The sequence below is a fragment of the Enterobacter sp. 186315 genome, from assembly GCF_053290175.1.
Genome location: NZ_JBPTTK010000007.1, coordinates 1 through 57363, shown reverse-complemented (window position 1 = coordinate 57363; position 57363 = coordinate 1). Strand labels below are relative to the sequence as shown.

Sequence of the window (57363 nt, the reverse complement as noted above, 5' to 3'; positions counted from 1 at the left end):
AGCATATGGTCAAAGAAGCCGACGCCGGTGTGAATCTTGCTGCCGCCTTCGCGATCCAGCCAGACCTTCACGTCAATCTGCGTTTCTTTGGTATTGCGCTCAACGTGGGAGTAACGATCGCGTTTCGTCAACTGCTCGCCAATCTGCGCCCAGTTAAGATCCGCGCGGCTGTAGCGCAGGCCGGCAATGCCCATGTTTTCAGCCAGCGTGATATCGGTGGCGCGATCGCCAATCACATAGCTGTTGGCTTTATCCAGCGCCTCTTCTGCCAGATAGCGCTCAACCAGCTTCACTTTCGGCTTGCGGCAGTCGCACTCGTCGGCAGGCAGGTGCGGGCAGATCAGCACCTCATCAAACGCCACTCCCTGTGAGGTGAGGATCTGCATCATCAGGTTGTGCGGGCCATCAAAGTCGGCCTGCGGGAAGCTGTCCGTGCCCAGCCCGTCCTGGTTGGTGATCATCACCAGCTTGAACCCGGCCTTTTGCAGCTTGAGCAACACCGGGATCACGTCTGCTTCAAAAGCCAGCTTGTCGAAACGATCGACCTGAAAATCGGCTGGCGGCTCGGCGATAATGGTGCCGTCACGATCGATAAAGAGGTACTTCTGGCTCATACTTTCTCCGCTTTCAGGGCGTCAATTACGCGCTGGCTCTCTTCGCGGGTGCCGATGGTAATACGCAGGCAGCCGCTTAAGGATGGTTGTTTGTTTTGATCTCGTAAGATAATGCCCTGATCCCACAAAGATTTAAATACGGCGCTTGAAGCGGTGAAACGCACCAGAATGTAGTTCGTTTCCGAGTCGAACACCTGCTCAACGCAGGGGATATCTTTAAGCGCCGTCACCAGGTACTGACGCTCTACAAGGATTTGCGCCACGCGCTCGCGCATCGCGGTGATGCCCTGCGGAGCCAGCGCCTGTGCGGCGATATCGGCAACCGGGGTCGACAGCGGATAAGGCGCAATCACCTTCATCAGCAGGTCGATAACCTCTTTATTAGCCAGGGTAAAACCGCAGCGCAGCCCGGCGAGGGCAAACGCCTTTGACAGGGTACGCAGCACCACCAGATGCGGATATTCGTCGAGCCAGCCGGCGAGCGTCGCCTGCGGGCAGAACTCGATATAGGCTTCGTCGGCGACAACCAGCGCTTTTCCGCGCGTCATCTCCAGCAGGGTACGAATATCCTGCGGGTTAATAATCTGCCCGGTCGGGTTGTTTGGGCTGCATACGAACACCACCTTAACGCCGTCAAGATTATCCGCGATGCCCTGCAAATCCAGCTGCCAGTCGTCCAGTGCCTGCACGTTGCGACAGGCCACGCCGAAGGTTTCTGCGCTTACGCTGTACATGCCGTAGGTTGGCTGGCAGTACATCACCGCGTCTTTGCCCGGCTCGCAGAAGGCGCGGATCAGCAGCTCGATGCCTTCATCGGCGCCGCGGCTGACCAGCACCTGCTCCGGCTTAACGCCCGCATACTGTGCGTAGTTTTCAATCACCGCCTTCGGCTGGCATTCCGGGTAGCGGTTCAGCGTCTGCTGCGACAGCTCAAACTGTACCGCCGTCGGGTATTCGTTGGCGTTGAGCCAGACGTCGCCGTTACCGCCCAGACGACGCGCGGACTGATAGGGAGTCAGCCGACGGACATTTTCACGCGCGAGTTCTTCAATGTTCATGCTTGCTCCTTCAGCGCGGCCACGCGCAGGGTAACGGCGTTTTTGTGGGCGGTCAGACGTTCTGCCGCCGCCAGGGTTTCGATCGTTGACGCCAGGGCGGCGAAACCGTCCCGGGAAAGCTCCTGCACGGTCATGCGCTTCTGGAAATCCGCCAGCCCGAGGCTGGAGCAGGTCGAGGTGTAGCCATAGGTCGGCAGCACGTGGTTGGTGCCGGAGGCGTAATCGCCCGCGGATTCCGGCGACCAGTCCCCGAGGAAAACGGAGCCTGCGCTGGTGATGCTGTCGACCAGATCGCGCGCGTTGCGGGTCTGAATAATCAGGTGCTCCGGGCCGTACTGGTTAGAGATAGCGATGCACTGTTCAAGGTCACGCGCCACGATCAGGCGGCTCGCGGACAGCGCCTGACGCGCGGTGTCGGCACGCGGCAGGTCGGCAAGCTGGCGCTCAACGGCCTCGCCCACGCGTTTTGCCATATCGGCATCCGGGGTCAGCAGAATCACCTGCGAGTCCGGGCCGTGCTCGGCCTGGGATAACAGATCGGAAGCAACGAAATCAGGGGTCGCGCCGGAATCGGCAATCACCAGCACCTCCGACGGGCCCGCAGGCATGTCGATTGCCGCGCCGTCCAGACGCTGGCTCACCTGGCGTTTGGCTTCGGTCACATACGCATTGCCCGGGCCAAAAATCTTATCGACCTTCGGAATGGATTCGGTGCCAAACGCCAGCGCGGAAATCGCCTGCGCGCCGCCTACTTTAAATACTTCCTGCACGCCGCAAAGTTTGGCGGCATAGAGAATTTCATCGGCAATTGGCGGAGGCGAGCAGAGCACCACTCTCTGACAGCCCGCGATGCGCGCCGGGGTCGCCAGCATCAACACGGTGGAAAACAGCGGGGCGGATCCACCGGGAATATACAGCCCGACAGAGGCAACCGGGCGGGTCACCTGCTGGCAGCGCACGCCCGGCAGCGTTTCGACATCCACGGTTTGCAGCTTTTGCGCGGTGTGGAAGGTATCGATGTTTTTCACCGCCACGGCCATCGCCTGTTTGATCTCATCGCCCAGACGATTGCTGGCATCAATGATTTCCTGTTCGGTAACCCTTAACGCGGCGACCTCGGTTTTATCAAACTTTGCGCTGTATTCTCGCAGAGCCTCGTCGCCACGCGATTTTACGTTGTTCAGGATCTCCGCCACGGTGCGGGTGATGCTCTCAGACGCAGAGATCGCCGGGCGCGTCAGTAATTCTTTTTGCTGTGCGTCAGTACAGCGGTTCCAGTCGATGATTGTGTTGAAGCTCATGGCTATTACTCCATCATCTTCTCAATTGGCAGCACCAGAATGGAGCTTGCACCCAGCGCCTTCAGTTTTTCCATGGTCTCCCAGAACAGGGTTTCGCTGCTGACCATGTGCATTGCCACGCGCTGCTGATCGCCCGCCAGCGGCAGAATGGTCGGACGCTCGGCGCCCGGCAGCAGGGCGATCACTTCGTCCAGACGCTCGGTTGGCGCGTGCATCATGATGTATTTGGATTCTCGGGCCTGAATCACGCCCTGAATACGGGTCAGAAGTCGGTCGATAAGCTGCTGCTTGGCGCTGTCCATCTCGCCATCGCGCTGGATCAGGCAGGCTTTAGAGCGGTAAATCACCTCCACTTCACGCAGGCCGTTGGCTTCAAGCGTTGCGCCGGTGGACACGAGGTCACAGATGGCATCCGCAAGGCCCGCACGCGGCGCCACTTCAACGGAACCGTTCAGCAGACAGGATTTGAACTGCACCCCTTTCTGATCCAGGTAGCGCTTGAGCAGGTGCGGGTAGGAGGTGGCAATGCGTTTGCCGTTCAGCGCGGCCGGGCCATCCCAGGCTTCATCTGCTGGCGTGGCGAGAGACAGACGGCAGCCGCCGAAATCCAGGCGGCGCAGCGTGAAGTAACGCGGATCTTCGCCCTGCGCACGGCGGGTCAGTAGCTCTTCTTCCAGAACGTTTTCACCGATGATCCCCAGATCCACCACGCCGTCCATCACCAGACCCGGAATATCGTCATCACGCACGCGCAGAATATCGATAGGCATATTTTCAGCGAGAGCAATCAGGCGCTGGGTATGCAGGTTGATTTTAATCCCGCAGCGGGCCAGCAGTTCGCGTGAATCGTCGCTCAGACGGCCTGATTTCTGAATAGCTATGCGTAAGCGTGAGTTATCTAACATTCTTATTTCCTCATTATCCTGTTTTAATCTGTCTGAATTCCGTCCAAAAAAAAGCCCCCGGAAGATGATCTTCCGGGGGCTTTCTCTTGCGTTCATGCGCCACTGGAAGATCCAAACGTCTTCCAGCACACATCGCCTGAAAGACTAGTCAGGATGATGGTGATGATGGTGCAGTTTAAATTGAACGCTCATATATATTCTCGATGAATGCTTATTCACTTGATGTCTTTTAACCTAAACCACTTATGCGCGTTTGTGCAAGGGCTTTTTTTGATCATTAATTCATTTCATATTGATGCTATGAATTGTGTGTTCTGCCGGGCTGGCGTAGCCTTAATGCAGACGGATGAGAGTCAGGAGAATTCGCATGAAAAAGGTCGCAATTGTCGGTTTAGGGTGGCTGGGAATGCCGCTGGCGATGTCATTGGCAGCAAAAGGCTGGCAGGTGACCGGAAGTAAAACCACGGCGGATGGGGTTGAGGCGGCGCGGATGTGCGGCATCGATGGCATAGAGCTGCGTCTGGAGCCGGAGCTGGTGTGCGACGCAGACGACCTGGACGTGCTGATGGGCGTTGACGCGCTGGTGATCACGCTCCCGGCGCGACGCAGCGGTCCGGGGGACTCGTTCTATTTGCAGGCGATGCAGGAAATTGTCGACAGCGCGCTGGCGCATCATATTCCGCGCATTATCTTCACCAGCTCCACCTCGGTGTATGGCGACGTGGACGGCACGGTAAAAGAGAACTCGCCGCGTGAGCCCGTCACGGCCAGCGGCCGGGTGCTGAAAGAGCTGGAGGACTGGCTGCACAATCTGCCGGGAACGCAGGTGGATATTCTGCGTCTGGCGGGGCTGGTGGGGCCGGGGCGTCATCCGGGGCGCTTCTTCGCCGGGAAATCGGCACCGGACGGGCAGCACGGGGTCAATCTGGTGCATCTGGAAGACGTGATTGGTGCCATTGAATTATTGCTCCAGGCTCCAAAGGGCGGCCACATCTATAATATATGTGCGCCTTCGCATCCCCCGCGGAACGTCTTTTATCCGCTGATGGCGCGTCAGCTTGGCCTCGCACCGCCGGTCTTTGGCGATGTGCAGGGCGAGAGCAAAGGCAAACTTGTCGATGGCAGCCGTATTTGTCATGAACTCGGGTTTGAGTATCAGTATCCCGACCCGCTGGTGATGCCCATGGAATAACGCCACCAGCGGGGCGATCGCACACCGTAAGGGGGCGAACATGAAACCGTTGCTGGATGTCCTGATTATCCTTGATGCGCTTGAAAAAGAGGGGAGCTTCGCGGCTGCGTCTGCGAAGCTCTATAAAACGCCCTCGGCGCTGAGTTACACCGTTCATAAGCTGGAAAGCGACCTCAATATCCAGATCCTCGACCGTACCGGCCACCGGGCGCGCTTTACCCGCACCGGGCAGATGCTGCTCGAAAAAGGGCGAGAGGTGCTGCATACGGTGAGAGAGCTGGAAAAGCAGGCGGTGAAACTCCATCAGGGCTGGGAAAATGAGCTGGTTATTGGCGTGGATGACACCTTTCCCTTTTCGCTCTTGTCGCCGCTTATCGAGCAGTTTTATCAAAGCCACAGCGTCACCCGGCTGGTCTTTATTAACGGCGTGCTGGGTGGCTCCTGGGAGGCGTTAACCCAGGGGAGGGCGGATATTATCGTCGGCGCCCTGCATGAACCGCCCCAGTTAACCGATTTCGGCTTCGCCCGTCTGGGGACGCTGGAGCAGGTGTTTGTCGTTGCCCCCCATCATCCGCTGGCTCAGGAGCCTGAGCCCATTAACCGACGCACCATCAGAGGGTTTCGCGCCATTGTGGTGGGCGACAGTTCGGATTCTGACTTTGCCACCGCGTCGCAGCAGCTTGACTGTCAGGAAGCGATTACTGTTTTTGATTTTAAAACCAAGCTTGAACTGCAAATTAGCGGGCTGGGATGCGGTTATATCCCACGTTATTTAGCGCAGCGGTTTATTGAAAGCGGCGCGCTTATCGAAAAGCAGGTTATGGCGCAAAGCGGTGATGAATCCGTTTGGGTCGGCTGGAACGAACAAACCGCCGGGCTGGCAAGCGCCTGGTGGCGAGCCGAAATTTTAGCAAATAGTGCTATTGCCGCGGTTTATACTCCGCTCATCGAAGGCAATTCAACCGGTTAGCGAATTTAATCTATTGATGAGTTTCTCGAACTATTGCGTTTTGTATCTGGAATAGGGCAAAATGCCGCCGCTGCAAACAAATGAATAATCGACGATATAAAAGGCGTCGGTTATTTTTTTTTGCATGTACGAAACGAAACTAAAAATCCAAGAGGCCGGGCTTCGTACCGGATAGATATTTACTAAAATCCGACAGTTGTTGTCGCTGAGGAATACAGAAAATGGGGCAATTTTTCGCTTACGTGGCGGTTATCACCGTAAAGGAGAATAACTATGTCGCATAACGCAACTCCAAAAACCTCTCGCGTGGAATTACGTAAAACGCTTACGTTGATTCCGGTTGTCATGATGGGCTTAGCCTATATGCAGCCGATGACGCTGTTCGATACATTCGGTATCGTATCAGGCCTTACGGACGGTCACGTTGCAACGGCGTACGCCTTTGCACTGGTCGCCATTCTCTTTACAGCGCTGAGCTACGGTAAACTGGTTCGCCGTTTCCCGTCTGCGGGCTCTGCTTATACCTATGCTCAGAAATCCATTAGCCCGGCGGTTGGCTTTATGGTGGGCTGGTCATCTCTGCTGGACTACCTGTTCATGCCGATGATCAACATTCTGCTGGCAAAAATTTACTTCGAAGCGCTGGTGCCTTCTATGCCATCGTGGATCTTCGTTGTTGCGCTGGTGGCCTTCATGACCATCTCTAACCTGCGCAGCATCAAGACCGTTGCTAACTTCAATACCCTGATCGTTATCCTTCAGATGGGGATTGTTGCGGTTATCGTTGGTCTGATCATTTACGGTGTGATGCACGGCGAAGGCGCAGGTACGCTGACCAGCACCCGTCCGTTCTGGTCTGAAGGCGCGCACGTTGTGCCGATGATTACCGGTGCGACCATTCTGTGCTTCTCGTTCCTGGGCTTCGACGGTATCTCTTCTCTGTCTGAAGAAACCAAAGACGCTGAGCGTGTGATCCCGCGTGCGATTTTCCTGACCGCACTGATTGGCGGCCTGATCTTCATCGGCGCATCTTACTTCCTGCAACTGTACTTCCCGGACATCTCTCGCTTTAAAGATCCGGACGCGTCACAGCCTGAAATCATGCTGTACGTGGCTGGGAAAACCTTCCAGTGGGGCGTGCTGATCTTCTCCAGCGTCACCGTACTGGCATCCGGTATGGCGGCACACGCGGGCGTGTCTCGTCTGATGTACGTTATGGGCCGCGACGGTGTGTTCCCAACCCGTTTCTTCGGCTACGTGCATCCGAAATGGCGTACCCCGGCGTGGAACGTGCTGCTGGTTGGCGCCATCGCACTGCTGGCGATTAAATTTGACCTGGTAACGGCAACGGCGCTGATTAACTTCGGTGCGCTGGTGGCCTTCACCTTCGTTAACCTCTCCGTGATCTCTCAGTTCTGGATCCGTGAGAAGCGCAACAAGACGCTGAAAGACCACTTCAACTATCTGGTACTGCCAGTGTGTGGTGCGCTGACCGTCGGTGCGCTGTGGATTAACCTGGAAGAAAGCTCAATGGTTCTGGGTCTGATCTGGGGTGCTATCGGTCTGGTTTACCTGGCGTGCGTGACCAAAAGCTTCCGCAACCCGGTTCCTCAGTACGAAGACGTTGCGTAATGACTCGCCGGGTGGCGCTCACGCTTATCCGGCCTGCAAAACGACAAACCCGTAGGCTCACGCCAGCGGGCAAAAAAAACCGGAGAACATCGCCTCCGGTTTTTTTATGTCTGTAATTCAGACTATCTCTTGCGCGTACTGGAACAACGCTTTCAGCAGCGCCTGCTTTTCGCTATCCCCTTCATACTGGCTGTAGAGCATTTCCAGCTCCTGGGCGTAGCTTTGCAGATATTCCGGGGTAAACACGTTACGACGGTGCTGTAGCCAGCGCTCCTGCTCGGTTTCGTCCAGCGAGCCTGGGAAGTTGCGCGCCCGATAGTTAAAGATCAGCTTTTCGATACGCTTGTCGGCGAAGGTGATATCCAGCGCGGGCAGGTTGCGCGGCTCGGTTTGCAGCACGATGTTCATGGCCGCCCGGTCTGCGTCGCTAAAGAAGCCGTTATACAGCTGCGCATCGACATTTTCCGACGGCACGAACGGTTCCGCTTCGGCAAAAATAGCGACCACTTTTTCACGCACCTGCGGGTTTTCGCGCAGCACTTTCAGATTATCTAGACACTGCTGGCGGTTAATGCCCAGACGGTCGGCATCTTCCGGGCGCAGGGTGTTGGCCTGGGCCAGCACTGGGCATTTATTGATATGCACCAGTTTGACCGGAACGGCAGGCAGGTCGCCCAGCTCGCTTTTTGGCGTGTACAGGCGCTCGCGCAGGGCGTCGCTGTCCAGCTCAAGCAGGGGCGAAATGTCTCCCGCCAGATCCACCATAATCACCGCATTACGATTGTCAGGATGCCACGCCAGAGGCGCGACCCAGCTGGTGTTGCCGCGCCACGCGCCAAACATGCCGGAAATATGCACCAGCGGTTTCATCTGCGGCACGTCGATAAGCGTCGTGAGCTTTTGCTTGCTGCGGTGGCTAAGCAGGTACTCAAACAGGCGCGGCTGCGCGGTTTTGACCAGCTTCGCCATCGCAATGGTGGCGTACACGTCCGCCATCGCATCGTGGGCGTTGCTGTGCTCGATACCGTTGGCGCGGGTGAGGTGCTCAAGCCTGAAGCTGGTTAACCCTTCTTCGTTTTCCGGCCAGCTGATCCCCTCCGGGCGCAGGGCGTAGCAGGCGCGCATAATGTCGAGCAGATCCCAGCGCGAATTGCGGTTCTGCCAGCTCCACGCGTAGGGATCGTAAAAGTTGCGATAGAAGATATTGCGCGTCACTTCATCGTCGAAACGAATGTTGTTGTAGCCCACCACGCAGGTGTTGGGCACGGTAAACAGATCGTGGATACGACGCGCAAACTCCGCCTCGTTAACTCCTTTGTCCCGCGCTTCCTGCGGCGTAATGCCCGTGACCATCACCGCGCCAGGCTGCGGCAGATAATCATCGGCGGGCTTGCAGTAAAACACCTCTGGCTCGCCAATGATGTTGAAATCTTCATCAGTACGGATGGCGGCAAACTGGGCAGGCCTGTCCAGCGCCGGGTGAGTGCCAAAGGTTTCGTAATCGTGGAATAAAAATGTAGGGCGCGCGGCAGAGTCAGACACCAGTAATACCATCCTGTTAAAAAGTGACGTCACTATGGTAAACGATCGTGAGAGGCAGACCGAATAAAATGCGCCGTTAAGGGTGAAATTTGCGAGGCTGCTTCAGGAAGAAACATGCACTTTGTCACATTTTTTTGCAATAAAGCCAGGTAACGACATAAGAACTCCCGTAAAAAGGTCAACGATTTTTAATGACCTGAGGATATGCCCTTGAAACGCCGTCTGTTTATTGCTGTTTCTTTACTCGCTTCGAGTATCACATCTGCCCTGGCTGCCGATCCGCTGGATTTTTCGCCGCAGCCTCCGGCTATCCAGGCCGGTGCCTGGGTACTGATGGATTACACCACGGGTCAAATTTTAACGGCGGGCAACGAACACCAGCAGCGCAACCCGGCCAGCCTGACAAAGTTAATGACGGGCTATGTCGTCGATCGCGCAATTGACAGCCACCGCATCACCCCTGACGACGTGGTTACAGTAGGCCGCGACGCATGGGCGAAGGGCAACCCGGTATTTGATGGATCGTCCCTGATGTTCCTGAAGCAGGGCGATCGCGTTACCGTGCGGGACCTGAGCCGCGGGCTGATTGTCGATTCCGGTAACGACGCCTGCGTGGCGCTGGCCGACCACGTCGCGGGCGGGCAGCCGCAGTTCGTCAAGATGATGAACGACTACGTTCAGAAGCTGAACCTGCGCGACACCCATTTTGAAACGGTACATGGCCTTGATGCTCCGGGACAGCACAGCTCGGCCTACGATCTGGCGGTCCTTTCCCGCGCCATCATTCACGGCGAACCTGATTTTTATCATATGTACAGCGAGAAGAGCCTGACCTGGAACGGCATCACCCAGCAGAACCGCAACGGCTTGCTGTGGGATAAAACCATGAACGTCGACGGGCTGAAAACCGGCCATACCTCCGGGGCGGGCTTTAACCTGATTGCCTCTGCGGTGGACGGGCAGCGTCGTTTGATCGCGGTGATCATGGGGGCAGACAGCCCTAAAGGGCGTGAGGATCAGGCGCGCAAGCTGCTGCACTGGGGTCAGCAGAATTTTGATACGGTGCAAATTCTGCATAACGGTAAAAAGGTCGGCACCGAGCGTATCTGGTACGGCGATAAAGAGCAGATTAAGCTCGGCACGGATCAGGACTTCTGGCTTGCCTTACCGAAGGCCGAGGTCCCTAACATTAAGGCCAAATACGTGCTGGATAAAAAAGAGCTGGAAGCGCCCATCGCCGCCCATCAGCGCGTTGGGGAAATCGAACTCTATGACCGCGACAAAGTGGTTGCCCACTGGCCGCTGGTCACGCTGGAAAGCGTTGATAAAGGTGGCGTTTTCTCGCGCCTGAGCGATTATCTGCATCATAAAATCTAACCGCGCAGGGCACCGCGCTTCGGCAGACTGGCAGGGATGCGAGTCTGCTCGCATAATAAACATTCCGTCATTGCCGTTCCTTAAAATCCTGCTTTATAGTGTATGAATATACAGTAATCACCGGAGGCAGCATGGACTACAGCATTAGTCAGCAACAGAAACGTAAAATCGCGGGCTTTCATCTTGTGGGGCCGTGGGAAAAAACGGTTAAGCAGGGCTTTGAACAGCTGATTATGTGGGTTGACGGGCGCCACATTGAGCCGCTGGAGTGGGTTGCGGTCTATTACGACAACCCGGACGTCGTCCCGGCGGAAAAACTGCGCTGCGATACGGCGGTAACGGTGCCGGATGATTTTGTCATCCCGGAGAACAGCGAAGGGGTGATGTTGACCGAAATCGCCGCCGGGGATTACGCCGTGGCGAAAGCACGGGTCGAAAATCATGATTTCGCTACCCCGTGGTATCAGTTCTTCAACTCTCTCTTGCAGGATAACCACTACCAGTGGGCGCCCAAGCCCTGTTTTGAGCGCTATCTCAACGACGGCAACGCAGACGGATACTGGATTATCGAAATGTATATCGCGGTTGAACATAAAGCCGGTTAATCCTGGTAAAAGCAGGGTTTTTCAGCCGGGAACGATCCACTCGGCTGAAAACGCAGTACAATTGGGGTTTGCCGTGTAGCTGGAGAGCGGGTGTGCGTCCCGACAAATCATTAACGCCGTTTGAAATTCGGTTGTATCAACATTATCGCGTTGTGCATGGCTGTCGCATCGCGCTGGCATTCGTACTGACCTTTGTCCTGGTGCGTTTACTGGATGTCCCGGAGGGGACCTGGCCGCTGATCACCCTGGTGGTCATCATGGGGCCTATCTCCTTTTGGGGAAATGTGGTGCCGCGCGCCTTTGAGCGTATCGGCGGGACCGTTTTAGGTTCGGCGCTCGGGCTGATTGCCCTCAAGCTTGAGCTGATCTCCTTCCCGGTCATGCTGCTGTGGTGCGCCGCAGCGATGTTCCTCTGCGGCTGGCTGGCGCTCGGTAAAAAGCCCTATCAGGCGCTGCTGATTGGTATCACGCTTGCGGTCGTTGTCGGTGCGCCCGCGGGGGAGATGACCACGGCGCTGTGGCGAAGCGGGGATGTGATCCTCGGCTCGCTGCTGGCGATGCTCTTTACGGGGATCTGGCCGCAGCGCGCCTTTCTGCACTGGCGTATTCAGATGGCGAATTACGTCACGGCGTTCAACCGCGTCTATCAGGCCGGATTTTCCCCTAATCTGGTTGAACGACCGCGCCTCGAGAAGCATCTGCAAAAAATTCTCAACGATGTGGTGAAAATGCGCGGGCTTATCACGCCTGCCAGCAAAGAAACCCACATTCAGAAATCCATCTTCGAAGCCATTCAGACCGTCAGCCGCAATCTGGTCTGTATGCTGGAGCTGCAAATCAACGCGCACTGGGCGTCGCGTCCCAGCCATCTGCTGATGCTTAACGCGCATACGCTCAAAGAGACTCAGCAGATGACTCAGCAGACGCTGCTGACCATTGCTCACGCGCTCTATGAAGGGAACCCGCAGCCGATTCTGGCAAACAGCGAGCGGCTTAATGAAATCGTCGCCGAGCTCAAACAGCTAATCAATGAACGGCAGGGCGATAACGTCGCGGAAACGCCGATCCACGGCTATGTATGGCTGAGTATGGAACTGGCCCGCCAGCTGGAGCTGTTGTCGCATCTGATCTGCCGTGCGCTGCGCAAATAAAAAGCAGCTATCGCCATATGTGACGCCTGCTGCTTCGATTCAGCAGCAATTGGGGTTATGATAGCTTTAAACGATATATGCATTGTCATTCGCGACCGCTGTCAGTAAGGTTATTGTCACAACGGTTGCTTTAACGAATCCGAATCTCACATTATCAGGGGTGTAAAAATGGAAACTACCAAGCCTTCGTTCCAGGATGTTCTGGAATTTGTCCGCCTGTTCCGTCGCAAAAACAAGTTGCAGCGTGAAATCCAGGACGTTGAGAAGAAGATCCGTGACAACCAGAAACGTGTTCTTCTGCTCGACAACCTGAGCGACTACATCAAGCCTGGTATGAGCGTTGAAGCTATTCAGGGCATCATTGCCAGCATGAAGACCGACTATGAAGACCGCGTTGACGACTACATCATCAAAAACGCTGAGCTGTCTAAAGAACGTCGCGACATCTCTAAAAAGCTGAAAGTGATGGGCGAAATCAAAAACGCGGAAGTGAAAGGCGAGTAATCGCAACGAATCGCGAATGAGGCTCTCTGGTGACAGGGGGCCTTTTTTATTGCCGGGAGTGCAGGGGGCGAGGGTTTTTCAGGTCGGGTAAGGCGCAGCTGCCACCCGGCAGTCTTACAGAATGCAGAAAAGCAAAAAGCCTGCTTTAAAAGCAGGCTTTTCTAAATGTGGCTCCTCTGACTGGACTCGAACCAGTGACATACGGATTAACAGTCCGCCGTTCTACCGACTGAACTACAGAGGAATCGTTGTGGAGGCTTATCTTAGCGGCGAAAAAACTTTTGTCAAACCTGATCTTAGGGAAAAACGGTTGATTGCTGAAACCGTCATCAGTTTGTTGTAAATCCAAACATATTTTTGTGGAAAATACTTTGCAGGATACGCATTTCTCACTCATCATTTGAAATGGAGTTTCAACTTTCTCGCTAAGGTCCATTTTGAACGTCACTGCCCCCATACGCCAGGCGATCATGCGCACGCCCTGGTATGCAAAACGTAAAAGCTATCGTGTTCTCTTCTGGCGTGAAATCACCCCCCTCGCTGTACCTATTTTTCTGGAGAACACCTGCGTCCTCCTGATGGGCGTATTGAGCACGTTCCTGGTGAGCTGGCTCGGAAAAGAGGCGATGGCCGGGGTAGGGTTGGCGGACAGTTTTAATATGGTCGTCATGTCGTTCTTCGCGGCCATCGACCTAGGGACCACGGTTGTGGTGGCGTTCAGCCTCGGGAAACTCGATCCCAAACGCGCACGCGAGGCGGCCAGACAGTCGCTGATGATCATGACCGTCTTTTCGACGATCCTCGCGGCGGTCATTCACTACTTCGGTAAAGAGATTATCGACGTGGTGGCGGGGGAAGCCACCCAGGAGGTCAAAGACCTGGCGCTGACCTATCTGGAGATGACGGTGCTGAGCTACCCGGCGGCGGCAATTGCCTTAATCGGCAGCGGCGCGCTGCGCGGAGCAGGGAACACCAAAATCCCGCTGCTGATCAACGGCGGCATGAACATTCTCAACATTATCATCAGCAGCGTCCTGATTTACGGCGTCTTCTCCTGGGACGGCCTCGGCTTTGTCGGTGCGGGGCTGGGCCTGACTATCTCCCGCTATATCGGGGCGGCGGCGATTGTCGGCGTGCTGGTGGCCGGCATTACGCCATCGCTTCGCCTGTCGCTGAAAAGCTTTTTCCGCCCGTTCAATTTCGCCATTATCTGGGAAGTGATGGGGATTGGGATCCCGGCCAGCATCGAATCGGTGCTGTTTAACGGCGGTAAGCTGCTGACGCAGATGTTTGTGGCGGGAATGGGCACCGACGTGATCGCCGGTAACTTTATCGCCTTCTCGATCGCGTCGCTGATAAACCTGCCCGGTAACGCCCTCGGCTCTGCGTCGACGATTATCACCGGCAAGCGGCTGGGCAAAGGGCAGATAGCCCAGGCCGAGCGCCAGCTGCGGCACGTCTTCTGGCTGTCGACCATCGGCCTGACGGCGATTGCTTGGGGCACTGCGCCGTTCGCCGGGCTGATGGCGTCGTTTTACACCCACGAAGACGATGTAAAAGAGGTAGTTAAAATTCTCATCTGGCTTAACGCGGCCTTTATGCCGATCTGGGCAGCCTCATGGGTGCTGCCCGCCGGACTGAAAGGGGCGAGGGATGCGCGCTTTGCCATGTGGGTGTCGATGCTCGGCATGTGGGGTTGTCGCGTCGTGGCGGGCTATACGCTCGGTATCATGCTCGGGATGGGCGTCGTGGGCGTCTGGCTGGGGATGTTCCTCGACTGGGCCGTGCGCGGCGCGCTGTTCTACTGGCGAATGGTAAGCGGACGCTGGCTGTGGAAATATCCGCGTAAAAAGGTCGAGGTTGCGCAGGTGGAAGCCACGGAGTGAGCGCCAAATGTGCGAAATGGAGAATAAATCGGCAAACGATCGGAAATCTGCAATCTGCCTTTGACAACCTCGGGGAGCATCGATAATATGCGCCCCGTTCACACGATTCCTCTGTAGTTCAGTCGGTAGAACGGCGGACTGTTAATCCGTATGTCACTGGTTCGAGTCCAGTCAGAGGAGCCAAATTTGAAAAGCCTGCTTTTATAGCAGGCTTTTTGCTTTTTGACGTTCGGGAAATTGCCGGGTGGCGGTATCGCCTTACCCGGCCTGGAAGGGCTGCCGCTAGCGGTTTACCCGAATCGGCGCCGTCGCTTCGAACAGCCACGGGCGCGCGTCGCTGTCCACCAGCGGCGACAGGGCGTCGCGCACCTGCTGGTGATACTCATCAATCCACTGTTTTTCCTGCTCGGTAAGCAGGTTCAGCTCCACCTGACCTAAATCAATCGGGATCAGCGTCAGGGAGGCGAACCTGCAAAAGCCCGGGCGGCTCTCCACAATTTCCACCTGATTTTCAATACGAATGCCGTGGCTGTCCGCCAGGTAATACCCCGGTTCGATGGTCATGATATTCCCGGCCTCCAGCGGCCACGGGTTGACCTTCTTCGCGATGCGATGCGGGTTCTCGTGGATCAACAGCTGATGCCCCACGCCGTGGCCCGTCCCGTGATCGTAATCCAGCCCCATTTCCCACAGCGGACGGCGCGCAAACGCATCCAGCTGGTGCCCCTGCGTGCCGGACGGGAATTGCAGCGTCATCAGCGCCAGAAAACCTTTCAATACGGCGGTGTAATGCACGCGCTGCTGCGGCTCCACTTTGCCCCAGGCGAGGGTGCGGGTGGCGTCGGTGGTGCCGTTCTGGTACTGGCCGCCCGAATCGTTCAGATAAAAATGGTCGTGAACGAGCGGCTTGTTGCTGGCCTCGCTGGAGTGGTAATGGCACATCGCCGCATTGCTCGAAGAGGCGGAGATGGTGGCAAAACTCTGCTCGATAAAGCCCGGCTGGCGCTTGCGGAACGCCAGCTGCTGCGCCTGAACCTCAAGCTCGGTCAGCGGATTGCCCGCCTCTGCACGCAGCGGAACCTCGCGGGACAGCCACGCGAGGAAGTTCACCCACGCGGCGCCGTCCTGATGATGACACTCACGGTAGCCCGCCAGCTCCGTCGGATTCTTACGGGCCTTTATGAGCGTGATCGGGTCGGTCTGCCAGATAATTTCTCCGGCTGGCTCGATGGCAAAGCGCAGCGCCACCGGCGCGGAATCCGCATCCACCATGACCCGCTTCCCGGAAAGCTGCTGGCAGCGTTCGATAAAGGCATCCTGCGGCGAAATCGTAATCCCTTCACGCACGGCGTCAGGCAGCGCGCCGAGCTTGTTGTCGTTCACAAACCACTCGACCTGGCCGTCGCGGCCAAGCAGGGCAAACGAGAGCGGAACCGGGCTGAAGGGAATATCCGCACCGCGCACGTTCAGCAGCCAGGCGATATTGTCCGGCAGCGTAATGGCCAGATAGTCCGCCCCTTTCTCTGCCAGCAGCGTTGCCACGCGCTGGCGCTTATCGGCGCTGCTTTCGCCGCTGATGTCATCGGGCATCGCGCGGATCTGCCCGGCAGGTGCCGCCGGGCGGTCAGACCACAGGGTATCGAACGGCGAGGCGTTTAGCGCCACCAGCTCGCAAGGAGTTGCGGAAAGCTGGACGTATTCGCTGTTGGTCATCAGCAGTGACTCAAAGGCAATGCGCGTGCCTTCTGCGACGTTCTGCGCCAGCCACTCGTTAAGCGGTTCATTGTGCAGATGGTGAATCTCCACCTCGTCCATATTGACCTGAACCCGTGCCTGCACCTGATAGCGTCCGTCCACGAACAGCAATGCTCTGTCCTTCAGCACCAGCGCAAGCCCGGCGGAGCCGTCAAAGCCGGTCAGCCAGGCCAGTTTTTCGTCGTACGGGGCGCAGTACTCGCTCTGCCAGGCGTCCGCGCGGGGAACGATCATCCCGTCGAGGTTGTTTTCCTGTAGCCACTGGCGCAGCGCCGTAAGGGGTGATGTGGTGTGCATGGTTTTTCCTTATTTTTATTAGCGGAACGGCGGTTCGTTGAAGGTACGCAGCTTGCGCGAATGCAGCTTATCGCCCTCTGCGCGGAGCAAATCAATCGCGCGGATACCAATTTGCAGGTGCTCGGAAATGGCCCCTTCATAGAAGCGGTTCGCCTGGCCCGGCAGCTTGATCTCCCCGTGCAGCGGTTTATCCGACACGCACAGCAGGGTGCCGTAAGGAACGCGGAAGCGATAACCCTGCGCGGCAATGGTGGCGCTTTCCATATCAATCGCCACCGCGCGGCTCAGGTTGAAGCGCAGCGCAGACGCGGAGTAGCGCAGCTCCCAGTTGCGGTCATCGGTGGTCACCACGGTACCGGTGCGCAGACGCTGTTTGACCTCTTCACCCGGCATTCCGCTCACCTCTTTGGTGGCGTCATACAGCGCGCGCTGCACTTCGGCAATGCTCGGGATCGGGATGTCCGGCGGGAGGACGGCATCCAGGACGTGATCGTCACGCAGATAGGCGTGGGCCAGCACGTAGTCGCCAATCAGCTGGCTTTCGCGCAGGCCGCCGCAGTGGCCTATCATCAGCCAGACGTCCGGGCGCAGCACCGCCAGGTGGTCGCAGATGGTTTTCGCATTCGACGGACCAACGCCGATGTTGATCAGCGTGATCCCCTGACCGTCGGCGGTGACCAGGTGCCAGGCGGGCATCTGGTGCTTCTTCCACGCCAGATCGGAAATCGCCTGCTCGGGCGCTTCGGTTTCAGCGGTGATCCAAATTCCCCCGGCGCAGGAGAGCGCAATGTAGGGGCTGTCGGGATCGAGGATCTGGCTGCATCCCCAGCGCACGAACTCATCGACGTAGCGGGTGTAGTTAGTAAATAGCACGAAGGGCTGGAAATGCTCCGCCGGCGTGCCGGTGTAGTGGCGCAAACGGGCCAGCGAGAAATCGACGCGGCGGGCGTCAAAGTGCGACAGCGGGGAGAACTCCGCCGGATGGTAAATCCCGTCCGCGGTTTCATCGCCAATCTGCGACAGCTCGGTGGTCGGGAAGTGGCGGGTCAGACCGGCGCTCATCGAGCGGTCAAGCGTCAGCTCCGAGCCGTCGATCACGTAGGGGTAGGGGATCTCATGCATTGAGGGTTCAACGCTGATGTGCGCGCCGTAGTCCTGATACAGCAGCGTTAACTGCTCTTCGAGATAAGGGCGAAACAGCGTCGGACGGGTAATGGTGGTGCTGTAACAGCCGGAGTGGGTGAAGCGCGCGTAGGCGCGGGTTTTTGGCGTGTTGGTAGCGCTTCCGTCCCAGGTCACGGAGAGTGACGGATAAACAAAAAGGCCGCTGCTTCTGGCCTTGTCGTCGGGAAGTTTTCCGGTGTCGATGTACTCGCTGATGGCAGTGCGCAGCGCGTTCACGGACTGGTCGTACAACGCATCGAGTTTTTCCAGTGCCTGAGCTGGGGTCAGGCTGGAGCCCCTGGTATTCATCTCTGTCTCCTTGTTCCACAGGTGTGCGGCTTTACCCGATAGTATGTCACACGCCTGTGAAACAAAAGTGAGAACAGGAACAAGGCTAGCGGTGCTGAGGCTCTTTCATCCACAGCGCCGTGGCCGCCGAGAGCAGGCAACCCGCCAGCAGATAGATCGCCACGCTGTGCCAGTTTCCGCCGGAGAAGGTCACCAGCGCGGCGGCGATAAACGGCGTGAATCCGCCGCCGACCACGCTGGCCACCTGATACCCCACGCCCGCGCCGCTGTAGCGGTAGCTTGCCCCAAACAGCTCGGTGAACATCGGCTGCTGTACACAGACCACCATGTCGTGGGCGATATTCGCGAGCATGATGGCGAAAAAGACGATCCAGAATATCGACTGGGCCTCCAGCGCCATAAAGAACGGCCAGGCGCTGAGGGTGCCAATCAGCGCCCCGGTGATATAGACGCGCCGACGACCAAAGCGGTCCGCAAGCCAGGCGAAGCAGGGGATGGTCAGGCAACTGATGCCCCCGACCAGCAGGCCGATATTCAGGAACAGCTCGCGCGGCAAGCCCAGGTTCTGCGTGGAATAGTTCAGGGCGAAGGCGGTGACGATGTACATCGTAAGCAGTTCGCACAGGCGCAGGGCGATAATTTTCAGAAAAGCGCCAGGGTGCTGCGTCAGGGCTTCCATCACCGGCAGCCGTTTTTTGACAACCGGCTGTTCCTGCTGCTGCTTTTCAAATTCGGCGGACTCTTCCATCCCATTGCGGATCCACAGCGCGGCGATCACCAGCACAATGCTGAAGATAAAGGGAATGCGCCAGCCCCAGCTCAGGAACTGCGCGTCGGTGGTGAGCTGGCTTATCAGCGATACCAGCCCGGTAGAGAGCAGCAGGCCCACGCCGTAGCCCACCTGCACGCCGCTGCTGTAGAACGCGCGTCTGTGCTTTGGCGCGCTCTCCACGGACAACAGCGCCGCGCCGCCCCATTCACCGCCGACGGCGAATCCCTGAATGGCGCGCAGGGTGACGAGTAGTACCGGTGCCCACCAGCCGATGGTGGCAAACGACGGCAAGATCCCGATTAGCGCAGTGGCGATCCCCATCATCCAGACGGTGAGCATCAGCATGCGTTTTCGCCCGAGGCGGTCGCCGAAGTGGCCGAAGATAATCCCACCCAGCGGGCGGAACAGGAACCCGACGCCGAAGGTGGCAAAGGCGGCAAGGGTGCCCATCGCCGGGCTTATCTGCGGGAAAAATTCCCGGTTAAACACCAGCGCGGCGGTAATGCCGTAAAGCAGAAAATCATACCAGTCGACGACGGCACCGGCGAAGCTGCCCAGGGCGGCGCGGCGGGCGCGATTGAGCGAAGGTGTCTCCTCGTCAGAGCGTGGGGAGGTGAGGGTGGAGTCCATAGTTGTCCTGTCAGTACTGTTTTTTTTAATTATTGGTATAAGAAAAGGCTACTCACACTGCGTCCGTCATCATGCGGACGTATGAGACTACCGCGACAGGGGGCGTGAGGAAACTGATTTTATTTCCTGATGACGGGCAATATTCGGCGGCGCTGTGGCGCTTTCTCCCGGTACGCAGGGCAAAAAAGGCTATGCTTATCCGATACGTGGAGCAGCAGGGGAAGGGATGATGCATCGTTTACGTTTATCTGTTTGTTTAACTGCCTTATTGGTGAGCCGTAGCGTGCTGGCCCTCAGCTATCCATTGCCCCCGGAGGGCAGCCGGCTGGTGGGCAGCACGCAGGTTGTTACGGTTCCGCAGGGGAATACCCTGCCGCTTGAGGCCTTCGCCGCCCGGCACGGCATTGGGCTGAGCAATATGCTGGAGGCCAATCCGGGCGTCGATCCGTTTCTGCCGAAGCCCGGCACAGAACTGACTATTCCCCAGCAGCTGATCCTGCCGGAAACGGTGCGCGAGGGGATTGTGGTGAACGTGGCGGAAATGCGCCTCTATTACTACCCCAAAGCGGGTAATACCGTTGAGGTCTTCCCGATTGGCATTGGGCAGGCCGGGCGAGAAACGCCGCGCAACTGGGTCACGCACGTTGAGCGCAAAAAGGCAGGGCCGACCTGGTCGCCGACGCCGAACACGCGTAAAGCCTATGCCGAAGAGGGCAAAACACTGCCAGCCTTTGTTCCGGCGGGCCCTGATAACCCGATGGGGCTGTATGCGATCTATATCGGCAGGCTGTACGCCATTCACGGTACGAACTCGAATTTTGGGATTGGGCTGCGCGTGAGTCAGGGCTGTATCCGTCTTCGCAATAACGACATCAGATACCTGTTTGATAACATCCCGGTCGGCACGCGCGTGCAGATTATCGATCGCCCGGTTAAAACCACGACCGAGCCCGACGGCAGCCGCTGGCTGGAAGTGCATGAGCCGCTGTCGCGTAATCGTCTGGAATTCGAGTCAACAAAGAAAGTGCCGCTGCCGATTGCGCCTGACGTTCGGGCGAAGCTCGTCAGTGAGGGAGGTGAGGCCGCGCTTGAGCGCCGGTCCGGGATGCCGATCAGGATTGGCAATCTGTAGGCCCGGTAAGCGCAGCGCCACCGGGCGATTTTACCCGGCTCAGAAAAGCAAAAAGCCAGCTATAAAAGCAGGCTTTTCAAATTTGGCTCCTCTGACTGGACTCGAACCAGTGACATACGGATTAACAGTCCGCCGTTCTACCGACTGAACTACAGAGGAATCGTGTGAACGGGGCGCATATTATCGACGTCAGTTACGCTTGTCAAAGGGTGGATCGCAACCTTTTGATCGTTTGCTGACAAAATCAGCAAAATGGCGTTTTTGACAACGGATTGCACTTAAATGGTGCGCGAATACCCCTTATGGGGCAGATCATAAACCGCTGTTTCGATAATAAAACCCGGGCTGGCGATTAGATTTCCTTATTTTCAGGCGGTTAGGGAACATATCAGACCTCTTAAAAAAACTGGCATTCATATTGCAAAAACCTCTTCAACAATTAGAGCCAGTACTGGCACTGCATTTCGAACAGGGGGCAAAATGAACTTAAGACGACTGAAATACTTCGTGAAAATTGTCGATATCGGCAGCCTGACCCAGGCCGCAGAAGTGTTGCATATCGCGCAGCCTGCGCTGAGTCAGCAGGTGGCCACTCTGGAAGGTGAAATGGATCAGCAGCTGTTGATCCGCACGAAGCGTGGCGTAACGCCAACCGAAGCGGGCAAAATTCTCTACACCCACGCCCGCACCATTCTTCGTCAGTGCGAACAGGCGCAGCTGGCGGTCAATAACGTGGGGCAGACCCTGAGCGGGCATGTCTCTATTGGTCTGGCACCGGGAACGGCGGCCTCTTCCATTACCATGCCGCTGTTGCAGGCCGTGCGCGCCGAACTGCCGGACGTGCTGGTCTATCTGCATGAGAACAGCGGCTCGGTGCTCAACGAAAAACTGCTGGGCGGCCAGCTGGACATGGCGGTGCTGTACGATCGCTCTCCGGTGGCGGGGATCACCAGCCAGCCGCTGCTGAAAGAAGATCTCTATCTCGTCGGCACCCGTGATTGCCCGGGTCAGAGCATCGACCTGACCGCCGTCGCAGAGATGAATCTCTTCCTTCCGCGCGACTACAGCGCGGTGCGGGTGCGCGTTGACGAGGCGTTCTCACTGCGTCGCCTGACGGCAAAAATTATCGGCGAAATCGACTCCATCTCCACCCTGACGGCAGCGATTGCCAGCGGGATGGGTGTGACCGTACTGCCAGAGTCCGCCGCGCGTTCGCTGTGCAGCGCGGCTAACGGCTGGATGGCGCGCATCACCACGCCGTCCATGAGCCTGCCGCTGTCGTTGAACATGTCGGCACGCGGCTCCCTGACGCCACAGGCGCAGGCGGTGAAAGAGATCTTAATGTCTCTGGTCAGCAAGCCATCGCTGGAAAATCGTGAACTCCAGCTCGTGAGCTGATATTCCATAAAAGCATAAGATGCTGGTTTTTATTATTTGTTCTCCAGGTCTGACGACTCTAACAATAGAGCCATGTCAGATGCGCCGGAGTGAATCGTGAATTTCCAGCAACTTAAAATTATCCGCGAGGCGGCACGGCGGGACTTTAATCTCACCGAAGTCGCCAACATGCTTTATACCTCCCAGTCGGGCGTCAGCCGCCACATCCGCGAGCTGGAAGAAGAGCTTGGGATTGAGATCTTCATACGTCGCGGCAAGCGTCTGCTCGGCATGACGGAGCCAGGCAAAGCGCTGCTGATCATCGCTGAGCGCATTCTCAACGAGGCCAGCAACGTTCGCCGCCTGGCGGATCTCTTCACCAACGACGCGTCCGGCGTGTTAACCATCGCCACCACCCACACCCAGGCGCGCTACAGCCTGCCGCCGGTCATCAAGGCATTCCGTGAACTGTTTCCTGAGGTGCGTCTTGAGCTGATTCAGGGAACGCCGCAGGAGATCGATCAGCTGCTGCAAAACGGCGGGGCGGATATTGGCATTGCCAGCGAGCGACTGAGCAACGATCCGCTGCTGGTGGCCTTCCCGTGGTTCCGCTGGCATCACAGCCTGCTGCTACCCGCCGATCATCCGCTTAATCAGGTTTCACCGCTGACCCTCGAAGAGATCGGCAAATGGCCGCTGATCACCTACCGTCAGGGCATCACCGGGCGTTCGCGTATCGATGAAGCCTTTAACCGCAAAGGATTAACCCCCGATATCGTGCTGAGCGCGCAGGACTCCGACGTGATTAAAACCTACGTCGAGCTGGGTTTAGGCATTGGGCTGGTGGCAGAGCAGTCGAGCGGCGAGCGCGAAACCGGGGATCTGGTGCGTCTGGATACCCGCCACCTGTTTGACGCCAATACCGTCTGGCTCGGCCTGAAGCGCGGCCAGCTCCAGCGCAACTATGTGTGGCGGTTTATTGAGCTGTGCAACGCGGGGCTGTCGGTTGATGAAATCAAGCGTCAGGTGATGGAGCCGGAAGAAGTGGCGATTGATTATCAGATTTAACCCTTTGCCCGGTGGCGCTTCGCTTACCGGGCCTACAGGAGTCGTAGGCTGGGTAAGGCGTAGCCGCCACCCGGCATCTCTTTCTGAACCCGGAAAAGCAAAAAGCCTGCTATAAAAGCAGGCTTTTCAAATTTGGCTCCTCTGACTGGACTCGAACCAGTGACATACGGATTAACAGTCCGCCGTTCTACCGACTGAACTACAGAGGAATCGTGTGAACGAGGCGCATGTTAATGGCCTCGCTAATTTGTGTCAACACTAAATTTAACGTGCTGATTCAAATGATTAATTAAGCTCCAGTGTGCTGATTTAGTGTACTTGAACGGTCGAATTGCCGCCATGCTCGCTATTTTTACGTAAACGCTGGAGCGGATCCTGCTGGTAGAAATGGCAAAAACGCTGCCACAGCGCCGGGAAGCGCGGGGCGAAAAGTTCTGGCGCGCTGAAGAAGTATTCTGACAGCACGGCGAAACATTCCGCGGGATCGGTAGCGGCGTAGGCGTCGATGCTGGCGGCGCTTTCGCCCACCAGATCGATTTCATCCTGGATGTTATCCATTGCCGCGTGCAGATCGTGCTCCCAGCCCGCGACTTCGCGCAGGGGGATAAACGGCACGCCGCTTGCCCGGTCGCCGTTGCGGGTGTCGAGCTTATGCGCCACTTCATGAATAATCAGGTTGAAACCGGACGCATCGAACGAGTCCTGAATATCCAGCCAGTTGAGGATAATCGGGCCCTGCTGCCAGCTTTGTCCCGACTGAACCATGCGCTGGTTATGAACAAGGCCGATATCATCCTCCCACTCGTCGTCAACCACGAACGGTGCCGGGTAAATCAGCACTTCGTGGAAGCCATCGAGCCACTCGATGCCGAGTTCCAGTACGGGCAAACAGAAGAGCAGGGCGATACGGGTGCTTTTGAGCGCGTCCAGCTCAAATCCCTGAAGCGGCACCAGGCGCTTTTGCTGTAAGAAACGATCGGCAAGCTGAACCAGCTTAGACTGGTCTTCAGGCGGGAGATTAGCCAGCACGGGAATTGCAATCGCCTCATCCCAGGGCAGGGCCGTATTACGACCTGCGTCATTCGATTTCCAGGGCCACTTAATCATCGTTTAGCTCGTAAACTCGATACCAGAACAAAATTGAAAGGTCAGGGTCAATCAGGACGTTGCGCTTAGCAGCCGGTCCCTCGTTTGACGTGTAGAGGACATTTTTATCATGTCATCTCACGCTTAGCACCCACTTTCATCTCGTTGAGTTCACACAATTAAGAACATATTGGCGTCGTTTTTTTCCTGTACGCGAGATAAAAAAAGCCAGGCATCGCCCGGCTTTAGCCCTTAGCGTAGCGCGTTCGCGATGGAACTGAACATCAGCGACGCCTCCAGCGGCTGCGCGCTAAACGACGGCTCCGCCTCCGGCCAGGTTGACCACTGGACGATAACCAGGTTTTCCGCGCGGTTCACCATAATCATCTGCCCAAAAATGCCCAGCGCCCAGAGTGAGTCTTTCAGAGAGCTCTGCGCGGCAGGCGCTACGTCAGTGGCATTGACCGGAACTTCATTGTTCCACCACTGATAGCCGTAAAGACCGTTCGGGTGCGCGGCTGAGACAGAACCCGCCGCGTGGGTCCAGCGTGAGGATTCGCTCACCCAGTTGTCCGGCAGGATCTGCTTGCCGTCTGGCAGCGTGCCGTTGTGCAGAATAAATTCGCCGAAGCGTCCCCAGTCTTCGAGGGTTGCGTTAAAGCCGTGCGCGCCCACGTCGTGCTCGCCTTTGCTGTAGGCATGCCACACCCCGTCGCTCGCCATGCCGTACGGCTGCCAGATGCTTTTCTCCAGATAGGCCGCGAGCGACATGCCGGTGGCGCGCTCAAGCACATCCCCCAGCAGCCACGCGCCGCCGGAAGAGTAGGACCAGTGTTCCCCGGCCGGATGTTCACGGTGCAGGCCGGAGACCAGCTTGCGCACGCAGTCGTAGGTGCCGGGTTTTGCTTCACACTCGGTGAGCTTTGCGAAATCTGATTGGGGATTGGTGTAATCCTCGCTCCATGCCACGCCGGAGGTGTGCGTTATCAGCTGTTTCAGCGTTACGCCCTCCCACGCCGTGCCTTTTAAATCAGGCTCGTATCGGGTGATAAGATCGTCGAGGGAGTGAATCTTTCCCTCTTTAATTGCCACACCGACCAGCGCCGAGACCACCGATTTACCCACCGAGCGGGAGGTCCACAGGGTTGAGTCGGTATTGCCTTCGGCAAGGTATTTCAGGGCAATCTTGCCGTCTTTCAGCACCAGCATTCCGCTGACGTTTTGGCGTTTCAGATAATCCGCCAGCGTATAGGTCTTGCCGTTGACCTGATAGCGGGCGTCCGTCAGGGGTTTCTCCGCTTTTACAAACGGCGTGGCGACGCCGTGGTGGAATACATCCCCCGCGTAGTTGCGGTAGTCATTGCGAAAGCCCACGACGCGATCGCTCTGGCTCCAGGTCAGCATGTTATGTGGATCCGGCAGCGTGCGATCGAAGGGGGCCGGACAGGCGCTCAGGTCGGTGCCTTCGCAGGCGGCCATTGCAGCAGGAGACAACAGGCTGGTGATAACCAGCCCTGCGAGCAGCGTAAGATTTAACGATCTGTTTTTCATAATTATCTCGTATGAGTGAGGAACGGCTTCAGTTTAAGAAGCGGCGCCCTATAATAAAAAACGCGTCATGGGGGAAAATCCCCCGTAAATTTAAAGGGAGCGTAGCGTGGCGACACTGATCTATTCCTTTGCCCAGCTTGAAGCCTTTACCGCCGTGGCGGAGCAGGGAAGCCTGAGCAGAGCGGCGGTAAAGCTTGAGAAAGATCGCACCACCCTGCGCGATCTGATTGATTTTCTGGAAGACGGGCTGGGCTATGCGCTGTTCCACCGGGAGGGGCGCTCGTTACGGCTAACGCCCGAGGGCGAGCAGCTTCAGCGGCAGGCGCACCTGCTGATGCGTCAGGTGCGGGCGTTTGAAGCCTTCGCCCGGGAGGTGCCCAACGGCGCGACGCAGGATCTCTCTCTGGTTTACGATCCCTTCACCCCGAGAGCCTTTTTGCAGGCGCTGATTGCTGAAATGGCGAAACGCAATATCCGGCTGAGTCTGGCCTGCGCCTCGCGCGATGAGGCGGAAAGCTGGCTTGCCGGCGGGCGGGCCGATATCGGGATCTGTCAGGCGCGCAACCGCAGCGTGGGTAACGAGATGGAGTGGCGGGCGCTGGGGTCGGTGGATATGGATTTCTACGCCGCAAAGACGCTTTTTTCCGAGGCCGACACGCCGCTTTCGCTGCTCGATCTCTCTCTGGTGCCGCAGGCGATCATGCATGAAGCCTCTGACGAGCCGGTGGCGCGTCGCCTGCAAATTTCAGGGCACACGCTGTTTACGAACGAGGTGGACATGCTGCGCGGCCTGCTGGAGCAGGGCTGCGGATGGGGATTTTTACCGACGCATTTCGGCGCGTCGCGGTGGAAAAATGTAAAAAGGCTGCACACCGAAGTGGGCAGCCAGGGCATTAGCCAGACAATGGTTACTATCTGGAAACCGGGCAGCGACAAACGGGCGTTGATTCACGATACGCTGTCGCTGCTGCCGGACTTATGGAAACGCTCAGCGCTGTGAACAGCCTTTACACTGCTTGTTCTGGATCTGCTGGAAGAAGTCGTTGCCTTTGTCATCCACCAGAATGAACGCCGGGAAGTCTTCCACTTCGATTTTCCAGATAGCTTCCATACCCAGCTCAGGGTAGGCCACGCACTCCAGGCTCTTGATGCTGTTTTGCGCCAGCACCGCTGCCGGGCCGCCGATGCTGCCCAGATAGAAGCCGCCGTGCTTGTGGCACGCGTCCGTCACCTGCTGGCTGCGGTTGCCTTTTGCCAGCATGATCATGCTCGCGCCGTGGGATTGCAGTAAATCCACGTACGAGTCCATACGTCCGGCGGTGGTTGGGCCCAGGGAGCCTGAAGCATATCCTTCCGGTGTCTTGGCCGGGCCGGCGTAGTAAATCGGGTGATCCTTCACGTACTGCGGCAGTTCTTCGCCGTTGTCGAGCAGCTCTTTCAGCTTCGCATGGGCGATATCACGGGCCACGATGATGGTCCCGTTCAGCGACAGACGCGTTGACACCGGATGCGCCGCCAGCTGCGCCAGGATCTCGTTCATCGGCTTGTTCAGGTTGATGCTGACCACTTCGCCTTCACCCTGTTGGCGCAGGGATTCAGGAATGTACTGACCCGGATTGTGTTCCAGCTTCTCAATCCAGATGCCGTCGCGGTTGATTTTCGCCTTAATGTTGCGGTCAGCGGAGCAGGAAACCCCCATGCCGATAGGGCAGGATGCGCCGTGGCGCGGCAGGCGGATCACGCGGATATCGTGAGCAAAGTATTTACCGCCAAACTGCGCGCCGAGACCGAGGTTCTGCGCCTCTTCAAGCAGTTCCTGTTCGAGCTGAACGTCGCGGAACGCCTGGCCGTGTTCGTTACCTTCGGTCGGCAGAGCGTCGTAGTAGCGGGTGGAAGCCAATTTCACCGTTTTCAGGGTCGCTTCCGCAGACGTTCCGCCAATCACGAACGCAATGTGGTACGGAGGACAGGCCGCGGTGCCGAGGGTGCGCATCTTCTCAACGAGGTAATTCTTCAGCTTCGCCGGGGTGATCAGCGCTTTGGTTTCCTGATACAGATAGGTTTTGTTGGCAGAGCCGCCGCCCTTCGCCATGCACAGGAATTTGTACTCCTCGCCGTCCACGCTGTAGAGGTCAATCTGCGCAGGCAGGTTAGTTCCGGTGTTCACCTCTTTATACATATCCAGCGCCGCGTTTTGCGAATAGCGCAGGTTGTCTTCGATATAGGTGTTGTACACGCCCTGGCTCAGCGCGGCCTCATCGCCACCGCCGGTCCAGACGCGCTGGCCTTTTTTACCCATGATGATTGCCGTGCCGGTGTCCTGGCAGGTTGGCAGCACGCCTTTGGCGGCGATTTCTGAGTTGCGTAGGAATTGCAGCGCCACGTATTTGTCGTTTTCGCTGGCCTGCGGATCGGTAAGAATGGCGGCAACCTGTTTCTGGTGCGAAGGGCGCAGCATAAAGGCCGCATCGTGGAAGGCCTGCTGTGCCAGCAGCGTCAGGGCTTCTGGCTCTACTTTCAGGACGTCCTGGCCGTCGAACTGCGCAACGGAAACATGCTCTTTGGTCAGCAGATAGTATTCGGTGTCGTCGTGTGCGAGAGGGAAGGGGTCTTGATACACAAAGGGTTTGTTCGACATGGTATTGCTCCATCAAAATTAAACCGCCGGACGAGAAGTCCGGCGGTTGGGAATCAGAACATCATGGACATCCACGGATAACCAATCAGCAGCAGGGCCGCCAGGAAGATGGCACCGAAGATAGTGCCGAGGCGCCAGTAATCTTTAGTTGGCAGGTAGCCGCTACCGTAGTAAATCGGGCTTGGGCCAGTACCGTACGGGGTGATGATCCCCATGATACCCAGCGAGGTCACCATCAGCAGGACGAACACTTCCATATTCATGCCCGGAATGGTGGCGGCGATAGTCAGCATCGCTGGCAGCAGCGCGGTGGTGTGCGCGGTGGTGCTGGCAAACAGGTAGTGCAGCAGGTAGAACGCCAGCAGCAGAACGATAGTCGCCACGCCCGGAGAGATACCGCCCATCAGCAGGCCGCCTTCTTTACCCAGCCAGCCGATAAAGCCGGTTGAGGAGAGGCCGTCCGCCAGCGCGACCAGGGTCGCGAACCAGACGAAGGTGTTCCACGCGGCTTTATTACCGGTGATGTCGTTCCACTCCAGCACGCCGGTCCACAGCATCAGGGCCACGATCAGCAGGGCAGCCAGCGCCGGTTCAATCCACGCCGCGGCGAAGATCCACATCAGCAGGGCGCAGCACACGAAGACCATCAGCAGGATTTCATTGCGAGACAGTTTGCCCAGTTTTTCCAGTTCACGGCTCGCCCACAGCGGCACTTCGTCGTTCACTTTCACTTCAGGCGGATAGAACCAATAGGCCAGCAGCGGCATGGTCAGGATCAGCAGGATACCCAGCGGCAGGAAGGCGATGAACCAGGTGCCCCAGGAGATGGTAATACCGACGATGCTTTTTACCAGCGCCAGCGCCAGCAGGTTAGGTGCCAGGGCAGACAGGAACATGGAGCTGGTGATACAGGCGGAGGTAATCGCCACCCACATCAGATACGAACCAATCTTACGCGCGCTTGGGTCGTTCGGTTTTGAACCGTACAGCGGCGGCAGGTTAGCGATGATTGGGTAGATTGTCCCGCCGCTGCGCGCGGTGTTAGACGGGGTAAAGGGTGCCAGCAGCAGGTCGGCGAAGGTGATGGCGTAGCCGAGCGTCAGGCTGCGACGGCCCAGATATTTCACCAGAATCAGCGCCAGGCGGCGTCCGAAGCGGGTTTTATCGTAGCCCGCTGCGAACATAAAGGCACCGAAGATCAGCCAGACGGTAGAGTTACCGAACCCGCTGACCGCCCATTTAAAGGAGGCGCCCGCCAGCTTGAACTTCGGATCCGCCAGCTGTTCAGGGCTGAACAGCACCCACTGGCTGCACAGAGCGATGGCGACGACCCCGGTCAGGCCGATAACAGCGCCCGGCAGCGGTTCGAAGATTAACCCAACGATGACGCCCACAAAGATGGCGAAGTAGTACCATGCATGAGGTGGCAGTCCGTCCGGAACCGGAACAAACAGAAGCAGTATGGCGACGATGAAGGGCAGCGCCATCATGATTAGACGGTTTTTGGCTTTTCCGTCTTTTGCCTTACTCGCCGCAGGAGGCGTTACAGCAGTTTTTGTATTCATAGGTTAGCGTCTTAAGTTGTCAAAAATTCGGCGTGTTCCTGAAAGCCCCATTTCACTTAATTTAGTTACGTTGCTTTTTTTAGTTATTTAAGGTGTCTGTGGGGTGTTTCAGTAATACAAATTCAACGCGTTTTCGTCGGCGCTGAATTAAAAAATATGATGTTTATATATTGCGCCTTTGGATGCCATTACAATTGATCGAGATCAAAAAAAGAGAATTGCGGTCTTATTTTTATTCTTTTTTAAATAACCACTACGGCGTATGTGGGTATTATCTGTTTTAAGCCTTTAATTTATCATATCGATAACAATTAGAATGGTGGTTTGGTTTTATATGATTGATTTAATTGGTTTTATTGTGCTGTTGAGATAAAGGTAAGACCATTCTTTATTTAACGTCTTTTAAATTATTGTGAATTGCTGCGTTATTGCTGCTAACACCAATGTGTTATTTATGTTATCGAAGGGATTAAATAGTTTTTTAACTAACGTAATTACTTTGGTAACTAAAAAAATCGTTATATTAATATCATGACATCGGCAAATAACACGAAATAAAAATACGGTTCCGATAACGAATTCTTAATTTTAAAAGTTTGGAGTTTCTATTATGAGCACTAACGCACGTATTCTAAGCCCGTTCACTTTACCGAATGGTACCGAGCTTAAAAACCGCTTATTAATGGCACCCATGACCACCTGCACGGGCTATTACGACGGCACCGTCACCAGCGAGCTGGTTGAGTACTATCGCGCGCGTTCCGGCAGTATCGGCACCATCATTGTTGAATGCTGTTTCGTTGACGATCTCGGCCTCGCTTTCCCGGGCGCTATCGGTATCGATAACGACGAGAAAATCGCGGGTCTGGCGAAAATCGCCGAGGCGATCAAATCCAAAGGCTCTAAAGCCCTGCTGCAAATCTACCACGGCGGCCGTATGGTTGAGCCGAAGCTGATCGGCGGTCGTACCCCGGTTGGCCCAAGCGCCGTTGCCGCGCCGCGTGACGGTGCCGCTACCCCGGTTGCGCTGACCACCGAAGAAGTTGAAGGGATGGTCGGCAAGTTTGGTGAAGCGGTACGCCGCGCTATCCAGGCCGGTTTCGACGGCGTGGAGATCCACGGTGCCAACACCTATTTAATTCAGCAGTTCTACTCTCCTAACTCTAACCAGCGCGACGACGAGTGGGGCGGCAGCCGCGACAACCGCGCGAAGTTCCCGCTGGCGGTGCTGGATATCACCCACAAAATGGTGCGCCAGTACGCGGACGATGCCTTCATCATCGGCTACCGCTTCTCTCCGGAAGAGCTGGAAGTCCCCGGCATCCGTTTTGACGACACTATGTACCTGCTGGAGAAACTGGCGGCGCGCGGCGTGGATTATCTGCACTTCTCCGTTGGCGCTACCCTGCGTCCTTCCATTGTTGATACCCAGGACCCAACTCCGCTGATTGAAAAATACTGCGCGATGCGTTCTGAAACCCTGGCGCAGGTGCCGGTAATGGGCGTGGGCGGCGTGGTCAACGCCGCTGACGTGAACGAGGCGCTGGATCACGGCTACGATCTGATTGCCGTAGGCCGTGCGACCATCGCTTACCCTGACTGGACTGACCGCATTGCGGCGGGTGAAAACCTCGAACTGTTCATGGACAGCACCCAGCGTGAAGCGCTGAACATTCCTGAACCGCTGTGGCGCTTCTCGCTGGTGGAAGCGATGATCCGCGACATGAGTATGGGTGAATCGAAATTCAAACCCGGCACCTTTGTTGAGAAAGTGCAGGATGATACCAACGAGCTGGTGATTAACGTCAGCCTTGAAACCGACCGTATCGCCGACATCGAGCTGGCCTCCGGCCCGGCGGAAGACGTGGAGTTTGTCACCAGCTTCGAAGAGATCCGCTCACGCATTCTGGACGCCAACACCCCGCACGTGGATGCCATCACCGGCGCAACCAGCCAGAGTGAAGCGGTGAAAAAAGCGGTCTCCAAAGCGATGCTGAAATCCAGCAAGGCGCTGGCGGCAGAAGAGGGCGCTGACCCGAACGAAAGCAAAAGCGTGGATGTGGTGGTCATCGGCAGCGGCGGCGCAGGCCTGGCGGCTGCGATTCAGGCCCATGATGAAGGTGCCAGCGTGCTGATCGTTGAAAAAATGCCAACCATCGGCGGTAACACCATTAAAGCCTCGGCCGGGATGAACGCCGCCGAAACGCGCTTCCAGCGGGTGAAAGGCATTCATGACAGCAAAGAGCTGTTCTACAAAGAAACCCTGAAGGGCGGCGGCAACAAGAACAACCCTGAACTGCTGCGCCGCTTTGTAGAGAACGCGCCGGAAGCCATCGAGTGGCTGGCGACGCGCGGCATTATGCTGAACGACATCACCACCACCGGCGGGATGAGCATCGACCGTACCCACCGCCCGAAAGACGGTTCCGCCGTCGGGGGCTACCTGATCAGCGGCCTGGTGCGTAACGTTACCAAACGTAATATCGACGTGATGCTGGATACCGCGGTTAGCGACATCATCTTTGAAAACGGCGAAGTGACCGGCGTGCGTCTGACCACCGAGGAGAACGACGTCATCACCGTCGCGACCACAAGCGTGATTGTGGCGACCGGCGGCTTCAGCGCCAACAGCCAGATGGTCGTGAAATACCGCCCGGATCTGGAAGGTTTCGTGACCACCAACCATAAAGGGGCGACCGGCGGCGGTATCGCGCTGCTGGAGCGTATCGGTGCGGGCACGGTGGATATGGGCGAGATCCAAATCCACCCAACCGTTGAGCAGAAAACCTCATACCTGATTTCCGAATCCATCCGCGGCGGCGGGGCGATTCTGGTCAACCAGCAGGGGAACCGCTTCTTCAACGAGATGGAAACCCGCGACAAAGTCTCGGCGCAAATCATCGCGCTGCCGGAAAAATACGCCTACATCGTCTTTGACGAGCACGTCCGGGCGAAAAACAAAGCTGCTGACGAGTACATCGCAAAAGGCTTTGTCACCAGCGCCAGCTCACCGAAGGCACTGGCGGAGGCGCTGGGTATGGATCATCACGCATTCCTCGCGACCCTGGAGCGCTACAACGGCTTTGTGGAAAAACAGCACGACGATGACTTTGGCCGTACCACCGCGCTGCGTGCGCCAATCAACGAAGGGCCGTTCCACGCCATTCAGATTGCGCCGGGCGTTCACCACACCATGGGCGGCGTGACCATCAACACCGACACCTGCGTTCTGGACGAGAGCCACAACGTCATCCCGGGCGCGTATGCGGCGGGTGAGGTGGTCGGCGGGATCCACGGCGGCAATCGAATCGGCGGTAACGCGGTGGCAGATATCATTATTTTTGGTACCCTTGCCGGACATCAGGCGGCGATGCGTTCGAAAAGAACCTAAGGCTCCTGTTTTGTAGGCCGGATACGCCCAGCGCGGTCCGGCACCTCCCCGGCGGCGCGGTGCCTCCGGGGCTACAGCTAAGGAGACCTGCCATGTCCGATGAAAACCGCGTCTACAGCTACTCTGCCGTCCTCATGGGCTCGCCCATTCTGCTCAAACTCTTCTCCCACGACGAAGCCCTCGCCTCCCGCGTATTCCGCCTGATTAAACAGTACGAAGATCTGCTTACCGTGAACCGCGCCGAGTCGCAGGTGATGGACATCAACCACGCGGCCGGAAGCCATCCTGTCAGCGTCAGCCGTCCGGTTTATGAACTGATCCGCTGTGCGAAGGCCGCCAGTCTGTTTCCAGGCAGCATTTTTAATCTGGCGATCGGCCCGCTGGTCAAACGCTGGAAAATCGGCTTTAAGGGCGACAGCGTCCCGCCCGCTGATGACATAGCGCGCCTGCTGACCCTCACCGACCCGAACGACGTGCTGCTTGATGACGAAAAGTGCAGCGTGTTTCTGACCAGGCCCGGCATGGAAATAGACCTGGGCGCCATCGCCAAAGGCTATATTGCCGACAGGGTGCGGGATTATCTGCGCAAACAGGGGGCGTCGCTGGGGTTAATCAACCTGGGCGGGAACATCCAGACGCTTGGCTCGCCGGAAGGGGGCTGGAGCGTGGGCCTGAAAAAACCGTTCGCGGCGGATGCGCTGATTGGCGCCATCGAGGTGGAGAATATGTCCGTGGTGACCTCGGGAACCTACGAGCGCTACTTCGAACAAGACGGCAGACGCTATCACCATATCCTTGACCCGCGCAGCGGATATCCGCTGGATAACGCGCTGGACAGCGTCACCATTGTTTCAGCCAATTCTCTCGACGGCGATATCTGGACCACGCTGATGTACGGCATGGGCGTTGAAAAAGGCTGCGCGGCGCTGCGGGCAAGACCGGACATTGAAGCCATCTTCGTGACCAAAGAAAAAGAGGTGGTCTTCTCCTCGACGCACCTCTTCCGCTTTACCCTGCTCGACGACGGCTATCGCGTCACTGACAATACTGCCTGAGCAGCCCGACCTGTTCCGGCTGAAGACGATAGCGGTACACCGGGCGACCGGTGGCCCCGTAGTGAATGCTGGTGAACAAAATGGTGATTTGCGCCAGCCAGATCAGGTATTTACGGCACGATACGCGCGAGATATTCACCGCGTTCGCCAGATCGTCCGTCGAAAACTCCATCTCCGGGTGGGCGTCGATCCACTGGCAGATGGTGCGCAAGGTCTGCGGAGTTAACCCCTTTGGCAGGCGCTTGCTGTCGGCAAGCTCCGGCGCGCCGCCGTGCAGCAGCCTGTCGACGTCCGCCTGCTCATAATACTGATGCGATCCCTTCAGGCTCTGCTTTGCCTTCCAGCCGTTTAACGCCTCTTCAAAACGCGGGAACTGGAACGGCTTGATCAGGTAATCCACCACCCCGTAATGCATAGAGGTCTGGATGGTCGCCGCATCGGAGGCCGACGAAATCATGATCACGTCAATCGGGCGGCCCGACGCGCGGATAACCGGCAGCAGATCCAGCCCGTTATCCTGCTGCATATAGACATCCAGCAGCACCAGATCGATGGGCTGAGCGGGGTTAGTAATATATGCCTCGGCCTGGTTGAGCGTGGACGCGACGCCGCAGCAGCTAAAGCCCTCAACGCGGTTGACGTACAAACGGTTGAGGTCGGCTACCATGGCGTCATCATCGACAATTAATACATTTATCACGCGATATTCCTCTCGCTATCCCAGGGGATCTGAACAAAAAATTGGGTAAATACGCCAGGCTCCGACTCGACGATGATATCGCCGCCGAGGTTCTGAATCTGCTGGCGGGCAAGGAACAGCCCCACACCGCGGTTTTCGCCCTTGGTGGAGTAGCCCTTGGTGAACACATCTTCCAGCCGCTCGGGGGCGATGCCGGGACCGTCGTCGCTGACTTCACAGCTCAGCCAGCCGTTCTGATAGTGTAGTAGCAGGGTGATTTCGCCTTCCGGCTGATCGGACATCGCATCCAGCGCGTTCTCAATCAAATTGCCGAGCACGGTGATCAGCACCGCCGCCTGCTCTTCGTTCGCGGTGTCGGGCAACTCACACTCGTCCGCCAGGGTAAGCGTAATGCCCGCCTCCTTGGCGCGATTGATTTTCCCGAGTAAAAAGCCCGCGATGACCGGGGATTTGACCTTGCGCTGAATCGCACCGATGTCGGTCTGATAGTTATGTGCGGTCTGAAGGATGTACTCCTCCAGCTTGTCATAGCGCTTCATGTGCAGCAGACCGAGGATCACGTGCAGCTTGTTCATAAACTCGTGGGTATGTGAACGCAGCGCATCGACGTAGTTAACCATGCCGTCCATGCGCTGAAGCAGCTGGCTGACTTCGGTTTTATCGCGGAAGGTGGTAATCGCCCCAATCACCTGATTCTGGCTTTTCACCGGCACCATATTGCACAGCAGCAGGCGGCCGTTGCAGCTGATCTCCTGATCTTTTAATCCCACGCCGCTCTGTGACACGGTGCGCAGGCGCTCCAGCAGCGGGGCGTGCGGCGGCTCGCCGGACTGGCCCGGATGCTGGCCGGAGGGCAGCAATAAAATTTCGCGCGCGGCGTGGTTGATCATCGTCACGCGGCCGTGAATATCCACCGCGACGACGCCCTCGCGCAGAGACTGCAACATCGCCTGGCGCTGCTCGAACAGCGCGGAGATTTCATAGGGTTCAAGGCCGAACAGAATGCGTTTCAGAACGCGAACCACCACCCAGATCCCGAGCGAGCTTATCAGAATGCTGAACAGCACCGTCCACAGGGCGTTCAGCCGCCCGCGCGAGATCTGCTCTTCGACTTTGTTCAGCGAGATGCCTACCACCACCACGCCAATCTGATCGTGCTGCGCGTCATACACCGGGGTAAACACACGCAGCGCCTCGGCGAGGGCACCCCGGTTAACGGACACATTCTCTTTGCCCTCCAGCGCCGGGGTCAGGTCGTCGCCGATAAAATGCAGGCCGATCAGGGCTTCGTTGGGATGGGAATAGCGCACGCCGCGCATATCGGTGACCACGGCGAACAGCAGGTCGTTGCGTTTAGTGATGGCCTGAGCCAGCGGCTGAATGACATCCGACTGCGGCGATCCCTCCAGCCCGCGCCTGACCTCGGGGCTGTCCGCCAGCGTGCGGGCGATCCCGAGCGCCGTGTCTTTTACGTCATCGCGGGTCGCACGGGTGATTTGCACTGAATAGAGCGCGAACACCACCAGCAATACCGACCCGATGATCGCACACACCATCAGCGTGACCAGGGTGTTGAGCTTCATGGATCGCCTGGGCGTGGGGGGGAAGGGCTGCAAATCGCTCATCAATGCTCCGCGAGAATAGATAAAGGCTAATTATCGCTGATGGCGCGTGTTTCTTAAAGCCAGGTAAAACTTGCTTTTGCACTCCTTTTTTCGTGAACCGCCTCGCAGGTCATCTATATAAAACACTTTATAGTGTGTGGGAACTCATAATAAGGAGGCTGTTTATGAGCACTATGCTTACCGGTTCAGTCAAGGAAAGACGTCATGCCAGCACCGTCGATATCGACAGATTAGCCACGCTGGACATGCTGAAAGTGATTCACCAGGACGATGCAAACATCTCCGCTGCGATTACCCCTTACTTAAATACCCTGGCACGCGTTGTTGATAATGCGGCTGCGACCCTGAGCCACGGAGGACGCCTGTTTATTGTCGGCGCAGGCCCGTCCGGACGTCAGGCAGAGCAGGCGGCACTGGAGTACGCCCCCGGCAAGCATCCGGTGATGGCCCTGACGGCGGGTGACGATGCCGCAAGCTACGAGCGCGGCGTGGCTGCGCTTCAGGCGATGAAATTTGGTGAGCACGACATGATGCTGGCGCTAACGGTCAGCGGCAAAACCCCTTGGGTGTGGGGCGCGATGCGCCACGCCTGGTCGCTGGGATCGCCGGTGGCGGTCATCACGGGCGATGCGCAAAGTGAAGCCGCGCAGCTTGCAAGCATGGTGATTGCTCCGGAACTGGGTGCCGACGTGGTGGCCGGGTACAGCAATCCGAAAGCTGGGATCGCCCAAAAAATGATCCTTAATATGATTACGACAGGGCTGGCGGTCCGGTCCGGGCGCGTTTACAGCAACCTGCGGGTGGATCTGGAGGCAAACAGCACCAAATGGGCGGAACGTCAGATAGCGATCGTAATGGAGGCGGGGGGATGTACCCGTTCGGTTGCGAAAACCGCGCTGGAAAGCTGTAACCATAACTGCAAAACGGCGGTGCTGATGGTGCTGACCGGGCTGGACGCGTGGAAAGCCCACGATCTGCTGGCGCAAAATAACGGCTTTATTCGCGTGGCGTTGCAGGAAGCGCCGTAAGCGCATAGGTGATATAAAAAAGCCCGCTGATGCGGGCTTTGGTATTTCTGGGGATTAGAACTGGTAAACCATACCGATGCCAACTACGTCATCAGTGCTGATGCCGTTGGTGCTGTAGAACGCATCGTCTTCGTCCAGCAGGTTGATTTTGTAATCAACGTAGGCAGAGAAGTTTTTATTGAAGTAGTAGGTTGCACCGACGTCTGCGTATTTAACCAGATCTTTGTCGTTGCCATAACCGATGTGCAGGTCTTTACCTTTAGACATCACGAAAGCAACGGAAGGACGCAGGCCGAAGTCGAACTGGTACTGTGCGGTCACTTCAACGTTCTGGGTTTTGTTTGCAATGCCAGAGTCACCGTAGCGGGTCATGTTGCGGGTTTCCGCATACATTGCAGCCAGGTAGATGTCATTCGCGTCATATTTCAGACCAACGGTCCAGACGTCAGCTTTGTCGCCGCCAGCAGTTGTGCCGTGTTCCTGGTCGTTGGTACGGTCGGAAGAGGCGTATGCTACACCTGCGCTGAAGCCTTCAGCGAAATCATAGGTAGAGGAGATACCCCAACCGTCGCCGTTCTGGTAACGAACGCTACGGCCATTGTTGGTGCCTTCCTGGTTATTGGAATCGCTTTCGTTGTTACCCTGGTATTGCAGGGCGAAGTCCAGACCTTCAACCAGACCGAAGAAGTCAGCGTTGCGGTAGGTTGCAACACCGTTCGCACGGCCAACCATAAAGTTGTCGGCGTCGGAATAGCTGTCGCCACCGAATACTGGCAGCATGTCGGTCCACGCTTCTACGTCGTAAACCACACCGTAGTTACGGCCGTAATCGAATGAACCGTAATCAGCAAATTTCAGACCAGCGAATGCCAGACGGGTAAAGGAGTTTCCGCCTTGTTTTTCAGTGTTGTTAGCGACGGTTCTGAATTCCCACTGGCCGTAACCGATCAGTGCGTTGTTGATCTGAGTTTCGCCTTTAAAACCGATCTGTGCATAAGTTGCATCGCCGTCTTGACCTGCATCGTCAGAGAATGCATGACGTGCGTCAACTTTGCCGTAAAAATCAACTTTATTACCGTTCTTGCTATAAATTTCAGCTGCATTTGCTGCGCCAGCCATTAACAGGGCTGGAACCATAATTGCCAGAACTTTTCTTTTCATTATATATTCCCTATATATATAGATATTATGAATATGTGTAATCACCCTCCGTAATTACAGCGGAGATACTATTCTAAGTGATGCAAATTAGGTTCAAAAATAAATGTAATAAAATGATTATTTTTATTTCAAAATGTTTCAAATAATCTCTTTATTATTCATATGTATGAATCATGAGAAAACATTGAAATTTATTATATTTATTTTATTCAGTTGGTTATAAGGATTTTTAAGGCTTTGATTCATGCTTTTTACAAATGGGTGTCGCCCATAATCGCTATGATTCAGCTGTGCTGATTATATTTAAAAGCGAAGGCCAAAATTCACATTTAAATAATCTGTTGAATTTAAGAATAATAATGTGGTGAATGCGTTGAGGAACATGCGGAGCCAGGTGCTAACGAAGAAATCATCCGCGTAAAAGGATTCTTCCGCTTATTTTCTTTTAAGCGGGACGAGGCGAGTGCCAGGCGCAGGGAAAGTTGATAATGTAGCCGTTTTCAGAACAGGAGATGACGATGGAACTCGCTCAATGGCAGCAGCGTTTTGAAGACTGGCTTGCGGCGCATCACGCTACCGACGATGCCGCACACGATATCTCCCATTTTCGCCGCGTCTGGATGACGGCAAAAAAAATCCTGGAGAATGAAGACGCCGATCCGCTGGTGGTGCTCACCGCATGCTATTTCCATGACATCGTCAGCCTGCCGAAAAACGACCCTGAGCGCAGCCACTCTTCCCGCCTGGCGGCGCAAAAAACGCTTAAGATCCTGCGCCGTGATTTCCCGGACTTCCCGCCCGAGCGTTACGACGCCGTGGCCCACGCGATTGAAGCGCACAGCTTTAGCGCCGGGATCGCGCCGCAAACGCGGGAGGCCAAAATTGTGCAGGACGCAGACAGGCTCGAAGCGCTGGGAGCGATTGGTCTGGCGCGCGTTTTTGCCGTGTCGGGCGCGCTCGGCGTCGCGCTGTTCGATGCGCAGGATCCCTTTGCCGAATCACGTGCGTTAGACGACAGGGCCTACGCGCTGGATCATTTCCAGACCAAGCTGCTTCGGTTACCCGAAACGATGCAAACGGCGGTGGGGCGCGAGCTGGCGCGGCATAACGCGGATTACCTGATTCAGTTTATGGCGAAACTGAGCGCCGAATTGCAGGGCGACTGTTTTGGTACGGACAGCCAGATCCTGAGCCGCTTTCGCCGCAGTGTGATGCCCTGAACTGTGGTAATCTGTTTTAAGTCTTTATTGTCCGGTTAAAAGAATGCAGGAAAATCGATCAGTGACCGAGCCCGCCCCAGCGCAGGCCGGGAAGTCAACGGCAGCGGTGCAGGCGTTACTGCGTCAGCTGCTGGATATCTATGATGTAAAAACCCTGGCAAACCAGCTCGTGGCATGCGGTGAAAGCCACTGGAGCCCGGCCATTCTCAAAAGACTGCTTACCAGCGAGCGGGCAGGGCATCGCCTCAGCGACGGCGAGTTTCGCTTTCTGCAAACCCTGCTTCCGCCACCTCCGGCGGCGCACCCCAACTACGCGTTCCGGTTTATCGATCTCTTTGCCGGTATTGGCGGTATTCGCTACGGCTTTGAAGCCATCGGCGGCCAGTGCGTGTTTACCAGCGAATGGAACAAACACGCGGTGCGCACCTATAAAGCCAACTGGTATTGCGATCCCGAGGCGCACCAGTTTAACGCCGATATCCGCGAAGCCACGCTGAGCCATAAGCTCGGCGTGACGGACAGCGAAGCCGCTGAACATATTCGCCAGACCATCCCCGAGCACGACGTTCTGCTGGCGGGCTTCCCGTGCCAGCCGTTTTCGCTTGCCGGAGTGTCGAAGAAAAACGCCCTGGGCCGCGCCCACGGTTTTGCCTGCGACACCCAGGGGACGCTCTTTTTCGACGTGGCGCGCATCATTGACGCCCGTCGTCCCGCTATTTTCGTGCTGGAAAACGTTAAGAACCTCAAAAGCCACGACGGCGGCAAGACGTTTCGCATCATCATGCAGACCCTCGACGAGCTGGGCTATGACGTGGCGGATGCGCAGGACATGGGCGCGGACGATCCGAAAATTATCGACGGTAAACATTTTCTGCCCCAGCACCGCGAGCGCATCGTGCTGGTGGGGTTCCGCCGGGATCTGAACCTGAAGGGCGATTTTACCCTGCGCGATATTCCGTCGTTATATCCGGCGCGCCGCCCGACGGTGGCGGATCTGCTGGAGCCGGTCGTCGACGCGAAGTTCATTCTGACGCCGGTGCTGTGGAAGTACCTGTACCGCTACGCCAAAAAGCATCAGGCCAAGGGGAACGGGTTTGGGTTTGGCATGGTTGACCCCACCAATCCGCACAGCGTCACCCGCACGCTGTCGGCGCGCTACTGCAAAGTACTTGTAGATAAAAGAAAAAGCCACTTCTTAACTTATTGACTTTAAATGATTTTTTTGTAAGCTAGCAATGTCCATTTTTTTCTAAAAAAAGTCATCCCACTATCTATAGTCTTCCTGCACCGTAGTGTCAAATCTGTTTAGTAGTGCCCAATGCCGTTAAAAAATTTTTCTAAACGCAAGAGTATGAGACTGAAATTTAAGGCCATATTCCTAAAGACTATTGGACTATGACCCTGTTATCTCCTAAAAGCTTAGTTCATTTATGGATTTAAATGAGTTTAGGGTTTTTGTAAATAAGATTTATATTATCATTCACGATCGCCGGTGATAAGGAAGATGTTCCAAAATGTGATTCATAAGAGTATCAATATTATAATTATGATACGCGCTATAGAATACTGGCTTAGAAATCTTTAGGCCGATAGATTCATCTATTCTTTTTTGAATAGATAAGCATTTTTCCTCAAGGAATGTTAATAATATAGAGTCAGGTTTATTCTCTACTACATCCCAATGCCTACCTTTCATGGCTTGATCTGCTTGGTTTATAGCCACAATAACTCTATCATGCTCAATACACCTAAGGACAATATTTTCTAATATATGATAGGTTGTACCAAGATCTCTAGAGGAACCATCAAGGATAACTAATGTAATGTCTATATATCCAAATAATTTCTCACTATTTTTAATACTGATTTTCTTGGAAAGAAGAACTGATAATTCTTGAGCGTACCGGATGTCTTCATTTATTCCATCACCTAAACCTGGCGTATCATGAACTCTAAAGTATTCATCTGATTTATAAGATGATATAATTTTAGTTTCTGGATCAACGCCAGTACCAACAATTGCACTTTCATTTCCAAAAAGAGAATTTATCGTTGAACTTTTACCAACTCCTGTTGCACCTACCAAGGCAACGTCCAAAGGAATAAGAAGACCTCTGGCTGAAGTCAAATCTGAGATTCTAGAAACAAAGTCCTTTCTCATCAGGAGAATAACCCTCCCAAAAATCCTACAAACCCACCAACAACCCCACCAACCGCACGTCCAAAAGCTTCTCCAGATTTACCAAAGATACCACCCAAAGATCCGCCAATGTCAGACCCAGAACTTGCGCCTTTTGATACAGATTTAACAAGAGAGCCAAAGAATGATTCTTCAATTTCTTTTTGATAATTTTCTAACTTATCATCTTTTTCCCACATTTTTTCTTTTTTATTTATATCATTAACAAATACAACTCGTTTTTCTTCTTTAGTTTTTCTTAAAATGAATGCGAGTAGTTTGGATAGGTTATATGGCCTTTGTTCTTCATTATCCTCTTTATAACCAGCAGAGTAATATATGGGGGTAACGTCAACGCCTGTCGCCTCTTTTATTCTTCTTCTTGTTGATAATACTTTCTCATCTAAGAATTCTATTAATTTTGTCTCTGGTCTATTTTCTTGATAATTCCAATTTTTACCTTTCATAGCCATGTCAGCTTGATTTATGGCTATGAGTAACCGAGATTTATCATCTCCAAGATTAGGTATAATAACGCTGTTAATTAATTCAAATGATGTGCCCAAATCACGACTGCTGCCATCAAGAACAACAAGAACAAGATCAATCAACAAATCATTGTTCTTATCTTTTTCGTTAAGTTTATTTATTATGTTTTTTGCATGTTTACGATCAGACTCTCTTCCATCGCCTAAACCCGGCGAATCAAAAAGAATGATGTTATCCAACTCAAATTTGGCTATTTCCATTGTTTCGGGATCAACACCAGTCCCTACTTTTGCTTTTTCAAAATCAAACAATGCATTAATGGTTGAAGATTTACCTGAACCTGTAGCGCCAGTTATTAATATATTAACTTTTGTTTCTTTTAAAGAATTTAAGTTTTTTAAAACAATTGTTTTATCAAACTCGCTTAATGATTTATCTTTTTGTAATTTATCAATAAATTTGTTGAAGAAGTTGTTTTCGCTCATTTTTAACTATCCCAAATTGACATATAGTTTGCAATTCTAATATCGGCAGTAACTTTTAGAACATTAGGGATTTCTTGAATGAATCAGATACAGCTGTCAGGATGGCTCCCGACAGCAAACTTGTTATGTTACGCGGACGCTGTACGACATACCCTAAAACTTCACCTAGATTAGCGCGTTGATGAGGTACACGCGCTTGTGATTAACATGAAGGCCTTCACGGCGCAGTAACTGCCAGATGCGTCGGTAGCCAAAACGCCTGCGCTCCAGTGCCAGCTCAGTGATGCGCCCTGATAAATGCGCATCAGCCGCCGGACGCTGAGCATCATAGCGGCAGGTCGACAGGGACAAACCTGTGAGTCTGCAGGCACGACGTTGCGACAGACCGGTCGCATCACACATCAACACCACGACTTCGCGCTTCTGGTCTGTCGTCAGTACTTTCGCCCAAGAGCCACCTGAAGCGCCTCCTTATCCAGCATGGTCTCGGCGAGCAGCTTCTTGAGTCTGGCGTTCTCTTCCTCAAGTGACTTCAGGCGCTTAACCTCAGGCACCTCCATGCCGCCATACTTCTTACGCCAGGTATAAAACGTGGCGTCGGAAATGGCGTGCTTACGGCAGAGCTCACGGGCAGAAACCCCGGCTTCGGCCTCGTGGAGGATACTGATGATCTGTTCATCGGAAAAACGCTTCTTCATGGGGATGTCCTCATGTAGCTTATGAAGACATTACTAACATCGCGGTGTATTAATCAACGGGGAGCAGGTCACCGGATCACAGGTGAGCGCAACAACCTACATCTTGAACTCAAGATTGTCTAACCCTATACACAACTTAAAATATAATGGCTCTGTCGCGTTAGACGCCATGCGCTTTCGCCCTGTCAGGGAGCTAAATTTTTCCAGATGTCATAGCCGATATACGCCAGCGTTGAGGTAGCAAACAGGGCAAAAATGATGACAACGTAGCGGAGTCTACCCTGACTTGCGGCAATTTGCGCCTCCAGATGGCTCTTTTGCTGGCTCACCGCCTCGGTCAACGCCTGCTGGCTGGTTTGCAGAAACTCAATAGCCTGGGTTGGCGGGATCAGATGCTGCACCAGTGCTGCCTGGACGTCGGTGGAAAGCGTTTCAAGGCCGCTTAACACTTCCCGTCGATCACTTTCCTGCCGTTCCGCGAGCGTGGTCCGCGCCGTTTGCACACCTTGACTCACGCCCTTGAGCTGCTGGTCAAGTTCGCTTATCGACTGCTTTATTTGCTGCTGGGCCTGCATGACAGTTTCCAGCCGTTCAGCCAACCGCTGGTCACGTTCTCGCGTCGACCGTTGCTCGCTGGCATTCGCCTCCAGGGAGCGGTTAGCAGTCAACAGTTGCTGCAACAAAGCTTCAGCGCTGTCGAAACCCGTTTGTTGATACTGCTGTATTGCTGTCTGGACACTCTCATTTTGCTGCCCAAGAACATCCGACAGTTTTTCAAAAAGCTTACCGGTCGCGACTTTCAGCTGGCTATCATAGTGCACCGATTGTTGGCTAAGCGCGGTGCTAATATCCTGTTTTTTTTCTTCTACCTGAGTCGAAATAAATTCCCGCAGCTTACTTATCACCCCAGGAATATCGTCATCTTGCAGCTCACGTAACGATCTTTTCAGCGGATTGATGATTTCTTCGGTGTTTGCGCCTACCGCATTAATGGCATCATTGATTTCTTCAACCTTATCTTTGGTCTCCAGAACCTCTGTATTGAGTTTTTTTAACGAACTCTCAAGGGGATTGAGCGGCTCCTTGAGTATTTTTACCATTAACTCGGCGAGCGATTTTTCTTTATTTTTTATTTCACTGGTCACGTTCATGCCTTATCCAGAATACTTTTCAGTTAAATTTATTAAATCTTCCCGCTGATTTTTCAACGCAACGCAGGATAAAACTTGTAATAACGCATCACAATTATCACGTTCCTGAAATGCTGAATCCAGACGCGTATTTAATGTTTTGAGATACTCTTCATCAAGAAAGTGAACAAACTGCTCGCAGCGGACAAGATCCTCTTGTGATTCAACGGCTATTTTCTTTAACTCGTCTTCGCGCGAGACGGCCTGTTGTTTAAGTGATGTCTGTTGCAGCAGGGATTTATTCTGCTCTACCCGCAACTCATCGAGAATTCTCCCCTCTTTGGCGAGTTCGCTTTTGTATTGATTATGGACGTTCTCTGCGGCAGCCATCCATTGTGACGTCCACAACCGAATGACTTCCACTTTGGCATTTTCAGCGGCATGGATGACTCTGTTTGTATCGGATGAATAATTTGAAGAACTAAGATAGGCGTCGAACCAATAGTCATTGAGCCTATAGCGAATAGCACTGAAGTTTTCATCAAGAATATCCTGCACCGCCTGTCTCGTAGGTTCAACATTTTTGCGGGCCACTTTTTGCCAGTAGATCGTCTTATTTTCCACATCCAACTGGATATTTTTAATTTTAGAGCAATAGTCGGCGATCATGCTTTGTAAAGTGATACGGTTTTCGCTGCTGTAACTTCCCTTCAATTTAAAGTTTGCGGCCTCTTCCGCAGCTTTATCGATAAGCAGTCGGCAGACAGGTAAAGCGTTATCTTTTAATAACCTCTCCGTTTTTTTTAATTTCTGCTGCGTCTGAGTAATAGCGTTTTCCCAAACCGTAAGTTTATCTTTTGTCTCTTGTTGTTGTTTTTTTAGCCCCAATAGTTCTCTTTCAATTGCCGCCGTTTTTTCCTCCTGGATATATTTAACGCTGAGGTGGGTATCCAGGGTACTTCGCAGCCGTCCGAGTGGGCTTGTCGATGTTGCAATTTGTTCCAACAGTTCGCTACGCAAGCGGCTGACCATGGGAGCAACCCGGGCATAAAGGGCGGTATCGTTTTCGGCCATACTCAACCAACTGCTGCCAAACTCGAGCGGGAAGTAGAGGTTCCGATCCTTCGCCGCGTCGCTCAGGTTGTTAAAGGGGTTTGAGGGCCAATGGAACGAAAACGTACGCTAAGAAGTTAATTCATTGTTTAAATTGAAATTTAGTTCTCTCAGTTCCCCCTTCAAAATATCCTCCGGTAGCGTAAACGTATAATGCCCCAGCATATTGATATGCCCGTGCATCAGTGGGGACAACCGGGCGATATCTTCAACCCCGATTTCTTCTCCATTACTGCGTATCCAGCTCAGGGCTTCCTGCATATAAAGTGTGTTCCACAGTACCACTGCGTTAGTGACCAGGCCCAGTGCCCCCAGCTGATCTTCCTGACCTTCACGATAGCGCTTTCTGATCTCACCGCGCTGCCCGTAGCAGATCGCCCTCGCCACAGCATGGCGGCCTTCCCCCCGGTTTAGCTGCGTCAGGATCCGCCGACGATAATCCTCATCATCAATATAATTAAGAAGGTACAGCGTCTTGTTGACGCGCCCCACTTCCATGATCGCCTGTGCCAGCCCTGATGGGCGCGAGCTTTTCAGCAAAGAGCGAATGAGTTCTGAAGCATGAATGGTGCCCAGTTTCAGCGAACCGGCGGTTCGCATCATCTCATCCCACTGATCCTCGGCTTTCGACAGATCGGCACAACCACGTGCCAGTTCGTCCAGTGCACCGTAATTTGCCGATTTATCCACTCGCCAGAATACCGCTTCACCGGCATCGGCAAGCCGGGGGGAAAACTGGTATCCCAGCAGCCAGAAGAGGCCAAAAATAATGTCGCTGGTACCGGCTGTGTCTGTCATGATCTCAACCGGATTCAGCCCTGTCTGCTGCTCCAGAAGGCCTTCCAGCACAAAAATGGAATCTCGTAATGTGCCGGGGACAACGATGCCGTGGAATCCAGAGTACTGATCAGAGACGAAGTTGTACCAGGTGATGCCACGTCCGGAACCAAAATATTTTCTGTTAGGTCCTGAATTGACGGTTTTCACCGGCGTGACAAAGCGCATGCCATCAGCTGAAGCCACTTCGCCACCACCCCAGCGGCCAGCAAGCTCCAGTGTGGACTGAAAATCAACCAGGCGGGCATTGGCGCTGACCAGCGTTTCTGCCCGGAGGTAATTCTGTTTTACCCAGCTAAGCCGGTGGCGCGTCAGCGCCGGTATATTGTGCTTTATCAGCGGTTCCAGCCCGATATTGCAGGCCTCTGCCATCAGGACCGCGCACAGGCTGATGTGCAGATCCTGTGCCCGGGCCCCGGATTCACTGACATGCGTAAACTCACGTGTAAATCCCGTTCTGGCATCTATTTCAAGCAACAGTTCCGTCAAATCTACTGGCGGGAGTAGCAGCCTTACCCGACTGTTGAGACGATGCAACGATGGTGGCTCCTCCAGTTTCTCCAGGCTGCTGATAGTCAGGGAAGGATGTTTACCGTCATGGCAAATATGAACCTCCGCATTTCCTTCAAAGCGGGATGCGACGGTTTTCCAGGTTTCATCTAGCTGGACCGCCAACTGTTGCACGCCTTTATGTCCATCAGTGGGATGTCCCAGCGCCCGGCAAACGGGGACCCGCTGAGCCTGCCATTCTTCCCCCTGCAACAGCTTCTCGCGGGGATTTCCCCAGCGATCGCTGTTTTCGAGCCAGATGTCCCTTCGACGTAGTGCATCCTGAAGGCGCTCCAGCAGACAAAGCGAGTAACCGGCACGCTGTATCCGGCCCTCCGCATCGTATACCAGGCGTTTCCAGGGGCCGGTAATAATATGTTCAGGCGCATTGTCCAGGATGCGCTTTTTCGAGCAGTTCAGTTCGGTCAGATAATGAATGGCGGACAACGTATGTTCTCCGGCTGGCGCTGCCTGGAAATGCAGGTCGCGCAATACCACCGGAAGAAAGCGCTTTACCCGCCCGTACTGCTCCACCATTTCGTCATGGAAATTGTTGTTCTGAGGCCGGGCCAGCTCATTTACCTTGCTGACGGATTCTGCCAGCCTGCTTTTCGGTATGCTGTTGAATATGGTCTCCCTCAGTTCAGCATCGTCAGCCTGTTCATCCAGCAACAATGAACATGCCCGCGCCAATATTAGCGCAGCACGATCAAGATCTTTAAGCGTCCTGAGCCGTTTTTTCTGCCCCGTTTTCTTCGCCGCACGAGTGATATCCAGTATCAGCATATCGAGCACATCAACGGCCTCATCCAGCGCCGCAGTCTCCTGCGCTTTAACGAATGCTGTGAGTACGGCCAGTTTTCTCTGCTGTGGCATTCGCGCGATATATTTTACCGACGCCATGCCTGCGTAACGGGCCAAATTACGCAGTTGTATAGCAGGCAGACCGGTAAAATTCAGTCGGGAAAATTCCAGGTTTCGCAGCCGGATATATCGCTCCAGCGCTTCGGTAAATGCCGGGCCGCTGACGGTGACCGGTCCCTTTTTCAGTTGCTCCAGCGGTGAAGTACGCTGCCCCTCAGGAATGTCCAGAAGCTCCGTCACGCGGGCGGTCTGCCAGCTGTCCGGCAACGCGGCCAGTTTCTTCCACAGCCGCTGATTTGCCCGTTCGCGTATTTCACTGACGAGACGTACAAGTGTGGTTGCTCCGGGCAGCAGGACCTTATTCTGAAGCAGCCACGCGGTGGCAAAATCAAACATAAGGCCGGGTCGCTCATTACTGAGCCATGCGCGGGTGTACAGCAGGCGCTTCAGGCGGAAAGACCAGGGGAAATCGCCAAATTCATGGTAACCGTAATATTCCTTAATCAGCGCAGTATGCTCTCTGAGGGTGGTAACCCGTTCTGCGTAGCGGGTAAGGACTTCCGGACGGCGAATATTAAGCTGCACCGCGACAAATTGCTGAACACCTGGCAGAACCCGGGTTAAGTCTGTCAGAAAGGTGCCCAGAAAACGGGCGGTGGTGAGCTGAAGCGCAATTCCCAGCCGGTTATGCCTTCCCCGCCGCTGGTTAATGAAGGCAAGATCCCGCTCATCAAGATGAAAATAGCGCGCCAGCTGCACGTCATTGGGTTCTGCAACATAGCGACCATAATTCAGTTCCTGCTCAGTGGTCAGAAAATCGACGGGCATACCGGCCTCCCTGCCTGATGGTCATGAATTAACAATTTCGCAACCGTCCGAAATATTATAATTTATAAGACAGCATAAAACGGCAGGCATGGACTGTCTATTAAATCGTATTTTTGCCATAATAGACACAAGGTGTCTGATATTCGATTTAAGGTACATTTTTATGCGACTTTTTGGTTACGCACGGGTCTCAACCAGTCAGCAGTCCCTAGATATTCAAATTAGAGCACTTAAGAACGCGGGGGTAAAAGCCAACCGTATTTTTACGGACAAGGCATCGGGAAGTTCAGCTGCCAGGGAAGGACTTGAGCTGTTGCGCATGAAGGTGGAAGATGGAGATGTCATTCTGGTGAAGAAGCTAGACCGTCTTGGTCGTGACACTGCCGATATGATTCAACTAATAAAAGAATTCGATGCCTTGGGTGTGGCAGTCCGATTCATTGATGATGGGATCAGTACCGATGGAGAAATGGGGAAGATGATCGTCACAATTCTATCAGCAGTGGCACAAGCAGAACGTACTCGCATCTTTGAACGAACAAATGAAGGAAGAATTGAGGCCAAGTCTAAAGGAATTAAATTTGGCAGAAAACGGAAAATAGACAGGAATAAAATAAAATTTATGCATGATAAAGGAACTGGAGCAACTGAAATAGCTAAGCATATGGGTATTGCGCGTTCAACCGTATATAAAATTATCAATTCAGAACGTTCACCAATCAATGATTGATTATCTTACAACTGACAAGGTGGAATTGTGAGAACATTTGTTATAATTTGGACGATAGCTTTCATTGCGGTAATTGCTGTAATGTGTACAGTGGATCTTTCATCATATGTACCTTCAATTTACACCGTATTTAATAAAAACAAACCTTTAGTAACTGGTATTATATATATACTACTAATATCTATTTTTATATGGCTAATTGTAGCGTTATATCTTTTAAAAAAATACTCATTTAAAGTAGAGAAATTAAGTTTAGGCGGCGTTAATGTTCTGTTCAATGAAAGTGGTACGTTATATCGCAAAAGTATAAAAAATCATCTGGATTCAAAAAGAGCTATCTTTAAGTTGAAGAAAAATGTGGACGCATTCGATGAAGTTATCTCATCATATTATCAGACATATCAATTTATTAGAGATGAAATGAAACTATTGAATCCAAAAAAAGACAATGAGTTATATAATATTAGCAATGATATGTTAATGGTGTTAAATAAATTTTTAACTAAAAATCAAAATAATTATAAAAGATGGTATAAATATATATCAGATAAGGATGAAGTTATTGATGTTATAACTAATACACCATTAAAAGTTCACCTGACGCCTATAAATAAAATACAAAAGCAATACTATAACTACAGTAAAATATGTAACGATTTTAAAGTAGTAAATGATTTTTTCACATCACGGGTTCAACAAACATTTAACGTGAACACCACCAAATGGGATTGGTAACAAGTAAAGGGGAGTATCATACTCCCCTTTACTGTTTCTGCTAGCCATTACGCATTCTCATTGGGGTAGAAAAAACGTATTCGCACTTATCTTTATCTTGATATGTTAACTCAATCATTTTTCTAAGGTTTTCTGGGTTATTGTGTATCTGATCCCAGTTGACTATTGATATATATGACTTTTCACTCATCAAGTTATCGATAACTCTTTCAGGCATATATGGATATATTTCTTTATATGTTGTTCTGTCGTTGATTGTTATCCACTCGGTTATATTAGGATGAAATTCATTTTTTTCATTTTCACCATGACTGGCTCTAATGTTGTTTGTCCCTGTTGAAGGAAGATTTATAATAAAAATACCTGATTTGCCGTTTCTGGGACTATCCCTCATGGATGAATATAATTCCCAATCAACATGCTTTCTATTTTTAGTCTCAGTCCCAACGAGTAAAATAAGAACGGATGTATCACGTAAATATTCATCCCTTATTATTTCTCTGATCTTTTGAGGTTCTTCTTCTTCATCAATGTCACCAAGTGATACCGAGCGATTCACAAAAATATCAAAAACATCATTCATTTTTTCAAGTTCGTTTTTGTACCATTGGTCATTAGCATGGTGGTAACTGATGAAAACTTTGTGCTTGGTCACGCTTTTTCCTCATTTATTCTCTGGTTTACGGATTTTACATCTTCATCCATACCGAGTAAAAGTCTTATAATTTATTTTTTCACACTAAGAGATACTCTCAACCACTGGATACAGTATAATCAGGAAGTGGCTACATTCTTCCAATTCAAATGAAGAGAGCAGACTTACATGCAATTCATCCATAATGATCTTGGTCAAAGAAAAAGAGGGGAGATTGTTGAAATCACCCTTACCAGTGGTGCAAATGTTAGACTAATGGATAGTTCTAACTTCAGTAGTTATAAGAATGGCCGACGACATTCCTACATTGGTGGGTTAGCAAAGCGCTCCCCCATAAGGTTACAGATCCCTTCATCAGGCCATTGGCATATTGCTGTAGATATGCAGGGATTAAGGGGGAGTACCAGGGCTTCTGTTCGCGTTCTTCCAGGGGTTCTTCCTGAAATTCAGGATAGGCCGTTAAGCGAAGTTCCTAGTCTGGTAAGAGATAACAGACCACCGTCAACAGCACAGAGCAACGAGATACATGACGTATTTATTTCGCATGCCTCAGAGGATAAAGATGATTTTGTTCGCTCTCTGGCAAACTCATTAATCAGTCACGGCCTTAATGTATGGTATGACGAAATGACGTTAAGAATTGGTGACAGCCTGAGACAAAAAATAGACAAAGGTTTAGCAAACAGTCGTGTTGGGTTAGTAGTTTTGTCTCCGGCGTTTATAAGCAAAGGTTGGACAAATTATGAACTTGATGGAATCGTCACTCGTGCTATTTCTGGTGAGCAAATATTGCTTCCCATATGGCATAATATTACAAAACAAGAAGTTGTCGATTTTAGTCCATCATTAGCAGACAAAGTTGCTCGTAGTACTGCAACTCATACAATCGATGAAATTGCTCATGAGATAGCCGAGCTACTGCATTCTCGTGGTTAATGTTTATCGAAATTCAAATAGCAAAACAAAAGGATCAATCAGCGATCCTTTTTTTATTTTTATGAATATCAATAAATTACATTCTTAACGTACGTTTTCGTTCCATTGGCCTTCAAACCCCATATCCAAACTGACCCCTAGTCAAACAGTGCCGTTACGTCCTCGATGGCTCCCTGCTTCCATTCCACGTCATACGGCATCACGCAGTTCCTGATAGCGACCATGCAGCCGCTGGCGGAGTTGTTCCGTGGTCATGCCCGGGCGTGTATCAGCGCGGGCTGCAGTCACTTTGGCGCGAACCTGATCTTCATACTCGGCCTGTGCCAGTTCTTCGTTAGCCAGGCGCTGCAACAGTGCTGCCTTGTCCGGGCCACCTTCCGGCAGTATGCGGGGCAGACTTTCGGCCAGTTCCCGCAAGAAGTTGGCGTTTTCGTAGTGTGTGGTATTGCTCATTACAGAGCCTCCGGGGTTGATGCGTCGACATGAAGGAGTTTAGCAGGGACACTCCCTGAAAAATATGCTGAATCCGGTACGCGAAGCGTTACTTCCTTGTACTGGCTGTTCTCTGTTATTCGTGCTGTCTTGCAGGCTTACTGCGGGTTGCTGTCTTTTTTTTCTCGCTGCCTGAGTCCCTCAGCAAAACCGACCATCCAGCCTAATGGATCATGCTGCGCAGCCCCTGACAACAGCGCGTCAGATTCCAGTCCGGCTTGTCGTCCTGCCTCTCTGACATCTTCTCGTACCCATACCGCAATTTGCTTATAACCCGCCTCGCGCATACGTGCTTTATAGGCTGCCTGGCCGCGTGCATTCTTGATCAGATACTTGCGGTTGCTAGTGATATCGCGTGTCTTGTTGTTTGAACCGGTCATTAATTCCTCAGGCATTACAGAGTTGTCGTACACACAGAAAACATTACTAGTAATTATGATTGTTGTGAGTATTCCAGGGAGAAAATGAGAGATTTCCCGCGCAAAAGGGCGCTTTTTGGCGGTTTCAGGTGGTAAACGCACTGAAACGGGCCGCCATGCAGTCCGGTGCATAGCCATTCATGCCATCAGAATTCATCAGGCAAGTTTTGCGGGGTTTTCGCCGGGTAAGCTGTGGTTTTCACCGGCTTCGCGCTGAAATCGCCCTGAGCGCGTTTTAGCGGTGCGTACAATGAAGCCTTTATGTTAAATAGGGGCTTTTGTTGTCCGGAAAAGGCTGAGCAAAAATACGATAAACAGTGTCATACCGGTAACCAGCATGACATAGCCGGCTGTTGGGTTATAAGTCAGACAGAAGGCTGTGCAGGCACTGGGGGCGTGTATGCGAAAAAGCCCGGCAAAACACAGACTGGCCGAGAGTCCGTAAAATAACGATCCTGCGATAACGGTCAGCATAATTCTAAACATTGTCCCTTTGTCCCTTTGACCCTAATCATCCTCATCTTTTTTCTAATATGCCCCTTAAAATCAGGATGTTGATTGTTTTGTATGCAAGAAATGGACTAAAGAAATTTGTTTGTGATCCCATTCTCGTTTCTGCATATGAACAAAAAAGCCCCGCACATGGGCGGGGCTGAATGCTGCGAGTCTGCGACGGTGACTTATCCCGGAAGCGTCCAGTCAGGTCGTTCAAAATGGCAGGTATAGCCGTCGGGATTATGCTGCAGGTAATCCTGATGCTCTGGCTCTGCAGACCAGAACTCACCGGCCTGCTCTACTTCTGTCACCACGACTCCGGGCCAGACTCCTGAATCATCTATTTCACGGATAAGCTGGTTTGCCTGCTGCTTTTGCTCCTCTGTGGTGAAAAAGATGGCTGAGCGGTAGCTTGAGCCGACGTCATTACCCTGACGAAGTATTGTTGTAGGGTTGTGAATACTAAAGAAATATTCCAGTAGTTTTCGGTAGCTCAGTTTATCCGGGGAATACACCACCTTCACCGCCTCCGCATGTCCTGGGTGGTGCTGGTATGTCGGGTTATCATTACGTCCGCCGGTATAGCCCACTTCGGTGCTGACCACGCCATTGAGTTTGCGGATCAGCTCCTGGACACCCCAGAAACAACCACCGGCAAGGATTGCCACATCAGTTTTCATGCTTATCTCCTTTCTCAAACAGGGGAAGAAATTCACCGTATCCTTCTGTTTCCAGAGCGCCTTTCGGGATAAAACGCAGTGAAGCCGAGTTAATGCAGTAACGTAATCCACCGGTATCCTGTGGCCCGTCAGGGAAGACGTGTCCCAGATGGCTGTCACCGTGACGGGAACGCACTTCAGTACGCACCATGCCATGACTGAGGTCGCTCAGGTTGTGGACGTTGTTTTCCACTGGTTTGCTGAATGCCGGCCAGCCACAGCCCGAATCAAATTTGTCCTTCGACGAGAACAGTGGCTCACCGGAGACGATATCCACGTACAGTCCGTCCTCAAAGTGGTCGTCATATTCTCCGGTAAACGGGCGCTCAGTGGCGCTTTTCTGGGTGACGCTGAACTGCAGTTCCGTCAGTGCCTGAATGGTCTGTGGGTCTTTTTTATACGGTTTGTTCATATCGCTCTCCTGACAAATCTCACTCACCGGGACGGGTCCTGCTCATGAATAAGATCCAGATAGTGTTTTTCAAAGTCCGGGTTGGCGGGGAGCGACTTATTTTCCAGGTAGCGCTCTAAAAAGTAGCGGGGAGTGATCCCCGCCCGAAAGGCGGCTTCCATGCCTCTCACCATGAACCCGGGAGTGGTGTCATATTTGCTGGCCAGAAATATCAGGCTGCTGCGTAATTCAGGGTCACCCCATGGCTGACAATGCGTCAGACGAGCGGGGTTTGTGCACGGCGCTGAGTTGCTTCGCCCTCCGGTTAATCAGTGTCCGTCGCAGGTCATGACGCAACAGCACCAGTCCAGCCCCAATCAGAAGAACATCCTTGATAATGAAGCTGTCAATGCGACCCAGCTGCGGCAGAAGGCTCAGGGTGACGATGCCGGTGCCTGCCACCATCAGGGCGCCTGCTGCACCCACTGCCGGCCGGAAAAATCCGGCAATCAGGGCCAGAAGGGTGATATTTTCCACCACGCCGAGTGCGTAGCTGAGCCCCTGAACGCCGAGAGCCGGATACAGCGCACCGAGCCAGGTGCCTGGCAGCAGGTGGTGAAGGGCATTGGCCTCGAAGGCAAACCATTTGTAGGTGCCAAACAGGGCGAAGATGAAAATCACTGACAGCCGCAGAACCATAATGTCCAGGCCTGACGTTTTACGAAGTAACCGGCGCAGTTGTGTCTCGACGTTATTTTTCATGGTGTGTGTCCTTTTATTTTCGTTTTGTGTTTATGCAAACAGCGTGGCGCGGGCATGAACGAAACGGGCCTGCTCAAGCTCAGAAATCAGATAAGCGGCAGCGCCATGTTCAAGGGCTTCGCGGATAACCTCCCGCTCCAGCTCATCCACGGAAGACACCCAGCCAACAGAGAGTGTACGGACCGGTACCAGAGCTGCTTTTTCTTCCTCAGTAAGATCGGATTTGATGATGACCGGTCCATGGGCTTTACGGGTGAAGACAGCGATAACGTCGTTGATAAGTGCTTTCATGATGATGCCCCCTGCATGTCTGTTTTATTGTGTTGTCGTGTTGTTAATATTTATTCTACCTACCAGTAGATAGATTGGCAAGGGGTAACTGGAAATTAAACGCAAGGAAAGTCTTAATGTCTTCTGAGGCCCCCGGAATACAGGCGTTGTCAGCGGTGATTTTTTTGAGTGCTGGCTGCCCCGGTTAAACCGGGGCAGCCACAGGCGTGGCTTTACGGGCGGGAGAGTAGCTGAATAAGCGCGCTCATGGTGCGGGAACAGGCATCATGAGGAGGGATCCGATTGAGCATCAGGGCCCCTTTAATGGCGCTGCCGATGATAATGGCCACGTCAGCCGGCTCAGCAGTAAAAGCCAGTTCACCGCTTTCACGACCCGAAACCAGCACACTGGTCAGGATGCGCAGGTCGGTTTGTGCCAGTCGTGAGGTGGCTTTCTGAAGAGGTTCTTCAAACAGGGCGCTGTCGGACAGCATGGCGTGAATGCCACACATCTGGCCGCTGTCGGCGCATTTGAGAAATGCGTCCATATAACCCTGCAGACGGGCTTTACCCGGTGGCAGCTGTAACAGGGCAGCTTCCAGTTTCAGCAGGCTGGCCTCCTTGTATTCACAATAGGCAAGCCCGAGGTCGGTTTTGGTCTGAAAATGGTAATGGATACTGGCCTTCCGTATTCCCAGACCGTCAGCGAGATCAGCATAGCTGAAGCCCTGGTAGCCGTTCTGCTGGATAAGGGTATCAGTCAGTTCAATCAGACTGTCATGGGTGGACATAATGTTCTCCTGGCACCTGCGGGTGCCTGTTATTCAGACACAACTGCGCCCGGAAACCAGAAGGGTTCCGGGCGCAGTTGCGAGGGTAACGGGTATTCAACGATACAGGACAGCGGTACCGGAAAGTTTATTCATACCGGTGGCACTGGTGATGCGGTAGTGTGTGGCCCCGGCATCAGCGGCTTTCATATCCAGTGAGGCCACCAGGTCATCCAGGGTGGTGAAGCCACCGGAAGAGACCACCCCAATTTTTTGCAGCGATGCTGCTTCGCTGCGGGAAACCATTTGCGGGCTGGCGGCATAGCTCAGTGCGCTGGCGGACAGGGCGATGATGGCAAGGGTGGTTTTGATGATGTTTTTCATGATGACGCTCCTGATGTTCTGTTGTGTGTTTTTGTTTGTGTGTCGTGTTGTTAAAATCAAATCTACCAACCAGTAGATAGGTTGGCAAGTGTTAATTGGGGTCCGCTTGGAAAACGGATCTATGGTCACTCCCGTTTTTGCAACACCGATTTTGACGATAAGTTGGCTTGCT

At 53.9% G+C, this 57363-nt stretch carries 51 protein-coding genes, 4 tRNA genes, 2 pseudogenes and 1 other annotated feature (1 of these 58 only partly in view); of the genes and pseudogenes, 22 read left to right on the top strand and 35 right to left on the bottom strand.

Features of this window, described 5'->3' with window-relative positions; all coding sequences use genetic code 11:
- The 5 genes from hisB to hisL all read right to left on the bottom strand — a co-directional run.
- Positions 1-614 carry the 5' portion of a bifunctional histidinol-phosphatase/imidazoleglycerol-phosphate dehydratase HisB gene (gene hisB, locus ACSVHP_RS10105; RefSeq protein ID WP_234676136.1) on the bottom strand. Its footprint begins 454 nt before the window's first position, so the window shows 614 of its 1068 coding nt (coding positions 1-614); its start codon is at positions 612-614; its stop codon lies beyond the left edge, outside the window.
- The gene (gene hisC, locus ACSVHP_RS10100; protein WP_447551813.1) at positions 611-1672 is read right to left on the bottom strand and encodes a histidinol-phosphate transaminase; all 1062 of its coding nucleotides are present in this window, start codon (positions 1670-1672) and stop codon (positions 611-613) included. The genes hisB and hisC overlap by 4 nt, the downstream gene beginning before the upstream one ends.
- The gene (gene hisD, locus ACSVHP_RS10095) at positions 1669-2973 is read right to left on the bottom strand and encodes a histidinol dehydrogenase (protein WP_417313586.1); all 1305 of its coding nucleotides are present in this window, start codon (positions 2971-2973) and stop codon (positions 1669-1671) included. The genes hisC and hisD overlap by 4 nt, the downstream gene beginning before the upstream one ends.
- Before the next feature lie 5 nt (positions 2974-2978).
- Positions 2979-3878, bottom strand: coding sequence for an ATP phosphoribosyltransferase (gene hisG, locus ACSVHP_RS10090; protein WP_234676130.1), 900 nt, complete (start codon positions 3876-3878; stop codon positions 2979-2981).
- A 45-nt stretch (positions 3879-3923) separates the two neighbouring features.
- Positions 3924-4047 (bottom strand) — a sequence feature (His leader region).
- Positions 4023-4070 carry a his operon leader peptide gene (gene hisL, locus ACSVHP_RS10085; protein ID WP_234676162.1) on the bottom strand — a complete coding sequence of 16 codons (48 nt, stop codon included), beginning with the start codon at positions 4068-4070 and terminating at the stop codon, positions 4023-4025. It overlaps the preceding feature by 25 nt.
- A gap of 175 nt (positions 4071-4245) precedes the next feature.
- On the opposite strand from hisL, the gene ACSVHP_RS10080 reads away from it, so the two are divergent.
- The 4 genes from ACSVHP_RS10080 to ACSVHP_RS10065 all read left to right on the top strand — a co-directional run bounded on the left by ACSVHP_RS10080 (position 4246) and on the right by ACSVHP_RS10065 (position 7672).
- Positions 4246-5070 carry an SDR family oxidoreductase gene (locus ACSVHP_RS10080; RefSeq protein WP_447551812.1) on the top strand — a complete coding sequence of 275 codons (825 nt, stop codon included), beginning with the start codon at positions 4246-4248 and terminating at the stop codon, positions 5068-5070.
- A gap of 40 nt (positions 5071-5110) precedes the next feature.
- Positions 5111-6040: a LysR family transcriptional regulator gene (locus ACSVHP_RS10075; protein ID WP_447551811.1), complete on the top strand. Its 930-nt coding sequence runs from the start codon at positions 5111-5113 to the stop codon at positions 6038-6040.
- A 221-nt stretch (positions 6041-6261) separates the two neighbouring features.
- Positions 6262-6324 carry a membrane protein YoeI gene (yoeI, locus tag ACSVHP_RS10070; protein ID WP_099458931.1) on the top strand — a complete coding sequence of 21 codons (63 nt, stop codon included), beginning with the start codon at positions 6262-6264 and terminating at the stop codon, positions 6322-6324.
- The gene (locus tag ACSVHP_RS10065; RefSeq protein ID WP_234675489.1) at positions 6314-7672 is read left to right on the top strand and encodes an APC family permease; all 1359 of its coding nucleotides are present in this window, start codon (positions 6314-6316) and stop codon (positions 7670-7672) included. The genes yoeI and ACSVHP_RS10065 overlap by 11 nt, the downstream gene beginning before the upstream one ends.
- 117 nt (positions 7673-7789) lie before the next feature.
- Here ACSVHP_RS10065 and sbcB read toward each other — a convergent pair whose 3' ends face one another.
- Positions 7790-9226 (bottom strand): exodeoxyribonuclease I, encoded by a 1437-nt coding sequence (gene sbcB, locus ACSVHP_RS10060; RefSeq protein ID WP_447551913.1) that lies wholly within the window; start codon positions 9224-9226, stop codon positions 7790-7792.
- A 192-nt stretch (positions 9227-9418) separates the two neighbouring features.
- Here sbcB and dacD point away from each other — a divergent pair, with 192 nt between their 5' ends.
- The 4 genes from dacD to ACSVHP_RS10040 all read left to right on the top strand — a co-directional run bounded on the left by dacD (position 9419) and on the right by ACSVHP_RS10040 (position 12851).
- Complete coding sequence (gene dacD / locus ACSVHP_RS10055; protein WP_447551810.1) at positions 9419-10591, top strand: serine-type D-Ala-D-Ala carboxypeptidase DacD; 1173 nt, start codon at positions 9419-9421, stop codon at positions 10589-10591.
- A gap of 131 nt (positions 10592-10722) precedes the next feature.
- A complete protein-coding gene (gene sbmC, locus ACSVHP_RS10050; protein WP_447551809.1) occupies positions 10723-11196 on the top strand; it encodes a DNA gyrase inhibitor SbmC in 474 nt (157 codons plus the stop codon).
- A gap of 92 nt (positions 11197-11288) precedes the next feature.
- Positions 11289-12347 carry an FUSC family protein gene (locus ACSVHP_RS10045; RefSeq protein ID WP_234675492.1) on the top strand — a complete coding sequence of 353 codons (1059 nt, stop codon included), beginning with the start codon at positions 11289-11291 and terminating at the stop codon, positions 12345-12347.
- A gap of 168 nt (positions 12348-12515) precedes the next feature.
- Positions 12516-12851, top strand: a complete 336-nt coding sequence (locus ACSVHP_RS10040) for a DUF496 family protein (RefSeq protein ID WP_234675493.1) — start codon at positions 12516-12518, stop codon at positions 12849-12851.
- Positions 12852-13019: 168 nt separating this feature from the next.
- Here the strand turns inward: ACSVHP_RS10040 and ACSVHP_RS10035 are convergent.
- Positions 13020-13095, bottom strand: a tRNA-Asn gene (locus ACSVHP_RS10035).
- Between the two features lie 226 nt (positions 13096-13321).
- Here ACSVHP_RS10035 and emmdR point away from each other — a divergent pair.
- Both emmdR and ACSVHP_RS10025 read left to right on the top strand, forming a co-directional pair.
- Entirely contained in the window at positions 13322-14737 is a 1416-nt protein-coding gene (emmdR, locus tag ACSVHP_RS10030; RefSeq protein WP_447551808.1) for a multidrug efflux MATE transporter EmmdR, read from the top strand.
- Between the two features lie 107 nt (positions 14738-14844).
- Positions 14845-14920: transfer RNA gene (locus tag ACSVHP_RS10025), tRNA-Asn, on the top strand.
- A 99-nt stretch (positions 14921-15019) separates the two neighbouring features.
- Here the strand turns inward: ACSVHP_RS10025 and ACSVHP_RS10020 are convergent.
- The 3 genes from ACSVHP_RS10020 to shiA all read right to left on the bottom strand — a co-directional run bounded on the left by ACSVHP_RS10020 (position 15020) and on the right by shiA (position 19664).
- Positions 15020-16789: an aminopeptidase P family protein gene (locus ACSVHP_RS10020; protein WP_447551807.1), complete on the bottom strand. Its 1770-nt coding sequence runs from the start codon at positions 16787-16789 to the stop codon at positions 15020-15022.
- 18 nt (positions 16790-16807) lie between these two features.
- Positions 16808-18262, bottom strand: coding sequence for an AMP nucleosidase (locus ACSVHP_RS10015; protein ID WP_234675496.1), 1455 nt, complete (start codon positions 18260-18262; stop codon positions 16808-16810).
- Between the two features lie 85 nt (positions 18263-18347).
- Entirely contained in the window at positions 18348-19664 is a 1317-nt protein-coding gene (shiA, locus tag ACSVHP_RS10010) for a shikimate transporter (RefSeq protein WP_234675497.1), read from the bottom strand.
- Positions 19665-19893: 229 nt separating this feature from the next.
- On the opposite strand from shiA, the gene ldtA reads away from it, so the two are divergent.
- Positions 19894-20796: a L,D-transpeptidase gene (gene ldtA / locus ACSVHP_RS10005; RefSeq protein WP_447551912.1), complete on the top strand. Its 903-nt coding sequence runs from the start codon at positions 19894-19896 to the stop codon at positions 20794-20796.
- Between the two features lie 83 nt (positions 20797-20879).
- Here ldtA and ACSVHP_RS10000 read toward each other — a convergent pair.
- Positions 20880-20955, bottom strand: a tRNA-Asn gene (locus ACSVHP_RS10000).
- Positions 20956-21276: 321 nt separating this feature from the next.
- Here ACSVHP_RS10000 and nac point away from each other — a divergent pair.
- Together nac and cbl are read left to right on the top strand one after the other, a co-directional pair.
- Complete coding sequence (gene nac, locus ACSVHP_RS09995) at positions 21277-22194, top strand: nitrogen assimilation transcriptional regulator NAC (protein ID WP_234675498.1); 918 nt, start codon at positions 21277-21279, stop codon at positions 22192-22194.
- Between the two features lie 96 nt (positions 22195-22290).
- Positions 22291-23241 (top strand): HTH-type transcriptional regulator Cbl, encoded by a 951-nt coding sequence (gene cbl / locus ACSVHP_RS09990; RefSeq protein WP_234675499.1) that lies wholly within the window; start codon positions 22291-22293, stop codon positions 23239-23241.
- 133 nt (positions 23242-23374) lie between these two features.
- Here the strand turns inward: cbl and ACSVHP_RS09985 are convergent.
- From ACSVHP_RS09985 to ACSVHP_RS09975, 3 genes are all read right to left on the bottom strand, one after another.
- Positions 23375-23450, bottom strand: a tRNA-Asn gene (locus ACSVHP_RS09985).
- A 100-nt stretch (positions 23451-23550) separates the two neighbouring features.
- Positions 23551-24348 carry a DgsA anti-repressor MtfA gene (gene mtfA, locus ACSVHP_RS09980; RefSeq protein ID WP_234675502.1) on the bottom strand — a complete coding sequence of 266 codons (798 nt, stop codon included), beginning with the start codon at positions 24346-24348 and terminating at the stop codon, positions 23551-23553.
- A 231-nt stretch (positions 24349-24579) separates the two neighbouring features.
- On the bottom strand, positions 24580-25878 hold the full coding sequence (locus ACSVHP_RS09975) for a serine hydrolase domain-containing protein (protein ID WP_447551806.1): 1299 nt from the start codon (positions 25876-25878) through the stop codon (positions 24580-24582).
- A gap of 106 nt (positions 25879-25984) precedes the next feature.
- Here ACSVHP_RS09975 and ACSVHP_RS09970 point away from each other — a divergent pair, with 106 nt between their 5' ends.
- Positions 25985-26878 carry a LysR family transcriptional regulator gene (locus tag ACSVHP_RS09970; protein ID WP_447551805.1) on the top strand — a complete coding sequence of 298 codons (894 nt, stop codon included), beginning with the start codon at positions 25985-25987 and terminating at the stop codon, positions 26876-26878.
- On the opposite strand, the gene fumA is transcribed toward ACSVHP_RS09970, so the two are convergent.
- Complete coding sequence (fumA, locus tag ACSVHP_RS09965; protein ID WP_447551804.1) at positions 26867-28516, bottom strand: class I fumarate hydratase FumA; 1650 nt, start codon at positions 28514-28516, stop codon at positions 26867-26869. The genes ACSVHP_RS09970 and fumA overlap by 12 nt on opposite strands.
- Before the next feature lie 53 nt (positions 28517-28569).
- The gene (locus tag ACSVHP_RS09960; protein ID WP_279642460.1) at positions 28570-30081 is read right to left on the bottom strand and encodes an anion permease; all 1512 of its coding nucleotides are present in this window, start codon (positions 30079-30081) and stop codon (positions 28570-28572) included.
- Positions 30082-30691: 610 nt separating this feature from the next.
- On the opposite strand from ACSVHP_RS09960, the gene ACSVHP_RS09955 reads away from it, so the two are divergent.
- Positions 30692-33472 (top strand): flavocytochrome c, encoded by a 2781-nt coding sequence (locus ACSVHP_RS09955; protein WP_447551803.1) that lies wholly within the window; start codon positions 30692-30694, stop codon positions 33470-33472.
- Positions 33473-33564: 92 nt separating this feature from the next.
- On the top strand, positions 33565-34527 hold the full coding sequence (locus ACSVHP_RS09950) for an FAD:protein FMN transferase (protein WP_447551802.1): 963 nt from the start codon (positions 33565-33567) through the stop codon (positions 34525-34527).
- On the opposite strand, the gene dcuR is transcribed toward ACSVHP_RS09950, so the two are convergent.
- Both dcuR and ACSVHP_RS09940 read right to left on the bottom strand, forming a co-directional pair.
- The gene (dcuR, locus tag ACSVHP_RS09945) at positions 34508-35227 is read right to left on the bottom strand and encodes a two-component system response regulator DcuR (protein ID WP_234675507.1); all 720 of its coding nucleotides are present in this window, start codon (positions 35225-35227) and stop codon (positions 34508-34510) included. The two genes, ACSVHP_RS09950 and dcuR, sit on opposite strands and share 20 nt — an antisense overlap.
- Positions 35224-36852: a sensor histidine kinase gene (locus tag ACSVHP_RS09940; RefSeq protein ID WP_234675508.1), complete on the bottom strand. Its 1629-nt coding sequence runs from the start codon at positions 36850-36852 to the stop codon at positions 35224-35226. Before ACSVHP_RS09940 ends, dcuR begins: the two co-directional genes overlap by 4 nt.
- A 164-nt stretch (positions 36853-37016) precedes the next feature.
- On the opposite strand from ACSVHP_RS09940, the gene ACSVHP_RS09935 reads away from it, so the two are divergent.
- A complete protein-coding gene (locus ACSVHP_RS09935; RefSeq protein ID WP_417314095.1) occupies positions 37017-37880 on the top strand; it encodes an N-acetylmuramic acid 6-phosphate etherase in 864 nt (287 codons plus the stop codon).
- Positions 37881-37934: 54 nt separating this feature from the next.
- Here the strand turns inward: ACSVHP_RS09935 and ompC are convergent, their stop codons facing one another.
- Positions 37935-39041, bottom strand: a complete 1107-nt coding sequence (ompC, locus tag ACSVHP_RS09930) for a porin OmpC (protein ID WP_447551801.1) — start codon at positions 39039-39041, stop codon at positions 37935-37937.
- A gap of 518 nt (positions 39042-39559) precedes the next feature.
- Between ompC and ACSVHP_RS09925 the strand changes: the two genes are divergently transcribed.
- Positions 39560-40261 carry a phosphohydrolase gene (locus ACSVHP_RS09925; protein WP_447551800.1) on the top strand — a complete coding sequence of 234 codons (702 nt, stop codon included), beginning with the start codon at positions 39560-39562 and terminating at the stop codon, positions 40259-40261.
- 61 nt (positions 40262-40322) lie between these two features.
- A pseudogene (gene dcm, locus ACSVHP_RS09920) lies at positions 40323-41441 on the top strand (DNA (cytosine-5-)-methyltransferase); the annotation flags it as partial.
- Positions 41442-41741: 300 nt separating this feature from the next.
- On the opposite strand, the gene ACSVHP_RS09915 reads toward dcm, so the two are convergent.
- From ACSVHP_RS09915 to ACSVHP_RS09890, 6 genes and pseudogenes are all read right to left on the bottom strand, one after another.
- The gene (locus ACSVHP_RS09915) at positions 41742-42422 is read right to left on the bottom strand and encodes a GTPase family protein (protein WP_447551799.1); all 681 of its coding nucleotides are present in this window, start codon (positions 42420-42422) and stop codon (positions 41742-41744) included.
- On the bottom strand, positions 42422-43414 hold the full coding sequence (locus ACSVHP_RS09910) for a GTPase family protein (RefSeq protein ID WP_447551798.1): 993 nt from the start codon (positions 43412-43414) through the stop codon (positions 42422-42424). The genes ACSVHP_RS09915 and ACSVHP_RS09910 overlap by 1 nt, the downstream gene beginning before the upstream one ends.
- Positions 43415-43594: 180 nt before the next feature.
- Positions 43595-44112 (bottom strand): annotated as a pseudogene (locus ACSVHP_RS09905) (transposase); the annotation flags it as partial.
- Positions 44113-44297: 185 nt separating this feature from the next.
- Complete coding sequence (locus tag ACSVHP_RS09900; RefSeq protein WP_234600752.1) at positions 44298-45263, bottom strand: hypothetical protein; 966 nt, start codon at positions 45261-45263, stop codon at positions 44298-44300.
- 3 nt (positions 45264-45266) lie between these two features.
- Positions 45267-46316: a hypothetical protein gene (locus ACSVHP_RS09895; protein ID WP_234600753.1), complete on the bottom strand. Its 1050-nt coding sequence runs from the start codon at positions 46314-46316 to the stop codon at positions 45267-45269.
- Positions 46317-46424: 108 nt separating this feature from the next.
- Positions 46425-49433, bottom strand: coding sequence for a Tn3 family transposase (locus ACSVHP_RS09890; RefSeq protein WP_447551797.1), 3009 nt, complete (start codon positions 49431-49433; stop codon positions 46425-46427).
- A 163-nt stretch (positions 49434-49596) separates the two neighbouring features.
- Here ACSVHP_RS09890 and ACSVHP_RS09885 point away from each other — a divergent pair, with 163 nt between their 5' ends.
- Positions 49597-50163 carry a recombinase family protein gene (locus tag ACSVHP_RS09885; RefSeq protein WP_004098835.1) on the top strand — a complete coding sequence of 189 codons (567 nt, stop codon included), beginning with the start codon at positions 49597-49599 and terminating at the stop codon, positions 50161-50163.
- A gap of 27 nt (positions 50164-50190) precedes the next feature.
- The gene (locus tag ACSVHP_RS09880; protein ID WP_032640598.1) at positions 50191-50898 is read left to right on the top strand and encodes a hypothetical protein; all 708 of its coding nucleotides are present in this window, start codon (positions 50191-50193) and stop codon (positions 50896-50898) included.
- 40 nt (positions 50899-50938) lie between these two features.
- Here ACSVHP_RS09880 and ACSVHP_RS09875 read toward each other — a convergent pair whose 3' ends face one another.
- Positions 50939-51553, bottom strand: coding sequence for a TIR domain-containing protein (locus tag ACSVHP_RS09875; RefSeq protein WP_032640595.1), 615 nt, complete (start codon positions 51551-51553; stop codon positions 50939-50941).
- Positions 51554-51721: 168 nt separating this feature from the next.
- Between ACSVHP_RS09875 and ACSVHP_RS09870 the strand changes: the two genes are divergently transcribed.
- Positions 51722-52489, top strand: a complete 768-nt coding sequence (locus ACSVHP_RS09870; RefSeq protein ID WP_001159650.1) for a DUF1883 domain-containing protein — start codon at positions 51722-51724, stop codon at positions 52487-52489.
- 189 nt (positions 52490-52678) lie between these two features.
- Here ACSVHP_RS09870 and ACSVHP_RS09865 read toward each other — a convergent pair whose 3' ends face one another.
- From ACSVHP_RS09865 to ACSVHP_RS09825, 9 genes are all read right to left on the bottom strand, one after another.
- Positions 52679-52942 (bottom strand): hypothetical protein, encoded by a 264-nt coding sequence (locus ACSVHP_RS09865; RefSeq protein ID WP_000072676.1) that lies wholly within the window; start codon positions 52940-52942, stop codon positions 52679-52681.
- Between the two features lie 137 nt (positions 52943-53079).
- Entirely contained in the window at positions 53080-53361 is a 282-nt protein-coding gene (locus ACSVHP_RS09860; protein WP_021243017.1) for a hypothetical protein, read from the bottom strand.
- A 719-nt stretch (positions 53362-54080) separates the two neighbouring features.
- Positions 54081-54575, bottom strand: coding sequence for a peptide-methionine (S)-S-oxide reductase MsrA (msrA, locus tag ACSVHP_RS09855; RefSeq protein ID WP_021243016.1), 495 nt, complete (start codon positions 54573-54575; stop codon positions 54081-54083).
- Complete coding sequence (gene msrB / locus ACSVHP_RS09850; RefSeq protein WP_021243015.1) at positions 54565-55026, bottom strand: peptide-methionine (R)-S-oxide reductase MsrB; 462 nt, start codon at positions 55024-55026, stop codon at positions 54565-54567. Before msrB ends, msrA begins: the two co-directional genes overlap by 11 nt.
- 23 nt (positions 55027-55049) lie before the next feature.
- Positions 55050-55187 (bottom strand): hypothetical protein, encoded by a 138-nt coding sequence (locus ACSVHP_RS09845; protein ID WP_021243014.1) that lies wholly within the window; start codon positions 55185-55187, stop codon positions 55050-55052.
- A gap of 73 nt (positions 55188-55260) precedes the next feature.
- The gene (locus tag ACSVHP_RS09840; RefSeq protein ID WP_001567380.1) at positions 55261-55767 is read right to left on the bottom strand and encodes a DUF417 family protein; all 507 of its coding nucleotides are present in this window, start codon (positions 55765-55767) and stop codon (positions 55261-55263) included.
- 30 nt (positions 55768-55797) lie between these two features.
- Positions 55798-56058 (bottom strand): DUF1471 domain-containing protein, encoded by a 261-nt coding sequence (locus ACSVHP_RS09835; RefSeq protein ID WP_001567381.1) that lies wholly within the window; start codon positions 56056-56058, stop codon positions 55798-55800.
- Positions 56059-56270: 212 nt separating this feature from the next.
- On the bottom strand, positions 56271-56828 hold the full coding sequence (locus ACSVHP_RS09830) for a TetR/AcrR family transcriptional regulator (protein WP_001567382.1): 558 nt from the start codon (positions 56826-56828) through the stop codon (positions 56271-56273).
- A 96-nt stretch (positions 56829-56924) separates the two neighbouring features.
- Positions 56925-57191, bottom strand: a complete 267-nt coding sequence (locus ACSVHP_RS09825; RefSeq protein WP_001567383.1) for a YdgH/BhsA/McbA-like domain containing protein — start codon at positions 57189-57191, stop codon at positions 56925-56927.
- Positions 57192-57363: the final 172 nt, after the last annotated feature.

What these genes read in the sequence shown, in the direction of transcription:
- sbcB (WP_447551913.1), bottom strand. Translation starts at nt 9,226, where the DNA reads ATGGTATTACTGGTGTCTGACTCTGCCGCGCGCCCTACATTTTTATTC.
- ACSVHP_RS10065 (WP_234675489.1), top strand. Translation starts at nt 6,314, where the DNA reads ATGTCGCATAACGCAACTCCAAAAACCTCTCGCGTGGAATTACGTAAA.
- ACSVHP_RS09895 (WP_234600753.1), bottom strand. Translation starts at nt 46,316, where the DNA reads ATGGCCGAAAACGATACCGCCCTTTATGCCCGGGTTGCTCCCATGGTC.
- ACSVHP_RS09845 (WP_021243014.1), bottom strand. Translation starts at nt 55,187, where the DNA reads ATGGAAGCCGCCTTTCGGGCGGGGATCACTCCCCGCTACTTTTTAGAG.
- ACSVHP_RS09940 (WP_234675508.1), bottom strand. Translation starts at nt 36,852, where the DNA reads ATGAGCGATTTGCAGCCCTTCCCCCCCACGCCCAGGCGATCCATGAAG.
- ompC (WP_447551801.1), bottom strand. Translation starts at nt 39,041, where the DNA reads ATGAAAAGAAAAGTTCTGGCAATTATGGTTCCAGCCCTGTTAATGGCT.
- msrA (WP_021243016.1), bottom strand. Translation starts at nt 54,575, where the DNA reads ATGAAAACTGATGTGGCAATCCTTGCCGGTGGTTGTTTCTGGGGTGTC.
- ACSVHP_RS09960 (WP_279642460.1), bottom strand. Translation starts at nt 30,081, where the DNA reads ATGAATACAAAAACTGCTGTAACGCCTCCTGCGGCGAGTAAGGCAAAA.
- ACSVHP_RS09865 (WP_000072676.1), bottom strand. Translation starts at nt 52,942, where the DNA reads ATGAGCAATACCACACACTACGAAAACGCCAACTTCTTGCGGGAACTG.
- hisG (WP_234676130.1), bottom strand. Translation starts at nt 3,878, where the DNA reads ATGTTAGATAACTCACGCTTACGCATAGCTATTCAGAAATCAGGCCGT.
- ldtA (WP_447551912.1), top strand. Translation starts at nt 19,894, where the DNA reads ATGCATCGTTTACGTTTATCTGTTTGTTTAACTGCCTTATTGGTGAGC.
- ACSVHP_RS10015 (WP_234675496.1), bottom strand. Translation starts at nt 18,262, where the DNA reads ATGAATACCAGGGGCTCCAGCCTGACCCCAGCTCAGGCACTGGAAAAA.
- ACSVHP_RS09825 (WP_001567383.1), bottom strand. Translation starts at nt 57,191, where the DNA reads ATGAAAAACATCATCAAAACCACCCTTGCCATCATCGCCCTGTCCGCC.
- ACSVHP_RS09870 (WP_001159650.1), top strand. Translation starts at nt 51,722, where the DNA reads ATGCAATTCATCCATAATGATCTTGGTCAAAGAAAAAGAGGGGAGATT.
- ACSVHP_RS09950 (WP_447551802.1), top strand. Translation starts at nt 33,565, where the DNA reads ATGTCCGATGAAAACCGCGTCTACAGCTACTCTGCCGTCCTCATGGGC.
- ACSVHP_RS10080 (WP_447551812.1), top strand. Translation starts at nt 4,246, where the DNA reads ATGAAAAAGGTCGCAATTGTCGGTTTAGGGTGGCTGGGAATGCCGCTG.
- fumA (WP_447551804.1), bottom strand. Translation starts at nt 28,516, where the DNA reads ATGTCGAACAAACCCTTTGTGTATCAAGACCCCTTCCCTCTCGCACAC.
- ACSVHP_RS09890 (WP_447551797.1), bottom strand. Translation starts at nt 49,433, where the DNA reads ATGCCCGTCGATTTTCTGACCACTGAGCAGGAACTGAATTATGGTCGC.
- hisC (WP_447551813.1), bottom strand. Translation starts at nt 1,672, where the DNA reads ATGAACATTGAAGAACTCGCGCGTGAAAATGTCCGTCGGCTGACTCCC.
- dacD (WP_447551810.1), top strand. Translation starts at nt 9,419, where the DNA reads ATGCCCTTGAAACGCCGTCTGTTTATTGCTGTTTCTTTACTCGCTTCG.
- ACSVHP_RS09840 (WP_001567380.1), bottom strand. Translation starts at nt 55,767, where the DNA reads ATGAAAAATAACGTCGAGACACAACTGCGCCGGTTACTTCGTAAAACG.
- emmdR (WP_447551808.1), top strand. Translation starts at nt 13,322, where the DNA reads ATGCGCACGCCCTGGTATGCAAAACGTAAAAGCTATCGTGTTCTCTTC.
- ACSVHP_RS09975 (WP_447551806.1), bottom strand. Translation starts at nt 25,878, where the DNA reads ATGAAAAACAGATCGTTAAATCTTACGCTGCTCGCAGGGCTGGTTATC.
- ACSVHP_RS10040 (WP_234675493.1), top strand. Translation starts at nt 12,516, where the DNA reads ATGGAAACTACCAAGCCTTCGTTCCAGGATGTTCTGGAATTTGTCCGC.
- nac (WP_234675498.1), top strand. Translation starts at nt 21,277, where the DNA reads ATGAACTTAAGACGACTGAAATACTTCGTGAAAATTGTCGATATCGGC.
- ACSVHP_RS09900 (WP_234600752.1), bottom strand. Translation starts at nt 45,263, where the DNA reads ATGAACGTGACCAGTGAAATAAAAAATAAAGAAAAATCGCTCGCCGAG.
- msrB (WP_021243015.1), bottom strand. Translation starts at nt 55,026, where the DNA reads ATGAACAAACCGTATAAAAAAGACCCACAGACCATTCAGGCACTGACG.
- ACSVHP_RS09885 (WP_004098835.1), top strand. Translation starts at nt 49,597, where the DNA reads ATGCGACTTTTTGGTTACGCACGGGTCTCAACCAGTCAGCAGTCCCTA.
- hisD (WP_417313586.1), bottom strand. Translation starts at nt 2,973, where the DNA reads ATGAGCTTCAACACAATCATCGACTGGAACCGCTGTACTGACGCACAG.
- ACSVHP_RS09910 (WP_447551798.1), bottom strand. Translation starts at nt 43,414, where the DNA reads ATGAGCGAAAACAACTTCTTCAACAAATTTATTGATAAATTACAAAAA.
- ACSVHP_RS09830 (WP_001567382.1), bottom strand. Translation starts at nt 56,828, where the DNA reads ATGTCCACCCATGACAGTCTGATTGAACTGACTGATACCCTTATCCAG.
- ACSVHP_RS09935 (WP_417314095.1), top strand. Translation starts at nt 37,017, where the DNA reads ATGAGCACTATGCTTACCGGTTCAGTCAAGGAAAGACGTCATGCCAGC.
- ACSVHP_RS09860 (WP_021243017.1), bottom strand. Translation starts at nt 53,361, where the DNA reads ATGACCGGTTCAAACAACAAGACACGCGATATCACTAGCAACCGCAAG.
- ACSVHP_RS09915 (WP_447551799.1), bottom strand. Translation starts at nt 42,422, where the DNA reads ATGAGAAAGGACTTTGTTTCTAGAATCTCAGATTTGACTTCAGCCAGA.
- shiA (WP_234675497.1), bottom strand. Translation starts at nt 19,664, where the DNA reads ATGGACTCCACCCTCACCTCCCCACGCTCTGACGAGGAGACACCTTCG.
- ACSVHP_RS10075 (WP_447551811.1), top strand. Translation starts at nt 5,111, where the DNA reads ATGAAACCGTTGCTGGATGTCCTGATTATCCTTGATGCGCTTGAAAAA.
- sbmC (WP_447551809.1), top strand. Translation starts at nt 10,723, where the DNA reads ATGGACTACAGCATTAGTCAGCAACAGAAACGTAAAATCGCGGGCTTT.
- ACSVHP_RS09925 (WP_447551800.1), top strand. Translation starts at nt 39,560, where the DNA reads ATGGAACTCGCTCAATGGCAGCAGCGTTTTGAAGACTGGCTTGCGGCG.
- ACSVHP_RS10020 (WP_447551807.1), bottom strand. Translation starts at nt 16,789, where the DNA reads ATGCACACCACATCACCCCTTACGGCGCTGCGCCAGTGGCTACAGGAA.
- ACSVHP_RS09835 (WP_001567381.1), bottom strand. Translation starts at nt 56,058, where the DNA reads ATGAAAGCACTTATCAACGACGTTATCGCTGTCTTCACCCGTAAAGCC.
- mtfA (WP_234675502.1), bottom strand. Translation starts at nt 24,348, where the DNA reads ATGATTAAGTGGCCCTGGAAATCGAATGACGCAGGTCGTAATACGGCC.
- ACSVHP_RS09955 (WP_447551803.1), top strand. Translation starts at nt 30,692, where the DNA reads ATGAGCACTAACGCACGTATTCTAAGCCCGTTCACTTTACCGAATGGT.